The following is a 56869-nucleotide window of genomic DNA, read 5'->3' as shown; positions in this document are numbered from 1 at the left end:
TTCAAGGAAGCGAGCAGGATCGATACTGGGTACGACGGTCATCGTCGTGGTTCCTTTCGAGAGAGATGTAGGAGTTTCCTCGAAGGATCACGCGGTGACCGTCGCCATTCACAGCGACACGCTCACCGAGCTACCGATACACCACTCTGACGGACGCAACCGGCGTCGTGTCTTCACCCCACCTGGCTGGTCAAGTCGGGGTGGGGTGACTTCCTGCCGGGTCGTGGGGGTGGATGCGGCATCCACTCACCCCGCTCGGGCGCAGGGGCGACGCCGCAGGAGCGGGTCAGGCGTCGCGGTCCAAGCCCATCGCGTAGGCGTGCGCCAGCAGGCGGGCGCCGGGCGGCAGGAGCGCGAGGCGCAGCCCCGCCCTGCGCGCGGCGTGGGCGGCGGGGCCCAGCGGGCGTCCCAGCGACGTGTTGAGCGTCGCGAGCGCTGCGGCCGTGCGGGCCGACGCGAGCCGCCGCCGCTCCCAGCGCTGGAGCTCGAGTCCGGGCTCGACGCCCGTCCGCGCCCAGTCGGCGAGGAGCGGTGCGAGGGTCGCGGCATCCAGAAGTCCGAGGTTCATGCCCTGCCCGCCGATGGGGCTCACCTCGTGCGCCGTGTCGCCGATCACGAAGAGGCCGCCGCGGCGCAGGCCCGGCGCGACGGCGCGGCGCACCTCGAACGCCGTCGCCGCGGTGACCGCGTCGGCGGGCTCGCCGCGCTCGCGCAGCGCCGCCCGCAGCCGCTCGGCGCGGGCGCCCTCCGACGCGTCGGCCGGCGCGGCATCCCACGCCACGAACCGCCGTCGCCCGCCCGGCAGCGGGAACGACTCGAGCACACCCGACGCGTCGATGTTGACGACGGCGATCTCATCGTCGCTGCCACCTGCGACATCCGCCATGAGGTAGCGGTCGGCGTACGGCTTCACGCGCACGCCGCCGCTCCGGTACACGAGCCCGCGCGCGCGCCATCCGCCCGCGACCACGACGATCGGGGCTTCGAGGGCGTCGGCGTCGGCGAGGGACACCCGGATGCCGCATCCCGCCGGCACCACCGCCGTCACGTCGGCACCCCGCCGCGCCGGAGGGGCGCCGACCGCGAGCGCGGCCTCGGTCCCCGCCTGGGGCAGCGCCGCGACGAACGGGAACCGGCGGTGCAGCCGATCGAACCGCACGACCCCCAGAGCCCGGCCGTCCGACCGGGCCTCACCGCGCGCCACGCGCACCGCTGACGCGAGGAGCCGCTCGGTCGTTCCCGAGGCCTCGAGCGCCGCGAGGACGGGGGAGTGGATGCCGATGGCGCGCGTGCCCTCGCCCGCCGTCGTACGGCGCTCGAGCAGCGCGACCTCGACGCCGCGGCGCGCGAGCTCGGCGGCGAGGAGTGTTCCGACGGGACCCGCCCCGACGATGACGACCTCAGCCACGGCGCGCCCCTCGGCTGCGCCGTGCCCGGGCATCCGCTCCGGCCCCGCCCGCCCCACCCGCCCGGGCCGGATGACGTCCACACCGCGCACACTGCGGTCGGAGGGCGGGTGCGGCGGTCATTCGCGCGGTCTCCACGGGGTCTCGCCGCCGAGAGCGGCGGGGCGATCGGAGGCGGGGCTCAGGCATGCGCCGTCGCGACGACGCGGAAGGGTGAGGCCGCCTCGACGCGCCACGGCGCGCCGAGCGCGGCCGCGAGCTCGCCCGGCAGGTAGCTGCGGCGGATCGAGCGCAGTCCGTCGGTGCGCAGGAAAGTGCCGGGCGCGAACGGAGTGACTCCGAGGGAGTAGAGGACGTACGGGACGCGCCCGCGCCGGATGTCGGAGTGCAGCGCGATCCCGTCGGTCAGGGCGAGCGACTCTCCCGCGAACGAGCGCAGCCCGTCGGGCGTGAGGTGGTGGAGCACGTGGTTGGACAGCACGGCGTCGAACCGCTCGCCGTCCGCGTGGAGGGTCGCGGCATCCGTGCACCGGAACTCGATGCGCCCCGTCGCGCGCTCCGCGGCGATGTGCTGCGTGCGCGGGTCGGGGTCGGCGCCGAGCCACTGCACGCTGAGGCCGTCGCGCTCGGCGAGGGCGGCGAGCCGCGCGACGAGGTCGCCTCCGCCGGAGCCGAGGTCGAGCACGCGCGCGGGTCGTCCGAGCGACGATAGGAACGGCGCGAGCCGCGACCGGTACACATCGCCCCACCCGCTCCACAGCCGGTTGACGGTGTCGAACCGTCGCAGCGTCGCGGCGAGGCGCTGCGGATCGCAGTCAGGGTCGTCCATGAGCTCGAGCACATCGGCGTCGCGCTCGCGGAGGCTCACCGGGCGACCCGCTCGCGGAGGTTCACCGGGCGACCCGTGTGAGCAGCGCCGACTCGACGGTGAGCCCCGGCCCGAACGCGAGTGCGGCGATGCGCTCGCCGTCCTCGCCGCCCTGCAGCAGCTCGCGCAGGATGAACAGGATCGTCGCGCTCGACATGTTGCCCTGCCGGCGCAGCACGGCGCGCGACGCGTCGAGCGCCGTCGGGTCGAGCGCGAGCCCCGCCTCGACGCGGTCGAGCACGCTGCGCCCGCCGGGGTGCACGGCCCACACGTCGGGCACGTCGTCCGCGAGGAACGCGTCGACGGCGCCGCGGATCTCGCGCCCGATGATGCGCGGCACCTCGGCCGTCAGGACCATGTCGAAGCCCTCGTCGCCGATCGTCCACACCATGTCGGTCTCACCCTCACTCGTGAGGGTCGTGCCGAAGCGCTCGACGGCGAGCCGCGGTCCGCCGCCGAAGTCACGCGCCGAGACCACGGCTGCGGCTGCGCCGTCGGCGAAGACCGATGCCGAGACGATCTGCTGCGGATCCTCCGATGACCGGATGTGCAGCGTGCACAGCTCGGCCGCCGCGACGAGCACGACGGCGTCGGGCTGCGCGGCGCAGATCCGTGCGGCGGCGCGCAGGCCCGGCAGTGCCGCGGCGCACCCCATGAAGCCGACGTGGTACCGCTCGACCGTGAGCGGCAGGCCGAGATCCTTGACGAGCCGGAAGTCCGGGCCCGGCGCGAACATGCCGGTGCACGAGACGGTCACGACGTGCGTCACGTCGGAGGGGGCGACGGATGCCTCGGCGAGCGCCTGCGCGGACGCCTCGGCGAACAGGGGCGGGGCGAGGCGGACGTAGGCGGCGTTCCGGTCGCCCGTCGAGGGCACCAGGATCGTCGCGTCGGCGCCCGCCGCCGGCATCCCGTCGCCGGAGACCGGCGCTGTGCCGTTCGCCGCCGCGACGAGGTCGGACAGCACCGTGTTGCGATGCTCGATCGCCGACGCGTCGAAGGCCGCGCGGATCAGGCGCTGCGCGATGCGCGAGAGTCCCGGCTGATTCGCGAACACGTCGCGGGCCGCGGACTGCGAGACGCGAGCGGGAGGCACGGCGGTGCCGATCGACAGGATGCTCGCAGTCATGGTTCACCTTAGGCACTGCCGGGCGTCGTCGGCGTGACCGAGAGCGGACCGGCGCGCGAAGTCGCGGGGTCAGCCGACGACGGCCGTGACCCTGTCCCACGTGAACTCGTGGGGATCGAGTCCCTGCATGACGCGCACGTAGCTCGTCGTGCCGCCGGGCCAGTTGGACGTGACGCGATCGGATCCGGGATGCCGGTACCAGTTGCCGCACGACGACCACGCCGTCGTCGCGAGCGCGCCCTGCACGTCGTCGTCCCAGCGGGCTTCGGCTTCGACGGTCGGCTCGACCGAGGAGGCGCCGGTCGCTGTGAGGCGGTCGATGACGCGGCGTGCGTGCGCCGCCTGCGCCTCGAGCATGAGCAGGATCGAGCTGCCGCCGAGGTTCGTGTTGGGGCCGTACATGAGCACGAGGTTGGGGAAGCCCGGCACGTACATGCCCCGGTGTGCGCGTGCGCCCTCGGCCCAGCGGTCGTGCAGCTCCTCGCCGACGCTTCCCGTGATCCGGATGCCGTGCAGGAAGCTCTGCGCCGCGAAGCCCGTCGCGTACACGACGGTGTCGGCGCGCAGCATCCGTCCGTCCGCGAGGCGCACCCCCTCGGGCTCGAGCCGCTGGATGCGCTCCGTCACGAGGTCGACGTTCGGCCGCTGGAGCGCGGGGTAGTAGTCGTTCGAGAACAGGATGCGCTTGCAGCCGATGGGGTAGTCGGGGGTGAGGGCGCGGCGGAGCGCGGCATCCTTCACCTGCCGCTTCAGCTGCCACTGCGTGACCCCGCGCGAGACGCGCGCCGCGAATGAGCCCTCTTCGATCGCGCGCGAGAACTGCTCGCCGAGCCAGCGGAAGAACGGCCGCTCGATCCGCGACCACGGGCGATACCAGGGGGCGTAGTCGCCGTCGGGCTTCCACCAGATGTAGTTGGGAGTCCGCTGCAGGACGTGCACGCGGGCCGCCGATTCGGCGAGCGCGGGAACGAGCTGCACGGCCGTCGCCGCCGAGCCGATGACGGCGATCTCGCGACCTGCGGGGTCGAAGCCCTCGGGCCAGCGTGCCGTGTGGAACGAGTCGCCCGCGAAGTCCGCGGCTCCCGGGAGGTCGGGGATCACGGGGGTCGAGAGCTGGCCGACGGCGCTGATGAGGACCTCGACCTGCTCGGTCGCGCCGTCTGCGAACGTGACGGTCCAGGCCGCCGCATCCGGATCCCAGGTCGCCGATTCGACCGAGACGCCGAGCCGCACGCGCTCGGAGACGCCCTCGCGCTCGGCGACGGCGTGCAGGTAGCGCAGGATCTCACGCTGCCCCGCGTAGCGCTGCGGCCATCCGTGCCACGGCGCGAACGAGAAGGAGTAGAACGGCGAGGGCACATCGCACGCGGCGCCGGGGTAGGTGTTGTCGCGCCACACGCCGCCGAGGTCGGCGGCGCGCTCCCACAGCCGGATGTCGCGGTGCCCGTGGCGCAGCAGCTCGGTCGCGACGGCGACGCCAGCGAACCCCGAGCCGATGATCCCGATGCGCGGCATCATGCCTCCGCGGGAACGACGGGGCCGGGCGCGGCGGCGCGGGATCCGCTGGGGCCGGGCGCGGCGGCAGCCGGCGCCGCGGCCGTCGTCGCGACCGCCGAAGGCGCGACGGCGCGCAGGACGGCGGCCGTCGAGAGGTCGAGGACGTCGGCGCGGCCGAGCGTCTCGCGCAGCAGCCATTCGCGGCACAGCGCCTTGAGGAACGGCGCGACGGGACGCAGCCGCGCGCGGAGGGCGTCGTCGTCCGGCATCCCGAGCGCCTCGAGCATGAACCGCGCGGCCCGGTCGTCGGCGACGTCGACGAGCGCCTGCACATCGCCGTCGCCGTGCAGTCCTTCGGCCCCCGCGGCGTTGACCCACTCCTGTCCGTACGCCGCCGCGCCGTCGAGGATCCACGAGATCGTGAGGTGCGCGCGCTCGTCGAGCGGCCGGCCCTCGAGCTCGGGCAGCTCGCCGACGGGGAGGCGCACCGACTGCGTCATGACGGCGAGGAAGAGCTCGCGCTTCGAGCCGAAGTAGTGGTGCAGCAGGCCCCGCGCGACGCCCGCCTCGGCGGCGAGGTCCTCCATCGAGACGTCGTCGTACCGCCGCTCGCGGTACAGCCGGCGAGCCGCGTCGATGATCTGGAGTCGCCGCTCCTCGGGGGTCAGGCGCGTGCGCGTCGAATCTGCCACGCGTCGAGTGTGCGCCGCCTATTGGCAGAGTGTCAATAGATGCCTATGCTCGGTCCCGTGACCGACTACGACGTCCTGGTGATCGGCTCCGGCTTCGGCGGGGGCGTCGCCGCACTGCGCCTCACAGAGAAGGGCTACCGCGTCGGCGTCGTGGAGGCGGGCCGGCGGTTCCGCGACGGCGAGCTGCCCGAGACGTCGTGGCGCGTGCGGCGCTACCTGTGGCTTCCCGCGGCGCGCTGCTTCGGCATCATGCGCCTGACTCTCCTGCGCAACGTGCTGATCGCGAGCGGGACGGGTGTCGGCGGCGGCTCGCTCGTCTACGCCAACACGCTCTACGAGCCGCTCGAAGACTTCTACCGCGACCCGCAGTGGGCGCACATCACGGACTGGCAGAGCGAACTCGCTCCGTACTACGACCAGGCGAAGCGCATGCTGGGGGTCACGACGGCTCACGCCGACACACTCGCCGACGGGCTGCTGCGGGATGTCGCACGCGACCTCGGCGCCGAGGACACGTTCCACGCGGCTGAGATCGGGGTCTTCTTCGGCGAGGGCCCGGGCATCGAGAGCCCGGATCCGTTCTTCGGCGGAGCCGGTCCCGCGCGAACGGGCTGCAGGGAGTGCGGCGCGTGCATGACGGGATGCCGGTACAACGCCAAGAACACCGTGGACAAGAACTACCTGCACCTCGCCGAGGGCGCGGGCGCCGTCATCCATCCCCTGACGACCGCGACGGACGTGAAGCCCGCCCGCGGCGGAAGGTACGCCGTCACGACGCACGCGACGGGCAATCCGCTGCGCCGCCACACGTTCACGGCGACCCACGTCGTCTTCGCGGCGAACGCCCTGGGCACGCAGCGGCTCCTGCACCGCCTTCGCGCGGGATCACTTCCGCGCCTCTCACCCCGGCTCGGCGAGCTCAGCCGCACCAACTCCGAGGCCGTCCTGTCGGCGCGGCTGTCGGCGAAGGACGCGGACGTCACGCCCGGCACCGCGATCACGTCGTCGTTCCACCCCGATCCGCAGACGCACGTCGAGCCCGTGCGCTACGGCCGCGGGTCGAGCCTGCTCGCCCTCCTCAACGCGCACCTCGTCGATCCCGTCGAGGGCCTCCCGCGCTGGCGCGCCGCCCTGCGCACCTACCGACGGCTCGGGTTCCGCGCCGCGGCGCGGCTGCACGCCGTGCCGCGCTGGGCCGAGCAGTCGCTCCTCGTCCTCGTGATGCAGTCGCTCGACAACTCGCTCACGACCTACCTCACGCGCGGGCTCTTCGGGCGGCGAATGACGACGCGGCAGGGCCGCGGCGAGCCCAACCCCGAGTGGATCCCGACGGGCCACCGCATCGCGCGCGATCTCGCGAAGCGCGTCGACGGGCTGGCAGGCGGCTCGTCGGCCGACCTCATCGGCATCCCTCTGACGGCCCACTTCATCGGCGGCTGCTCGATCGGCACCTCGATCACCGAGGGCGTGCTCGACCCGTACCAGCGCGTCTTCGGGTACGACGGCCTGCACGTCGCGGACGGATCCGCCGTCACGGCGAACCTCGGCGTCAACCCGTCCCTCACGATCACGGCGCAGGCAGAGCGCGCCATGGCGCTGTGGCCCAACAAGGGCGACGCCGACACGCGGCCCCCGCTCGGCGCCGCCTACCAGCGCATCGACGCCGTCGCACCGCGGCATCCCGTCGTCCCCTTGTCCGCCCCCGGTGCGCTGCGGCTCCCGCTGCCGATTGTGCGGCCGGGTGCCGCGAAGCCGGGTGCGCAGGCGTCGATTCGGGATGCCGCTCCGGAGACCGCGGCCACGGCCGGCCCGGACGCCGCCGATGCCGCTTCCGAGGCGGCGGCATGACCTCGATCCCCGGCGAGCATGCGGCGGGCAGCGGTCCCGACCTCGTCCTGCTGCACGGTCTCGGCAGTCGCTGGCAGGCGTTCACGCCGATCCTCCCCGCGCTCGAACGGGAGCATCGCGTGCTCGCGCTGGACCTCCCGGGGTTCGGCGCGCGCGCCGACGAGCCGCTCGCCGACATGAGCCTGGGCGGGCTCGCGGACTGGGTCTCGGCCGAACTGAGCCGGCGCGGCATCCGCGCACCGCACGTCGTCGGGTTCTCGATGGGCGGCGGCATCGCGCTCGAGCTCGCGCGCCGCGGCTTCGCAGGCCGTGTCACGGCGTTCGCGCCGATCGGGTTCTGGAACGAGCCCGAGCGCCGGTGGGGTCGCGGGATGCTCCGTCTGCTGCGGGTCGCGGCCGAGACGTTCCCGGGTCCGCTCGCGCGGGCGCTGCGCACGCGCCCCGCACGCGCCGCGCTGCTCGCCGTCACCAACGGCCGCCCGACGCGGGTGAATCCCGACGACGCGATCTCCGACCTGCACGCGCTCGCCGCGAGCCGCGGCTTCGAGCCCGCGCGCACCGCGTTCCGCACGCAGGGCATGGTCCCCGAGGCGCGGAGAGTGCCCGCCACGATCGTGTGGGGCCGTCGCGACGTGCTGCTGTGGGGGCTCACGCAGCCGCAGCGCGCGCGCCGCGCGTGGCCGCACGCGCGGCACCTCCTGCTGGGCGGCTGCGGGCACATCCCGTTCTCGGACGCCCCCGACCGCACCGCCGCGGCGATCCTCGCCGCGCCCCCGTCACCTCCCGCCCGGCCCTTCGCGTCCCCGGGCCTGTCGAGCACCCCCACCCCGGAGCACACCGCATGAGAAGCACGTTCTACACCGAAGACCACGAGGCGTACCGCGCGAGCGTCGCGGAGTTCCTGCGTCGCGAGGTCGAGCCGCACCACGGCGAATGGGAGGCCGCGCACGGCATCCCGGCCGAGGTCTGGACCTCGGCCGCCGCCGCGGGGCTCATGGGACTCGCGGTGCCCGAGGAGTACGGCGGGGGCGGCGAGCCCGACTACCGCTACCGCTTCGTCGTCGCGGAGGAGATCGCCCGCACGAACACGACCTCGTTCGGGGTCGGCCTCGGACTGCAGGACGACATCGTCATCCCGTACCTCCTCGACCTCGCGACCGACGAGCAGAAGCAGCGCTGGCTGCCCGCGATGGCGGCGGGCGAGCTCATCGGCGCGATCGCGATGACCGAGCCTGGCACCGGCAGCGATCTGCAGGGCATCCGCACGACGGCGGTGCGCGACGGCGACGACTGGGTGCTCTCGGGTGCGAAGACCTTCATCTCGAGCGGCATGCACGCGGGGCTCGTGATCGTCGTCGCGCGCACCGACGCCGAGGCGGGGTCGCGCGGGTTCACGCTCTTCGTCGTCGAGCAGTCCGACGCGGGCTTCACCCGCGGCCGGCAGCTCGAGAAGGTCGGCCTCGACGCGCAGGACACCGCCGAGCTCTTCTTCGACGGCGTGCGCCTCACGGCGGATCGCATCCTCGGCCAGGAGGGCATGGCGATGCGGTACCTCATGGAGCGCCTGCCCCGCGAGCGCCTGTCGATCGCGGCGGCCGCCGTCGCGGCATCCGAGGCTGCCGTCCGCTGGACGCTCGAGTACGTGCACTCGCGCACGGCCTTCGGCCAGCCGATCGGCGACTTCCAGAACACGCGGTTCGTGCTCGCCGAGCTCGAGACCGAGTGCGACATCGCCCGCGCGTACGTCGAGAAGGCGGCGCTCGCCCTCAACCTGGGCGAGCTCACGGCGGTCGAGGCGTCGAAGGCGAAGTGGTGGACCTCCGAGCTGCAGGTGCGGGCCACGAGCCGCTGCCTGCAGCTGTTCGGCGGCTTCGGCTACATGCTCGAGTACCCCATCGCCCGCGCGTTCCGCGACGCCCGCGTGCAGACCATCTACGGCGGCACGACCGAGATCATGAAGGAGATCATCGGCCGCGAGCAGGCCGCCCGCTACGCCCGGCGCTGAGCCGCGGCATCCATCCCCGCCGATCACGAAGGAGTGACATGGCACAGCCGATCGACACCCGTTTCCTCGAGGACCTCCCGCCCAACCTCGCCGTCGCGCTGAGGCGGCGCGTCGATCTCACGCCCGACGCCGAGGCCTACCGCCACCTCGTGAGCGGCTCGTGGACCTCGGTCACGTGGCGCGAAGCGGCGCGCGACGTCGCCGAGGTCGCGGCGGGGCTGCTCGCGCTCGGCCTCGCCCCCGAGGACCGCGTCGGCATCATCGCGGGCACGCGCTATGAGTGGATCCTCTGCGATCTGGGCATCCTGAGCGCGGGGGGAGCGACGACGACCGTCTATCCCACGACGTCCGCCGACGACGCCGCGTACATCCTCGACGACGCGGACTGCCGGTTCGTCGTCGTCGAGGACGCGGCGCAGCTCGAGAAGCTGCGCGCCCACCCCGAGACGCTCGCGGGCATCGAGCAGGTCATCATGATGGATGCCGCGCCCGCCGGCACCGCGACCGACGGCACGCTCAGCCTCGCCGCCCTGCGCGAGCGCGGGCGCGCGCTGCTCGAGCAGGATGCGGCATCCGTCACCCGTGCGACCGACGCGATCCCCCCGGATGCGCTCGCGACCCTCATCTACACGTCCGGCACGACGGGCCGCCCGAAGGGCGTTCGCCTCACGCAGCGGGCCTGGGTGTACGAGGGGGAGGCGCTCAAGGCGCTCGGGTTCCTGCGCCTCGACGACCTCAACTTCCTGTGGCTGCCGATGTCGCACTCGTTCGGCAAGGTGATCCTCTCGGCGCAGCTCGCGGTCGGCTTCGCTTCGGCGATCGACGGCCGGGTCGAGCGGATCATCGAGAACCTCGCGGTCGTCAAGCCCACCTTCATGGGTGCGGCGCCCCGCATCTTCGAGAAGGCGTACGGCCGCATCCTGACGACGATCGAGGCCGAGGGCGGGGTCAAGGCGAAGCTGTTCCGCGCCGCGTTCGCCGCGGGTGCGCGCTATGACCGGCTCACGAGCGAGGGTGCGAAGGTGCCGCTCGGGCTGCGCCTGCGGCACGGCCTCTTCGACCGGCTCGTCTTCCGCAAGGTGCGCGAGCGGTTCGGCGGCCGCGTGCGCTTCTTCATCTCGGGCTCGGCGCCGCTCAACCAGGAGATCGCGGAATGGTTCCACGCCGCGGGCATCCTGATCGTCGAGGGCTACGGCCTGACCGAGACCGCCGCGGGGGCGTTCTGCGGTCGCCCCGTCGACAACAAGTTCGGCACGGTCGGCCGCGCGCTGCCGGGGTCGGAGGTGCGCCTCGGCGAGGACGGGGAGATCGAGCTGCGCGGCCCGCACATCATGGCCGGGTACCACAATCTCCCCGCCGAGACGGCGGCCGCCTTCACACCCGACGGCTGGCTGCGCACGGGTGATCAGGGCTCGCTCGACGCCGAAGGCTTCCTCACGATCACGGGACGCCTCAAGGACCTCATCAAGACCTCCGGCGGCAAGATCGTCGTGCCCGGCTCCGTCGAGGCCGCGTTCAAGGCGCTCTGCCCCTACGCGAGCCAGATCCTCGTGTTCGGCGACGGGCATCCGTACTGCGTCGCGCTCATCGCGCTCGACCCCGACGCGATCGCCGCGTGGGGCGCCGAGAACGGTCTCGGCGCGAAGCCGTACGCCGAACTCGTGCGGACGCCCGAGGTCGAGGCGCTCGTCGGGTCGTACGTCGAGCAGCTCAACGCGCGCCTCAACAAGTGGGAGACGATCAAGCGCTGGTCGATCCTCGACGCCGACCTCGCGATCGACACGGGCGGCCTCACGCCGTCGATGAAGGTCAAGCGGGGCGTCGTCGAGCGCGCCGAGCGCACACGCATCGAGGGGCTGTATGACACCGCCGTCGGGTGAGGGCCCGCTCGCGGGCATCCGGGTCGTCGAGCTCGGCGCGATCGGCCCCGGCCCGCACGCCGCCATGCTGCTGGCCGATTGGGGCGCCGATGTCGTGCGCATCGAACGGCCGGACGCCGTCCTGCGCGTCGGCGAGGGCGCGCAGCGCGACCAGCTGCTGCGCGGCCGGCGCCGCGTCGAGCTCGATGCGCGCGATCCCGAGCAGCGCGCGCAGCTGCAGGGACTCGTCGACCGCGCCGACGTCCTGATCGACGGCTTCCGCCCCGGAGTCGCCGAGCGCATGGGCGTCGGTCCCGACGAAGCCCTCGCGCGCAACCCTCGGCTCGTCTTCGGCCGCATCACGGGGTGGGGGCAGGACGGGCCGCTCGCCGACACGGCGGGCCACGACATCAACTACCTCGCGCTGAGCGGCGCGCTCGCGACGTTCGGTCGCGCCGACGAGCCCCCGCCGGTCCCCCTCAACCTGCTCGCCGACTTCGGCGGCGGATCGCTCTACCTCGTCGCGGGAGTCCTCGCGGCGCTCGTCGCCCGCTCGACGAGCGGCCGTGGACAGGTCGTCGACGCCGCGATGGTCGACGGCGTCGCGTCACTGCTGCAGCTCGTGTGGTCGATGCGCGGCACGCGCCAGTGGCAGGACCGCCGCGGCGCCAACCTGCTCGACGGCGGCGCCCCCTTCTACGCGACCTACGTGTGCGCCGACGGGGGCCATGTCGCCGTGGGCGCGCTCGAGCCCGCTTTCTTCGCGCAGCTCGTCGAGAGACTCGGCTGGGACGACGCACGGGATGCCGCGGCATCCCAGTACGACTCCTCGACATGGCCCGCCCTGCGTGCACGCCTCGCCGGCGCCTTCCTCACGCGCTCGCGCGACGAGTGGGCGCGGGTGTTCGAGGGCACCGATGCGTGCGTCACGCCTGTCCTCCGTCTCGGCGAAGCCGCGTCCCACCCGCACCTCGCGGCGCGCGGCACGCTCGTCGAGGCCGACGGCGTCGTGCAGGCGGCGCCGGCGCCCCGCTTCTCGCGGACGCCGGCCCCCGGCATCCGTCCTCCCCGCTCAGAACCGGACGACCTCGCCGAAGTCGTCGCAGACTGGAACAACACACCTTCATCCGAGGAGTCGTCATGACCGAAGCGTTCATCTTCGATGCGGTCCGCACGCCGCGCGGGCGCGGCAAGGCGACCGGGAGCCTGCACGAGGTCAAGCCCGTGTCGCTCGTCACGGGCCTGTTCGACGCGCTGCGGGAGCGGAATCCGGGATTCGACGTCGCCGGGATCGACGACGTCGTCCTGGGCTGCGTCACCCCGATCGGCGACCAGGGCGCCGACATCGCCAAGACCGCCGCCCTCGCGGCGGGCCTCCCCGACAGCGTGCCGGGCGTGCAGCTCAACCGATTCTGCGGCTCGGGGCTCGAGGCGGTCAATCAGGCGGCCGCGCGCGTGCGATCGGGCTGGGAGGACCTCGTCGTCGCCGGCGGCGTCGAGTCCATGAGCCGTGTGCCGATGGGCAGCGACGGCGGACCGTGGGCGATGGACCCCGAGACCGCGTTCGCGGCGGACTTCGTGCCGCAGGGCATCAGTGCCGACCTCATCGCCACGATCGAGGGCTACGACCGCGAGGCCGTCGACGCCTTCGCCGCCGAGTCGCACCGGCGCGCAGCGGCGGCGTGGGCCGAGGGTCGCTTCGCCGGCTCGATCGTGCCGGTCGTCGACCGCAACGGCCTCGTGATCCTCGACCACGACGAGACGATCCGCCCCGACACGAGCGTCGCGTCCCTCGCCGGGCTGCGGCCGTCGTTCGCGGGCATAGGACAGCAGGCCGGCTTCGACCAGGTCGCGCTCGAGAAGTACCCGCACGTCGCGGCGATCGACCACGTGCACCACGCGGGCAACTCGTCGGGCATCGTGGACGGCGCGGCCCTCGTGATCGTCGGATCCGAGCGTGCGGGGGAGCGCCACGGACTCACCCCGAGGGCGCGAATCGTCTCGGTCGGCGTGGTCTCGACCGAGCCGACGATCATGCTCACGGGCCCCGGACCCGCCTCGCGCGTCGCGCTCGAGCGGGCGGGGCTCGGCATCGGCGACATCGACCTCGTCGAGATCAACGAGGCGTTCGCGGCAGTCGCGCTGCGGCTCATGCGCGACCTCGGCGACTACCCGCACGCGCAGACCAACATCTCGGGCGGCGCCATCGCGATGGGGCACCCGCTCGGCGCGACCGGCGCGATGATCCTCGGCACGCTCGTCGACGACCTCGAGCGGACGGGCGGCCGCTACGGCCTCGCGACGCTCTGCATCGGCGGCGGCATGGGCATCGCGACGATCGTCGAGCGACTGTGACCGCGCACGCCACCTCCGCGCTTCGCCCCGAAAGGACCCCCGGCATGACCGACGCACCGCTCGCCGTGCGCTACCTGCTCGACGACGGCATCGCGCACCTCCTGCTCGACGACCCCGACGCGAGCGCCAACACGATGAACGCCGCCTTCCGCGCGGGCCTCGAGCACGCGACCGACGAGCTGGAGCGGGATGCCGCAGCCGGCGCCGCGCGCGGTGCGGTCATCTCGAGCGCGAAGTCGACGTTCTTCGCGGGCGGAGATCTCGCGGCGCTCGCGGCCGCGGGGCCGGACGACGCGGCGGCGCTGTTCGACGAGGTCGAGGGCATCAAGAAGGCGCTCCGCCGCCTCGAGACGGTCGGGGTGCCGGTCGTCGCGGCGATCGGCGGAGCCGCGCTCGGCGGAGGCCTCGAGATCGCGCTCGCGGCGCACCACCGCATCGCGGCGGCGGGCCGCTACGACCTGGGGCTGCCCGAGGTCACTCTGGGACTGCTGCCCGGCGGGGGCGGCATCACGCGCACCGTCCGCATGCGCGGCCTGCAGGAGGCGCTCACTCAGATTCTCCTCGAGGGTCGACGGTTCCGGCCGGACGCGGCGCTCGCGCAGGGTCTCGTCGACGAAGTCGTCACGCCCGACGATCTCGCGGCGGCGGCCGTGCGGTGGATCGACGCGCACCGGGGCGACCCCGACGCCGCCCGCCAGCCGTGGGACCGGCCGGGGTATCGCCTGCCCGGCGGCACGCCGACGACCCCGGCGCTCGCCGCGACGCTGCCGGCGTTCCCCGCGATGCTCCGCGCCAAGCTCAAGGGCGCCCGCTACGAGGCGCCGCGCGCGATCCTCGCCGCGGCCGTCGAGGGCGCCTCCGTCGACTTCGACACGGCGCTGCGGATCGAGTCCCGCGCGTTCGTGGCCCTCGCGACCGGGCAGCAGTCGACGAACATGATCCAGGCGTTCTTCTTCGACATGCAGACGATCGCGAAGGGCGCGTCGCGCCCCGCCGGCATCGCTCCCCGGCCCGTCGCTCGGTTGGCCGTGCTGGGTGCGGGCATGATGGGCGCCGGCATCGCGTACGTCGCGGCGCGGGCGGGCATCGAGGTCGTGCTCAAGGACGTCTCGCTCGCCGCGGCGGCGAAGGGCAAGGCGCACACCGCGGCGCTGCTCGACGCGCAAGTCGGGAAGGGTCGGCTCGACACCGCCGCGCGGGACGCCGTGCTCGCGCGGATCCGCCCGACCGCGGATGCCGCCGACCTCGCGGGCTGCGACGCCGTGGTCGAGGCAGTGTTCGAGTCGGTCGAGCTCAAGCATCGCGTGCTCGCCGAGGCCGAGGCATCCGTGCTCCCCGACGCGCTGCTCGGCACCAACACCTCGACGCTGCCCATCACGCTGCTCGCCGAAGGGGTGGAGCGCGCGGATGCCGTCGTCGGCATACATTTCTTCAGCCCCGTCGACCGGATGCCGCTCATCGAGATCATCGTCGGCGAGCGCACGAGCGACGAAGCACTCGCACGCGCCTTCGACCTCGCCGTGCAGCTCAAGAAGACGCCCATCGTCGTGGGCGACAGTCGCGGCTTCTTCACGAGCCGCGTCTTCGGCTCGCTCGTCATGGAAGCGGCCCGCATGGTCGGCGAGGGCATCGACCCCGTCGCGATCGAGCGGGCGGCGTCGCTCGCAGGCTTCCCGGGGCAGCCGCTCGCGATGATCGACGAAGTGAGCCTCACACTCCCGCAGAAGATCGAGCGCGAGGCCGAGCGCCTCGCGGGAGGCGGCTACGTGCGCTCGCCCGCGATGCACGTGCTCGACGACCTCGTCGCGCTGGGCCGCACGGGCAAGGCGGCGGGGGCGGGGTTCTACGACTACCCCGAGGGTGGCGCGAAGGTGCTGTGGACAGGGCTCGCGGGGCGATACGGCGAGCGGGTCGATGTTCCGCTCGCCGATATCGAGGACCGCCTGACCTTCGCCATGAGCCTCGAGACGGCGAAGGTCTACGACGAGGGAATCCTGCGCTCCGTCGCCGACGCGAACGTCGGATCGCTCCTCGGGATCGGCTTTCCGCCGCTGCTCGGAGGCGCGCTGCAGCACATCGACGGCTACGTCTCGGCGACCGGTGAGACCGGCCCCGCCGCGTTCGTCGCTCGCGCCGACGGGCTCGCCGAGCGCTACGGCGCCCACCTCGCCCCGAGCGAGGCGCTGCGGGCGCGAGCTCGCGAAGGACGCGCCTTCCGTGAGTGACGAGGCGTACCCGCCCGAGCCCTGGCACCTGCGCGGGTGGTTCTGCGTCGGGGTCTTCCTCGTGCCGAGGCGGTCGCTCCCCGAGGGCGTGCTCAGCGAGCTGCCCCCGGGCGCGCGCCCGCTCACCGTTGCGGGCCGCGCGATCGTGGGCGTCTCGGCGGTGACGTATGTCCCCGGCGGAATGCTCGACTACGACGAGCTGCTCGTCGCCCTCCCCGTCGTGCGCGGCGGGCGGCTCTGGATCACGATCCCGCAGATCTGGGTCACGAGTCCCGCCTCCCGCTCGGGCGGTCGCGCCCTCTGGGGCATCCCCAAGCAGCTCACGGCGACCCGGCGCCGCCGCGAGGACCGCCGGCTCGTGCACCGTTTCGAAGAGATTCCGGAGGCCGCGGCATCCCATTCCCTCATCGCCGAGGTCGACGCGACAGCTTCTCGCGCCGGCGTGCCCGGGCGCTGGAAGCTGCCGCTTCCGACCCTGCAGCGCGAGGCCGCGGGCGCGGTCGGCGCCCACAACACCGTGCGCGGCCGCCTGCGCACTGTCGACGCGCGCTGGCGCTTCGCGGGCCCGCTCGCGTGGCTCGCGCCCTTCCGCCCCGTGCTCGGCGTCGCGATCACGCACGCCGCGATCACCTTCGGCGAGCGGGTCGAGCGCACCCGCGTGGGACGGGCGGGGTGAGTGCGTGTCGCGTGCGGGCTGTGCATGCGGCATCGACTCACCCCGCGCGAACCCGCGTGGGACGGGCGGGGTGAGTGCGTGTCGCGTGCGGGCTGTGCATGCGGCATCGACTCACCCCGCGCGAACCCGCGTGGGACGGGCGGGGTGAGTGCGTGTCGCGTGCGGGCTGTGCATGCGGCATCGACTCACCCCGCGCGAACCCGCGTGGGACGGGCGGGGTGAGTGCGTGTCGCGTGCGGGCTGTGCATGCGGCATCGACTCACCCCGCGCGAACCCGCCTGCGGGATCCGGCCGGGGACGCGGGTCTCGACTCAGCCGGCGAGGGCCTCGCGCAGCTTGACGCGGCCGCCCATCCGTAGGAGCGAGTTCTGGTAGATGCGCGCCGCGACGACGATCGCGACGACGCACGTCGCGATGAGGATTGCGAGCGACAGGTACGGCTCCCACCACTGCGCCTGTCCCAGGAAGATGCGCATGGGCATGCCGACGGGTGCCGAGAACGGCACGTACGACATGATCGCGAGCACGGTGGGGTTGTCGTTGAAGAAGATCACGAGGAAGTACGGCGCCATGACGAGCATCGTGATCGGCATCGTCGTCGAGCCGATGTCCTCCTGGCGCGACACCATCGACGCGGCCGCCGCGAAGAGCGAGGCCAGCAGGATGAAGCCGAACAGGAAGAACACCGCGAACCACGCGATCGGCTCGCCGAGCCCCTGCAGCAGCGCGCCCTGATCCGTCACGGTGAGCCCGACTATCGCGATGCCGGCGAGGATCAGGATCTGGCTCACCGCGAGGATCGTGTTGCCGATGACCTTGCCGCCCAGCAGCACGCGCACGGGGATCGCCGAGATGAGCAGCTCGACGACGCGCGTCTGCTTCTCCTCGACGACGCTCTGCGCGATCGTCCCGCCGAAGAGCGAGGCCGCGAGCAGGAACACGATGCCGAAGCCGACCGCCGCGATGTAGCCGAGCGCCGCATTGCCCTCGTCGGGGTTCAGCAGCTCGACGGGCGGCACCTGCGCGAGCTGCAGGAGCAGCTGCGTCGGGACGCTCGTGTCCGCGATGACCGAGAAGCCGAGCGGCGACGCGGTGTCTCCGACGACTGCCGCGTCGACGTCACCCGACTCGACGAGGGCTTCGGCTGCGGCGCGGTCGTCGGCCTCGGTGATGTCGAGGCCCTGCGCGGTCGCGACGTACTGCGCGGCATCCGGCGTCACGGCGACCGGTGTGCCGCTCGAGTTCGCCGCCGAGAAGCCCGCCCAGATGACGAGCGCGAGCGCGCCGACGAACAGGATCGCGGTCGAGATGACGAACGCCTTGCTGCGCAGCTTCGAGCCGATCTCGCGCTCCGCGACGAGCCACAGGCCCTGTGCGGCGCTCAGGCCCGTGGTCTCGGGGGTGCGGGCGCTCATCGGATGACCTCCTTGAAGATCTGCGCGAGGGTCGGATGCTGCGGCGCGAAGCTCGCGACATCCCCCTGTTCGACAGCCCTGCGCAGCACGCGCTGCGCCGTCGCGTCGCTGTCCGCGTCGAAGACGGCGTATCCCGTGTCCGAGTCGACGACCTCGACGCCGGGCTCGGCGTGGAGCCAGCTCGCGTCGCCCGCCGAGACGAGCTCGAACCGGCGGTGCGAGTGCTGGGCGCGCAGGGCGTCGCGCGCGCCCGCGGCGCGGATCGTGCCGCCCGCGATGATGACGAGGTCGTCGCACAGGCGCTCGACGACGTCGAGCTGGTGCGACGAGAAGAGCACGGCGGCGCCTGCCGCCGCGCGCTCCTGCAGGACGCCGGCGACGACGTCGACGGCGAGGGGGTCGAGGCCGGAGAAGGGCTCGTCGAGTATCAGCACCTCGGGATCGTGCACGAGCGCCGCCGCGATCTGCGCGCGCTGCTGGTTGCCGAGCGAGAGGGTTTCGACGTTGTCGCCGAGGCGCTCACCGAGTCCGAGCTTCTCGAGCAGCGCCTTGGCGCGGGACGTGGCATCCGACTTCGAGAATCCGTGCAGGCGCGCGAGGTAGACGATGTGCTCGAGGATCTTCATCTTGGGATACAGCCCGCGCTCTTCGGGCATGTAGCCGAAGCGACGACGATCGGATGCCGTCACCTCGGCGCCGTCGAGCGTCACTGTGCCGCCGTCCTTCGCGAGGACGCCCAGCACGATCCGCATCGTCGTGGTCTTGCCGGCCCCGTTGCCGCCGACGAATCCCGTCAGGCGGCCGGGCAGCACATCGAAAGAGACGCCGTCGAGCGCAGGGCGCCCGCCGTAGCTCTTGGTGACTCCGGACAGTTGCAGCATTGGATCTCCTTCGGCATCCCCGCTTCCACGCTACGTGCATTCGGCGACATGGGCCACCGAATCTCTATTCAGCGGAATAGATATGTCGATGCCGCGCTTGGACACACTGGAACGTCCACGGTGGCCCCGCCGTGGGGACGCCTTTCGTCAAGAAGGAGGACCCCATGTCCGAGCGCACCATCGGCTACATCGTCGGCAGCATCTCGTCGACGTCCATCAACCGCCGTCTCGCGACGGCCCTCGCGCGTCTCGCCCCCGAGGGCACGACGCTCGTCGAGATCCCGATCAAGGACCTGCCGTTCTACTCGCCCGACCACGACGGCGACTACCCGCAGGTGGCCCGCGACTTCAAGCAGGCGATCGACGACGTCGACGGCGTCATCATCGTGACGCCCGAGTACAGCCGCTCGATCCCGGGCGTCCTGAAGAACGCGCTCGACTGGGCGGCCCGTCCGTGGGGCGAGGGCTCGTTCGACGGCAAGCCAACCGCCGTCATCGGCACGTCGGGCGGGCCCATCGCGACCGCCGCCGCGCAGCAGCACCTCAAGGCGATCCTCAGCCACTACAACGCTCCGACGCTGGGCCAGCCCGAGGGCTACGTCCAGACGACGCCCGGCCTGTTCACCGAGGCGGGCGAGGTCACGAGCGAGCGCACCGCCGACTTCCTCGTCGACTATCTCGAGGCCTTCGGCGCTCTCGTCGACCGCTACACGCAGGTCGCCGTCGCGGCCTGATCCTCGTGCGATTGCGCGGGTCCCCGGCACCGTGACGAGCGTCTTCCGCGCGCCAGACGCGCCGGGCGGGCCCGCGCTCTCGCGAATCGCTACTTGCTATTGACAAGCACGCTTGCTTTTTGCAACTATCGACGCAGGCCCGGGCGCCGACGCCCGGAGACAGACAGGAGCAGGCAATGTCCACCAAGATCTTCGTCAACATCCGGACGTCCGACCTCGAGCGCTCGAAGGCGTTCTACTCGGCGCTCGGCGCGACGCTCAACCCCGCGTTCACCGACGACAACGCCGCGTGCATCGTCTGGTCCGACGACGTGTACTTCATGGCGGTGACGCACGACCACTTCGCGACCTTCACAGACAAGCAGCCCGTCGATCCGCGCACGCACGCGCAGGTCCTCATCGCGCTGAGCCGCGACTCGCGCGAAGAGGTCGACTCCATCATCGAGGCGGGCGTGGCCGCGGGCGGCAGCGAGCCGACGGCTCCCAGCGACTACGGCTTCATGTACAGCCGCGACCTCGAAGACCCGGACGGCAACGGCGTCGAGTTCTTCTACATGGACCCGCAGGCCGCCGCGCAGGGCCCCGAGGTGTACCTGGCGGAGCAGGCTCAGGCCTGACGTGGCCTCCCGCAGCTACGGGCAGTACTGCGGGGTCACGACGGCCGTCGAGCTCATCGGCGAGCGGTGGGCGCTGCTCATCGTCCGCGATCTGCTCGTCGGCCCGCGTCGCTACACCGACCTCAAGCAGGGCCTGCCCCGGATCCCCACCAACATCCTCTCGACGCGGCTCAAAGAGCTGCAGGAGAGCGGCGTCGTGCGCCGCGTCCCGCTGATGCACTGCGGGCTCGTCTACGAGCTCACGGACTATGGACGGATGCTGGAGCCCATCGTCCTCGCACTCGGGCGCTGGGGCTTCCAGGCGATGGGCGATCCCGGCGCGGACGACGTCGTGACAGCCGACTCGCTCACGATGGCGCTGCGCACGGCGTTCCAGCCGGACGTCGCGGCGGCCCTTCCCACGCTGCACTGCGAGGTCCACGTGGGCGATGTCGTGCTGCGCGTCCTCGTCGACGACGGCGTGCTGCGCATCTGGCAGCTCGCGCCCGCCGGCAGGCCGGTCGATCCGCGGGATGCCGCGCCGCGTCCGGTCGCCGAACCCGAGCTCGTCTTCGCGGCGGGTCCCGGCATCCGTCGCCTCATCTCGGGCGAGCTCACGCCGGGCGCCGCGATCGACTCGGGCGTGCTGCACGTCGTCTCGGGCGATGCGACGCTCCTCGACCGCTTCGCGGACCTCTTCCACATCGACGAATCCCTGACGCCGTCGCTCGCGGCGTGAATCGAAAGGACCGGTCATGACCGGACGCATCACGATCGTGCTCTTCACCACTCTCGACGGCGTCGCGCAGGCGCCCGGCGGCCCCGAGGAGGATCCCGCAGGCGGGTTCCCCTACGGCGGCTGGCAGGCGCCGCTGTTCGACGCCGTCGTCGGCGAGCAGATCGGCACCGAGATCGCGAAGATCGACGCGCTCGTCCTCGGCCGCAGAACGTACGACATCTTCGCGTCGTACTGGCCGAATCACACGGAGGGCGAGGGCGACGGCGCGATCGGGCGCAAGTTCGACGAGATCCCGAAGTATGTCGCCTCCCGCACGCCGCTCGAGCCGGAGTGGCGCGGAACGACGCAGTTGGGTCCGGATGCCGCGGCCGAGGTCGCGGCGCTGCGCGAGAAGCACGAGAACATCCAGGTCATCGGCAGCGTCGACTTCGTCCACACGCTGCTCGCCGCCGAGGCGTACGACGAGCTCGCGCTGTGGGTGTACCCGATCGTGCTGGGCCAGGGCAAGAAGGTGTTCCCCGACGGCGCGGCCCCGGCGAATCTGACGCTCGTCGCACCCGCCGTCACGGGAACGTCGGGCGCCGTCCTGCTGCGCTACGCCCCCGCGGGCAAGCCCACGACGGGCGACATGTCGGCGCCCGACCGCGGGGTCTAGCCGGCAGCCCCGACCCGGCACCTCGTCGCCTGGGGTGAGGCCGGCAGCCCCGACTCGGCCCCTCGTCGCGTGGGGTGAGGTGGTGTCGCGTGCGGCGGGTGGATGCGGCGGGACTTCACCCCAAACCCGGGGGCGGGTGTCGCGTGGGGTGAGGTGGTGTCGCGTGCGGCGGGTGGATGCGGCGGGACTTCACCCCGAACCCGGGGGCGGGTTTTTGCGCGGGGTGAGTCGGTGTCGCGCGCGGCGGGTGGATGCGGCGGGACTTCACCCCGAACCCGGGGGCGGGTCGTCGCGTGGGGTGAGGTGGTGTCGGGTGCGGCGGGTGGATGCGGCGGGACTTCACCCCGAACCCGGGGGCGGGTTTCGCGTGGGGTGAGGTGGTGTCGCGTGCGGCGGGTGGATGCGGCGGGACTTCACCCCGAACCCGGGGGCGGGTTTCGCGAGGGGTGAGTCGGTGTCGCGTGCGCCGCATGGATGCGGCAGGAACTCACCCTGAATCGCGCGGCGCGGCGCGAGCGCGAGCAGCAGCGCGGCGATGTGGAGGATGCGCATCGCCGCAGCCGCGTGTTCGCGCGGCCGGGCCGCAAGGCTCCCCGCGGGGCTACCAGATCATGGGGCGGTCGTCATCGTCGTCATCCGGGCCCGCGAAGTCGAGGTCGACGACGACCGGGACGTGGTCGCTCGGCGCCTCGCCCTTGCGCTCGTCGCGGTGGATGGATGCTCCGGCCACGGCGTCCGCGAGGGCGTGCGAACCCAGGATGAAGTCGATCCGCATGCCCTCGTTGCGCGGGAAGCGCAGGCGCTTGTAGTCCCAGTAGGTGAAGCCCTTCGGGACGAGCGGGCGAACGACGTCGCTCAGTCCCGAGGCCTCGAGCTCGGCGAACGCCTCGCGCTCGAGCGGCGACACGTGGGTCGAGAATCCCGGGACGACGGCGGGGTCGCCGTTGTCGGCGTCGGTCGGCGCGATGTTGAAGTCGCCCACGAGCGCGAGCGCGAGGTCGGGATCGGCCGCGAGGGCATCGCGCGTGTGACCCGCGAGGGCAGCGAGCCAGTCGAGCTTGTAGTCGTAGTGCGGGTCGCCGAGCGCGCGGCCGTTGGGGACGTACAGGCTCCACACCTCGACCCCGGCGATCGTCGCGCCGATCGCGCGGGCCTCGAGCGGGGCATCCGGACCCGCGTGATCCTTCGCGAAGCCGGGCATGCCCGTGAACGCCGTGCGCACGTTCTGCATCGGCTCGCGGCTCGCGATCGCGACGCCGTTCCACTGCGAGAAGCCGTGCGCCTCGACGTGATAGCCCGCCTCCTCGAACGCCGCGAAGGGGAACTGCTCGGCCTTGCACTTGATCTCCTGCATCGCGAGCACGTCGATGCTCTCGCGGACGGCGAACTCGACGGTCCGCTCGACGCGGGCGCGGATCGAGTTGACGTTCCAGGTGGCCAGGCGCATGGACTCCAGCCTACGGCGGGCCGCCGACGCGGCATCCCGAAACCCGCCCTGGGGCCCACCCGCTCAGGGAACCCCGACCGGACCAGGGCGAAACCCGGTCGGGTACAGTGTGGCTGTGGTGCGCAGGATGTCTCCGCCTGGCTCGCAGAGTTCGCTCCGCGAGGCCAATCGCGCGCGCATCGTCGAGTCGCTCAAGCGCCACGGCCGCCTCACGCAGGTCGAGCTCGCGGGCAGCACGGGCCTTTCGCCCGCGACGGTCTCGAACATCGTCAAGGAGCTCACGGCCGCGGGCCTGCTGCACACCTCGATCACGTCCCGCAGCGGCCGTCGCGCGACGCTCGTGTCGCTCGCGCGCCAGCTCGGCCTCGTCGCCGGCGTGCATTACACGTCGCGCCAGCTGCACATCGCGATCGCCGACGTCACGCGCACGATCGTGAGCCAGACCTCGCTCCCGCTTCCGCTCGACCACCGGCACGACGCGCAGCTCGACCGCCTCGCGATCCTGCTGAGCGAGCTCATGGAGTCGCTCGGCGGTACCGCAGGCGACCTGCTCGCGGTGGGCCTCGCGCTGCCCGCCCCGATCGACCCGCAGACCGGCATGGTCTCGACCCCGGGGCTGCTGCGCGGCTGGGAGGGGGTGGATGTCGCGGCCCGCCTCTCGGAGCGCATCGCCCGCCCCGTGTACGTCGACAGCGAGGCCAATCTCGGCGGCCTCGCCGAGGCGCGCGAGGGGAGTGGCCGCACAGCATCGTCGTCGGTCTTCCTGCGCGTCGGTCACACGATCAGCGCGGGGCTCATCGTGAACGGCGACCTGTTCCGCGGCGTCAACGGCAAGGCGGGCCAGATCGGGCACGTCACGATCGACGAGAACGGCCCCATCTGCCGGTGCAGCAACCGCGGATGCCTCGAGACCTACGCAGGCGGCCCCGCGCTGCTCTCGCTCTTCCCGCCGAGCGCCGGCATGCAGCGCATCAGCGACCTGCTGCAGGCGGCCGAGGACGGCGACGGCAGCTCGCGCCGCGTCATCGCCGACGCGGGGCGCCACATCGGCATCGCGACGGCAAGCCTGTGCAACCTCTTCGACCCCGAGCTCATCGTCGTCGGCGGAGAGCTCGCGCAGGCCGGCGAGATCCTCATGTCGCCCATGCGTCACTCGCTCGAGCGGTCAGCGCTCGCGTCGGCGAACGGCCTGCCCGAGATCGTCGCGGCGTCGTTCGGGGAGTGGGCCGAGACGCGCGGCGCGATCGCGATCGCCCTCGACCACGTGACGGTCGACGCCGACGTCATCGCCGTCTCGGCGTGAGACGAGGGTTCGGGATGCCGCGGCCCCGGCTGCTCCGTCGGCGGGCGCCCGCGCGGGCGGGCGCTCTCGCGATCGTCCTCGCGCTCGCGGCCGCCGCGCTCGCGGCGTGCGCGCCCGGCCCCGAGACCGGCACGGAGGGGACGATCGCGCTGCTGCTCCCCGACGTCAAGACGGCGCGGTACGAGACGTTCGACCGACCGTTCTTCGAGGAGCGCGTCGCCGAGCTGGGCGACTTCCGCGTGCTCTACGCCAACGCGGATCAGGATGCCGAGAAGCAGCAGCAGCAGGCCGAATCGGCTCTCGCGGCCGGCGCCGAGGTGCTCGTCCTCGACGCGGTCGACACGAAGGCCGCCGCGAGCATCGTCGCCGCCGCGAACGCGCAGGGCGTGCCCGTCGTCTCGTACGACCGGCTCATCTCGGGCGGGGGCCTCGCGTACTACGTCTCGTTCGACAACGAGAAGGTCGGCGTGCTGCAGGCGACGGCTCTCGTCGAGGCGCTCGAGGCCCGTGGTCCGGGGGCGCCGGACGGCGGCATCCTGATGGTCAACGGATCGCCCACCGACAGCAACTCGGCGAAGTTCCACGAGGGTGCGGATCGCGTCCTGGATGCGAGCGGAGTGCGCATCCTCGCCGAGTACGAGACTCCGGACTGGAGTCCTGACAAGGCCCAGGAATGGGTCTCGGGGCAGGTCGCGCAGTACGGCGAGCGCATCGAGGGCGTCTACGCCGCCAACGACGGCACGGCAGGCGGTGCGGTCTCCGCCCTGAAGGCCGCCGTCGTCGACCCCTTCCCGATCGTGACGGGGCAGGATGCCGAGCTCGCCGCGCTGCAGCGGATCGTGACGGGCGACCAGTACATGACCGTCTACAAGGCCATCAAGCCGCAGGCCGAACGCGCGGCCGAAGTCGCCGTCGCGCTCCTGCGCGGCGAGCCCGTCACGGCGCCGCTCGAGATCGACGGCACGCCCACGACGCTGCTGGATCCCGTCGCGGTGACCGTCGACAACCTGCTCGACACGGTCGTCGCGGACGGATTCTGGACCGTCGAGGACATCTGCACGCCCGATTACGCTGCGGCGTGCACCGCGGCTGGCATCCTTTAGGCGATGTCCACACCCGTCTCTTCGCCCCCGTATCGCAAGCGCGTCCTGACGATGCGCGCGATCAGCAAGCATTTCGGCGCCGTGAAGGCCCTGACCGACGTCGACTTCTGGGTCAACGAGGGCGAGGTCGTCGCGCTCATCGGAGACAACGGGGCGGGCAAGTCGACGCTCGTCAAGATCCTCGCGGGCGTGCACCCGCCGGACGGCGGGACGATCGACTTCGACGACGAGGAGGTCGCGATCGCGAGCCCGGCGGATTCGCAGGCCCTCGGGATCGAGACGATCTTCCAGGACCTCGCCCTGTGCGACAACCTCGACGTCGTGGCGAACCTCTGGCTCGGACGCGAGCTCACGACGAGCGGCGGCCTCGACGAGGTCGAGATGGAGCAGCGCACCTGGACGCTCCTGCGCGAGCTGTCGGCGAAGGTCCCCTCGGTGCGGATCCCCGTCGCGGCGCTCTCCGGCGGCCAGCGGCAGACCGTCGCGATCGCGCGGTCGCTCATCGGCGAGCCGCGCGTCGTGATCCTCGACGAGCCGACGGCGGCGCTCGGCGTCGCTCAGACGGCCGAAGTGCTCAACCTCATCGAACGCCTCCGCGAGCGCGGGCACGGCGTCATCCTGATCAGCCACAACATGGCCGACGTGCTCGCCGTCGCAGACCGCATCGTCGTGCTGCGTCTGGGGCGCAACAACGGCGTCTTCAACGCCGTCGACGCCACGAGCGAGACGCTCGTCGCCGCCATCACAGGGGCGACGCAGGGCGGCGGCAAGGCGGCCGAGCCGCCTCCCGCCTCCCGGATCGAGGCCCGTCCCGGTGCCGGCGAGAGCCCCGATGCCGGGCCCGGCGCCCCGATCATCCCGATGCCCTCGAAGGCATCCCGACGGCCGTCGACGCGCGATCGGGGCGACGCATGAGCGGCCTGCGCGACGACCGCACGGCGCCCATCGAGCAGATCGGCGGCGAAGGGCTGTCGCGCGCAGGTGTGCGCCGCGCGGCGGCGTCACTCGTCGAGCGCGTGCGCGGGGGAGACCTCGGCTCGCTCCCCGTGATCGTGGGGCTCGTCGTGATCTGGACGGTCTTCCAGATCCTCAACCCCGTCTTCCTCACGAGCAAGAACCTCGTCCTGATCACGATGCAGTGCGCCGCGATCGGCACGATCGCCCTCGGCATCGTCGTCGTGCTGCTCGTCGGCGAGATCGACCTGTCGGTCGGGTCGGTGTCGGGCCTCGCGGCCGCGATCCTCGCGGTGAGCTTCGTGCAGCTGCAGTGGAATCCGCTCTTCGCGCTCGCCGCGGCCATCGCGGCGGGCATGCTCGCGGGACTGCTCTACGGGTTCCTGTACTCGCGGTTCGGCCTGCCGAGCTTCGTCATCACGCTCGCGGGACTTCTGGGATTCCTCGGGCTGCAGCTCTGGGTGCTGGGCGACACGGGGTCGATCAGCCTGCCCTTCGACTCGGTCTTCGTCCAGTTCGCGCAGCAGTGGTTCCTGCCGGCGTGGGCGTCGTACAGCGTCGCCGCGGTGGCGGTCGCCCTGTACGCGCTGTCGCTCATCCGGCGCGCGCGCCGGCGCGCTGCGGCCGACCTCGAGAGCCAGAGCTACCTCGAGATCGGCGTGCGCAGCGGCCTGCTCCTCGTCTTCCTGCTCGTCACGGCGTGGTACCTCAACCTCTCGCGCGGCGTCGGGGTGATGTTCCTGTTCTTCATCGGCCTCGTCGTCCTGATGCACCTCGTGCTGAGCCGCACGCGCTGGGGACGCGCCGTCTACGCCGTCGGCGGCTCGGTCGAGGCCGCGCGCCGCGCCGGCATCCGGGTCGACCGCATCTACCTCTCGGTTTTCGCGCTCTGCTCGAGCCTCGCGGCCGTGGGCGGCATTCTTGCGGCCTCCCGCCTGGCGGCGGCGAACCAGAGCTCGGGCGGCGGCGACACGAACCTCAACGCCATCGCGGCGGCCGTCATCGGCGGCGCGAGCCTCTTCGGCGGGCGCGGATCGGCGTTCTCTGCCCTTCTCGGGGTCGTCGTGATCCAGTCCATCTCGTCGGGCCTGACGCTGCTCAACCTCGACTCGTCGGTGCGGTTCATGGTGACGGGCGTCGTGCTGATCCTCGCCGTCATCATCGACTCCCTCTCGCGCCGGACGAGGGTCGCGTCGGGTCGCGCCTGAGGCCTTCCGGAAGGGAAAGGGCCTTCCGTCGCGGTATCGGTGCATTCAGGAGCCGAACGCACTAGCGCCGTTGCAAAAGCGTTACGTTCACTGCTTGACGCCAAGAATCGTGGTCGCCATGATCGCTTTCAGGCGCGAAACCCGCGACGGCGCGCTCGCATATTCAACGATGAAAGGCGCATGATGAAGAAGTCATCTCTGCTTGCCGCAACCGCACTGGGGAGTGTGGCTGTGGCTCTGCTGGCCGGCTGTTCCGGCGGAAGCACCCCCTCCGAATCCGGTGACGGCGGCGGCGACGCGGCATCGACGCGCGCGTGCGTCATCCTGCCCGACGCGGCGTCCTCGCCCCGCTGGGAGAACCTCGACCGGCCCTTCCTCCAGGAGGGTCTCGAGGCCGCCGGCTACGAGGTCGACATCCAGAACGCTCAGGACGACGTCAACAAGTACGCGACGATCGCCGATCAGCAGCTCACGAAGGGCTGCGGCGTCATGCTCCTCGTCGACATCCAGAAGGCGGCCGAAGGCGTCGCAGCCAAGGCCAAGGCCGAAGGCATCCCCGTGATCGCCTATGACCGTCCCTTCAGCGGCGCTGACGTGTACGTCTCCTTCGACAACGTCGAGGTCGGACGGCTCCAGGGCCAGACCGTGCTCGACGGCCTCGAGACCGCAGGCAAGGACCCCGCGTCCGCGGTCGTCGTCTACATGGGCGGCGACCCGACCGACGGCAACGCCGCGATGTTCCACGACGGTGCGGTCGAAGTCATGGAAGCAGCCGGCATCAGCCCGGCAGCCGAGCCTCCGGGGGCGTGGGACGAGGAGAAGTCGCAGACCAACTTCGAGCAGGCGCTCACGTCGCTCGGCGGCAAGGTCGACGGCGTGTGGGTGGCCAACGACACCAACGCCGCGGGCGTCATCAAGGTGCTCAAGGACAACAACCTGACGGGGGTCGCGGTCTCCGGGCAGGACGCGAACGTCGCGGGTCTGCAGAACATCCTGCTGGGCTGGCAGACGGCCACCGTGTGGAAGCCGGTCAAGGACTTGGCCGACAAGGCCGTGGCCGCCGCCTCCACGCTGCTCGAGGGCAAGGAGATCACTGCGGACGCGGAGCTCGATGACGGCACCCCGTACATCCAGGCCACGCCCCAGCTCGTCGGTCCGAACGAGGTGAAGGACGTGATCGCTGCCGGCGGCTACGCGACCTATGACGAGGTCTGCACGCCCGAGGTCGCTGCGGCTTGCGAGCAGTACGGCGTCACCGAGTAACGTAACGACCACCTGGCGAGGGGCGCCGCGTCATCCGTGACGCGGCGCCTCCTCGCACCCGGAATCGCGAGGAAGCGATCATGTCAGAACCCATCATCGAACTCCGGGGGGTTAAGAAGTCCTTCGGCCCGGTCAGCGTGCTCAAGGGCGTCGACCTCAAGATCTACCCCGGCAAAGTCACGGCTCTCGTAGGCGACAACGGCGCCGGGAAGTCGACGCTCATCAAGGGGCTCGCGGGGGTGCAGCCGTACGACGAGGGCGAGATCCTCTTCGAAGGTCAGCAGGTCGCCCTTCACACGCCGCGTGAGGCATCGAGTCACGGCATCGAGGTCGTCTACCAGGACCTCGCGCTCTGCGACAACCTCGACATCGTCCAGAACATGTTCCTCGGCCGCGAAGAGCTCTCGGTCGGCACCTTCGACGAGGGGCGCATGGAGAAGGAGGCATCCGACACACTGCGGTCCCTTTCGGTTCGCACCGTCAAGTCTGTGCGGCAGAAGGTGTCGAGCCTCTCGGGGGGTCAGCGCCAGACTGTCGCGATCGCCCGCGCCGTGCTCAAGAAGGCCCGTGTCGTGATCCTCGACGAGCCGACCGCTGCGCTCGGCGTCGCCCAGACCGAGCAGGTGCTGAACCTCGTCGACCGCCTCGCGCATCAGGGCGTGGCGGTCCTCCTCATCAGCCACAACCTCGCGGACGTGTTCGCCGTCGCGGACGACATCGCCGTGCTGTACCTCGGTCAGATGGTCGCCCAGATCGGGACCAAGGACACCAACCGCGACGACGTCGTCGGCTACATCACAGGCACGAAGACGATGGGCGTCGAACTCATCGGCACGAGCACGATCGAGACCAACGGAGGTGCGGCATGACCGCGACGCGTACCGAGGCCGCACCCGACCCGGTCGCGAGCGATCTCATCGGCAGCGGCGTCGAAGGCGGCCTCATGGAGCAGGTGCGCGCCTGGTGGCAGCGGGTGCGCAGCGGCGACATGGGCGCGCTGCCGGCCGTCGGCGGCCTCGTGGTGCTCACGGTCCTGTTCGCCTCCCTGAGTCCCTTCTTCCTCACAGAGCGCAACTTCGCGAACCTGCTCAATCAGGCGGCGACCCTCGTGATGCTCGGGATGGCGCTCGTCTTCGTCCTCCTGCTGGGCGAGATCGACCTTTCCGCCGGTGTCACCGGCGGGGTCGCGATGGCGCTGTTCGTCGTGCTCAATTCGACGTACGACGTCCCGTGGCCTCTCGCGCTGCTCGTCGGGTTCATCTTCGGCATCGTCACCGGCGCCATCATCGGATTCTTCGTGGCGAGGGTCGGGATTCCGTCCTTCGTCGTGACGCTGGGCCTGTTCCTGGGGTACCAGGGTCTCGCGCTGCTCATCATCGGCACTGGCGGACTGTTCCGCCTCGAAGTGCCCGAGCTCATCGCCCTGCAGAACGGCAACCTGCCGCCGTGGGCGGGTTGGACCATGCTCGCCGTGATCCTCGCGGTGTCGGCCGGCACCTCGTTCTGGGATCGTGCCCGTCGCAAGCGCGCCGGCGTGCCGAACCGGACGATCACGCTCGTGTGGGCCAAGCTCGCGGTCATCGCCGCGATCGGCGGTGTCGCGGTGTACATCCTCAACGAGAACCGGGGCCAGTCGGTGAATGCCGTCCAGGGCGTGCCGGTGATCGTCCCGATCATCCTCGCGATCCTGTGGGTGGGCACCTTCGTGCTGGATCGCACGAAGTTCGGCCGCTACGTCTACGCGATCGGCGGCAACGCCGAGGCCGCGCGGCGCTCGGGTGTCAAGGTCCGGTGGGTCAAGTGGTGGGCCTTCGTCGCGTGCTCGTCGCTCGCGGTCGGATCGGCCCTGTTCAGCGTCTCGAGGGTCGGCTCGATCGACGCGACAGTCGGCCGTGACATCGTCCTGAGCGGTGTCGCAGCGGCGGTCGTCGGCGGGGTGAGCCTCTTCGGCGGAAAGGGCCGCCTCTCGCACGCCGCGATCGGCGCCCTCGTTATCGCCACGATCACGAACGGCCTCGGCCTGCTGAACCTCGGCGCGGGCATCAACCTCATGGTGACGGGCGGCGTGCTGATCCTCGCCGCGACCGTCGACGCCGTGTCGCGACTGCGCGGAGGGTCCGCCGCGCGGACCTAGCGCCCGGCTCGGTCGATCGAGACCGGATGCCGCAGTCCACCCGGGCCGCGGCATCCGGTCTCTCGTTCTGCGACTCAGAGCGCGCGCAGGATGTCCTCGACCCGCTCCTTCGCGTCGCCGAAGAGCATCGCGGCGTTCTCGCGGAAGAAGAGCGGGTTCTGCACCCCCGCGTAGCCCGAGGCCATCGAGCGCTTGAAGACGACGACGTTCTCGGCGTCCCACACGCGCAGCACGGGCATGCCTGCGATCGGCGACGTCGGATCCTCGGCCGCCGACGGATTGACGGTGTCGTTCGCCCCGATCACGAGCACGACCGACGTGTCGGCGAAGTCGTCGTTGACCTCGTCCATCTCGAGCACGATGTCGTACGGCACCTTGGCCTCGGCGAGGAGGACATTCATGTGCCCCGGCAGGCGACCGGCGACGGGATGGATGCCGAACTGCACGTCGACGCCGCGCTCGCGCAGTCGCGACGCGAGCTCGGCGACGGGGTACTGCGCCTGCGCGACGGCCATGCCGTAGCCGGGCGTGATGACGACACGGGATGCCGCGCTCAGCAGCTCCGCGACGCCGGCGGCGTCGATCTCGCGGTGCTCGCCGACCTGCTCGTCGGACGAGCGTGGCGCCTCGATGCCGAAGCCGCCCGCGATGACCGAGATGAAGGAGCGGTTCATCGCCTTGCACATGATGTAGCTGAGGTAGGCACCCGACGATCCGACGAGTGCGCCCGTGATGATGAGCAGGTCGTTGTTGAGCAGGAAGCCTGCCGCGGCGGCAGCCCAGCCCGAGTAGCTGTTGAGCATCGAGACGACGACGGGCATGTCGCCGCCGCCGATCGATGCGACGAGGTGCCAGCCGAGCGCCAGGGCGAGCACCGTCACGACGACGAGCAGCCACAGCTCGGGCGTGATGACGTACCAGACCGTCAGCACGACGAACGCGACGAGCGCGCCGATGTTGAGCGCGTTCTTGCCGGGCAGCATGAGCGGCTTGGACGACATCCGCGCCGAGAGCTTGAGGAACGCGACGATCGATCCCGTGAAGGTCACGGCGCCGATGAAGACGCCGATGAAGACCTCGGCGTGGTGGATGTCGGCGAGCGCGCCGGTGAGCCCCGTGTCGTAGAGCGCGCCGTTCCAGCCGACGAGCACCGCCGCGAGACCCACGAAGGAGTGCAGGAGGGCGATGAGCTCCGGCATCCCGGTCATCTCGACGACGCGCGCCCGCCACAGCCCGATCGTGCCGCCCACCACGACCGCGACGACGAGGAGCACCAGCCCGAGCGACGCCTGCGGATCGCCCCAGGCGCCCTCCGCGGTGAGCCACGCCGTCGCGAGCAGCGCGATCGTCATGCCGGCGATGCCGTAGGTCACACCTCCGCGGGCGGTCTCGTGCTTGCTGAGGCCATGCAGGCTCAGGATGAACAGCAGCGCAGCGACGATGTAGGCGGCGGTCGCGATCGATGCAGCAGTCACTTCTCGCCGCCCTTCGAGAACATCGCGAGCATTCGTCGGGTGACCGAGAAGCCTCCGAAGATGTTGATGCTCGCGAGCAGCACGGCGATCGCGGCGAGGATCTGCACCGTGAGGTCGGGCAGTGTGATCTGCACCATGGCGCCGACGATGATGATGCCCGAGATCGCGTTCGTGACGCTCATGAGCGGCGTGTGCAGGGCGTGGTGCACGTGCCCGATGACGTAGAAGCCGACGACGACCGACAGCACGAGCACCGTGAGGTGCTGCGGGAGCGGCTCGGGCGCGACCGCCGCGAGGGCGAACAGCGCGCCGATCCCGAGGGCCATGAGCCCTGTCCGGGCGCCCTTCGAGAGGCCCTCCTTCTTGGCGACCCCCACGACGGGGGCGACGGATGCCGCAGCCGGCGCCTGAGCGGGCGCCGCCGACACCGACACGGCGGGCGGCGGCCACGTCGAGGCGCCGCCGCGCACGACGGTGATCGAGCGCTGCACGACGTCGTCGAAGTCGAGGACGAGTGTGCCGTCCTTCGCCGGGGTGAGGAGCTTGAGCAGATTGAGCAGGTTCGTGCCGTAGAGCTGGGACGCCTGCGTCGGCAGGCGGCCGGCGAGGTCGGTGTAGCCGAGGATCACGACGCCGTTCGGCGTCACGACGCGCTCGCCCGCGACCGAGCCTTCGACGTTGCCGCCCTGCGCGGCGGCCATGTCGACGATGACGCTGCCGGGACGCATGGATGCGACATCCGCCGCCGTGATGAGCCGGGGCGCAGGGCGGCCCGGAATGAGGGCCGTCGTGACGATGATGTCGACGTCGGCCGCCTGCGCCGAGTACAGCGCGGCGGCGGCGCGGTCGTACCCCTCGCTCGTGGCCTTGGCGTAGCCGTCTGTCGACTGCTCGACGACCGCCTCGACGGGAAGATACGTGCCGCCGATCGACTTGACCTGATCGGCCACCTCGGGCCGCGGGTCGGTCGCCCGCACGATCGCGCCGAGGCTCGATGCCGCGCCGATCGCGGCGAGCCCCGCGACGCCCGCGCCCGCGACGAGCACCTTCGCGGGCGGCACCTTGCCCGCCGCCGTCACCTGGCCTGTGAAGAAGCGGCCGAACTCGTGCGCGGCCTCGATGACGGCGCGGTAGCCCGAGATGTTCGCCATCGAGCTCAGGACGTCCATCGACTGCGCGCGCGAGATGCGCGGCACGGCGTCGAGCGCGAGCGCCGTGAGGCCGCGCACCGCGAGGGACTCCCGCACGTCGGGACGCAGAGCAGGGCTCAGGATGCCGATGACCGTTGCGTCGTCGGCGAGCAGGCCGACCTCGTCCGGCGTGGGCGCGTCGACCTTGAGGACGATGTCGGCGTGCCACGCGTCGGCGCGGTCCACGAGCGCCGCTCCCGACGCCTCGAATGCGGCATCCGGGAACGCGGACGCACTGCCTGCGCCGCGCTCGACGATGACGTCGTATCCGAGGCCGCGGAGCTTCTCGACCGTTGAGGGCGTCGCGGCGACCCGCGTCTCGCCGGCCTGCTCCGCGACGATGCCGATGCGCGCCATGCAGGCTCCTCCGCTCGCGACGATGTGCCACTCGGAGCGGACCGGGGTCGGACCGCGGGCGGTCGTGCATCTCCGACTCTAGACGGCCGCCGACCGGGCGAGCGGGGGCCGGGGCGCGCGATCACGCGCCGGGGGCGATCCGTAGAATCGAGGCATGACCGCCGCCTCCACGCCCTCACTCGAAGCCGACCGTCAGGCGCTCATCGCGCTCATCAAGGACGAGGCGGTATTCCACGGCGACTTCACGCTGTCGAGCGGGAAGAAGGCGACGTACTACGTCGACATGCGCAAGCTCACGCTCGACCACCGGGCCGCTCCTGCGATCGGGCGGATCATGCTCGACCTCATCCGCGACGTCGACGGCATCGTCGCGGTCGGCGGCCTGACGCTCGGCGCCGACCCCATCGCGAACTCCGTCATGCACGAGTCCGCACGCACCGACGCGCCGCTCGACGCGTTCGTCGTGCGCAAGGAGCCCAAGGACCACGGCCGCGGCCGCCAGGTCGAGGGGGCGGATGTCGCGGGCAAGCGCGTCGTCGTCGTCGAAGACACCTCGACCACGGGCCAGTCGGCGCTCAAGGCCGTCGAGGCACTGCGCCGCGAAGGTGCCGAGCCCGTCGCGGTCGCCGTCATCGTCGATCGCAAGACCGGCGCGCAGGCCGCCGTCGAGGCCGCGGGCCTCGAGTGGCTCGCCGCGATCGACCTCGACGACCTGGGGCTCGCCCCGCAGTAGCCCGCGAGCGGCGCAGAGCCTGCCGAGACCGCACGGATCACCGTCGCCGGGGCGGACGGCCCGTCATACGCGCGGTTTCGAACCCGATCGGACGAGCGGGAGGTCAGCCGCGGAAGATCGTCTGCGAGGCGAGCGCGAGCATGACGCCCGCCAGCACGAGGACCGTGATCGCGACGCGCGTCCACCCGCGGCCGGCGCCGTCGATGCCGGCCGTCTTGTTGCGCTGCCAGAGGAACGTCGCGGCGACGAGACAGCCGAGCGCGAGGAGGATGACGGCGAGCGACATATCCCGATCGTACGGGGCGGGTCAGTCGTCCTTGTCGCGCCGGTTCATCCGGATGTAGGCGACGATCCACACGATGAGGGTCCCCGTGAGGATCACGATCGTCACGCCGAACAGCAGGGCCTGGTCCTGGGGCATCAGTTCGGTCTCTTCCCTGCGGCAGCGTCCGCCACGATCTTCTCGATCCGCGCGGCGCGCGTGTCGGCACGCCGCGCCGCGTCGACGGCGGCGATGCCGAACTTGCGCGCGGACGGAGGGAACGCGTCCCACGCAGCCCGGGCCGCGGGAGCGGCATCCAATCCCGCCTTCAGATCCTCCGGCTCGCGCAGGGCCTCGGCGTTGTCGAGGATCGTCCACGATCCGTTGGCCTTCGCGAGTTCGACGGCACGGATGCCGGCCTCGGCCATGAGGCCGCGCTCTTCGAGCAGCACGAGGCGTGCCTTGTTGGTCGCGGCCCAGCCGCTCGAGGGGCGGCGCGGGGCGAACCACAGGCCGCCGGTCTCGGCATCGAACGACCGGACGGGCCCGTCGATCCAGCCGAAGCACAGGGCGTGCAGGATCGCGTCCTCGTAGTCGACGAGCTCGAGGCCCGAGCCGGGGCGGGGCCGCACGAGCCACGCGCCCTTCGACGTCGCATGGTGCTGCTCGAGCCACGCGCGCCAGGACGCGGCATCCCGTGCCATGACCCGCTCGCCGTCGTCGAGAGCTCCCATCTAGAGCCCTTCGGACAGTTCGAGCTCGACGGGCTCTTCCGGAAGCAGGTCGGCGACGGAGTCGAGCACCTCGTCGGGGCGGAACGGGTAGCGCTCGATCTCGGCGGGGTCGCTGATGCCCGTCAGCACGAGCACCGTGTGCAGGCCCGCCTCGATGCCCGCGACGACGTCGGTGTCCATGCGGTCGCCGATCATGCCCGTCGTCTCGGAATGCGCCCCGATGCGGTTGAGTGCCGAGCGGAACATCATGGGGTTGGGCTTGCCGACGACGTAGGGCTCCTTGCCCGTCGCCTTCGTGATGAGCGCCGCGAACGAGCCCGTCGCGGGGACGATGCCGTGCGGCGTGGGCCCCGTCGCGTCGGGGTTCGTGATGATGAACCGCGCGCCCGCGTTGATGAAGCGGATCGCCTTCGTGATCGCCTCGAACGAGTACTGCCGCGTCTCGCCGACCACGACGTAGTCGGGCTGCGACTCGGTCATGATGTAGCCCGCCTCGTGCAGCGCCGTCGTCAGGCCCGCCTCGCCGATGACGAACGCCGTGCCGCCCGGCAGCTGCGACCGAAGGAACTCGGCGGTCGCGAGGGCCGACGTCCAGATGCGCTCCTCGGGCACGTCGAGCCCCGACATCCGGAGGCGCGCACTGAGGTCGCGCGGCGTGAAGATCGGGTTGTTCGTGAGCACGAGGAACGGCGTTCCCGAGTCGCGCCAGTGCGCGAGCAGCTCGGCTGCCCCCGGGATGGGGCGGTTCTCGTGGACGAGTACGCCGTCCATATCGGTGAGCCAGCATTCGATATCGGCGCGGGTCCGCATGCGGCCAGCCTATCGAGGGCTGGATGCCTCTAGTCTCGAAGCCGTGGCCCGCCCCGACTGGGACCCCCAGCATCTCCCCGACCTGCATGGACGCCGGTACCTCGTTACCGGATCCAATGCGGGCCTCGGCTATTTCTCGACGGAGCAGCTGGCCGCCGCGGGCGCGCACGTCGTCATGACGGGACGCAGTCCGAACCGCCTCGCCGCAGCGCGTGCGGCGGTGCTGCGCAGGAATCCGGATGCCTCGATCGAGACGCTCCTGCTCGACACGAGCAATCTCGGATCCGTGCGTGCGGCGGCCGCGACGGCGCGCGGCGGCGGCGCCCACGACGGCGTCCTGCTGAATGCCGGGATCGTGCATCCGCCGAAGGAGCGCGAGGAGACGCAGGACGGCCACGAGCTCGTCTTCGCGACGAACGCCCTCGGCCACTACGCGCTCGCCGGCGAGCTGCTCACGACGCTGGCTGCGGCATCCGGTCGCCTCGTGTGGCTCGGGAGCATGTCGACGACCATCAGCCCCTACGACCCCGTCGACCCGCAGCTTCGCGAGGGGTACACGCCGTGGCGCGCGTACGTCCAGTCGAAGATCGCGACGAGCGTGCTGGGCTTCGAAGCCGACCGGCGGCTCCGCGCCGCGGGGGTGGACGTCTCGAGCGTCGTCGCGCATCCGGGGTACTCGACGAGCGGTCGCACCACCGGCATCCGCGGCGTCAACGAGCCGACCCGCACGACGCGCTTCGTCGACAACCTGCAGGCGGCGTTCGCGCAGTCCAAGGAGCACGGCGCGTGGCCGCTCGTGCGCGCACTCGTCGACCCCTCGATCGAGGGCGGGTCGTTCGTCGGTCCGCGCTTCGGCACGCGGGGCGAGCCGCGGGTCGTGACGCCCTCGAAGATCGTGCGCAGCGCCGACATCGCCGAGCGCATCTGGCGCGTCTGCGCCGACGCGACGCGCATGCCCTGGCCGCTCGAGAAGGCCGCGAAGGTCCGCGCCGCCCGCTGACCGATCCCGCGGCCCCTGGGTGGGGGCGCCGATTCTGGCGGGTCGCCGGGATGCGCGGGTGGGGGCGCCGATTCTGGCGAGTCGCCGGGATGCGCGTGGTGGGAGCGACGATTCTGGCGAGTCGCTGGGATCAGGCGGTGAGCCAGACCGCCTCCGCCGCGCCGACGGGGAGCGTGACGGGCGCCGAGCCGTCGACGGCGACGGTGCCGGCATCCGTCAGCTCCACGGTGCTGCCGACGTCGACGCCGACCTCGACGAGCGAGCGCAGGATCGCGGGGTCGCGGTCGCTCACCCGCAGCACGCGGCCCGCGTGGCCGGCGCGCGCCGCGGCGAGCAGCACGAAGGGCTCGCGATGCACGGTGCCCGCGGCATCCGGAATCGCATCGCCGTGCGGATCGTGCGTGGGCCGTCCCAGACGCTCGTCGATGCGCTCGAGCAGGCGGTCGCTGATGGAGTGCTCGAGCACCTCGGCCTCGTCGTGCACTTCGTCCCAGCCGTACCCGAACTCGCGCACGAGCCACGTCTCGATGAGCCTGTGCCGCCGGATGATGGCGGCCGCGCGGCGCGCGCCCTCGGGCGTGAGGGCGATGGGACCGTACGGCCGATGCGTCACGAGGCCCTGCGCCGCGAGCTTCTGCACCATCTCGGTGACGCTCGACGGAGCGAGGCCCAGTTCGGAGGCGAGCTGCGACGGCGTGATGCGGTCGTCCTGCCACTCGGTGTGGTGGAAGACCGTCTTGAGATAGTCGTCTGCGGCGGGGGACGGCACGATCCCAGGCTACCGGGAGGTCCCGATCAGGCCCCCGCGAAGACGAGCCACAGCAGCGTCGCGTTGAGGGCGATGAGGAAGACGGATGCTGCGATCCCGGCGGCCGTCGTCGCCGCCCGGTTGCGGAACGACCCGAGCACGTCGCGCCGCGCGGTGAGCGCGACGAGCGGGATGAGGGCGAACGGGATGCCGAACGACAGGACGACCTGGCTCAGGACGAGCGCGAGAGTGGGGTCGAATCCGATCGCGAGGATGAACAGCGCCGGGATGAGCGTCACGAGGCGGCGAACGATCAGCGGCACATCGACGTGCAGCAGTCCGTGCATGATCTCGGCGCCCGCGTAGGCGCCGACCGACGTCGAGGCCAGGCCGCTCGCGAGCAGGCCGACCGCGAAGAGGGTCGCGACCAGCGGTCCGAGGCCCGCTTCGAGCGCCGCGTAAGCGCCTTCGAGGGACTGCGTGCCCGGCACGCCCGCGAGGTTCGCGGCGGCGAGCAGCAAGATGCAGAGGTTGACGGTGCCCGCGATGATCATGGCGATCGTGACATCCCAGCGGGTCGCGCGCAGGAGACGCGTCGTCGAGATGCCGCGCAGCTCTTCGAGGCCCGTGCGGGATGCGGCATCCGTCGTCGTGCTCACCCCGAGCGCGCGCGGTGCGAAGCGATCGCGGGCGAGCGCGCTGTGGGCGTAGATCGCGTGAGGCATGATCGTCGCGCCCAGGATCGAGGCCGCGAGCAGCACCGAGCCTGCGCCTTCGAACCGCGGCACGAGACCCGCGACGACCCCCGCGGGGTCGGGCGGCGCGACGAGCACGCCGAAGGTGAAGCCGATCGCGATGATCGCGAGCAACCCGATGACGACGAACTCGAACGTGCGCGGGCCGCGCTTGGACTGCAGCAGCAGGAGGCAGATCGAGACGGTCCCGGTGATGATCCCGCCCCACAGGAGCGGGACGTTGAACAGCAGATTGAGCGCGACCGCGCCGCCGATGACCTCGGCGATGTCGGTCGCCATCGCGACGAGCTCGGCCTGCAGCCAGTACAGCCGCCGGCCCCACTTGTTCGTGATGCGCGCGCCGAGCATCTCGGGGAGGCTCCGGCCCGTGACGATCCCGAGCTTCGCGGAGAGGTACTGGATGAGCCACGCCATGACGTTGCCGAGCACGACGACCCACACGAGCAGGTAGCCGTAGATCGCGCCGGCCGTCATGTTGCTCGCGACGTTTCCGGGGTCGAGGTAGGCGACTCCCGCGACCAGCGCGGGGCCGATAAGCCATGCGGCGCGGGGCAGGCCGAGGCGCCCGGGCGCAGCGGTCGGGATCTCCTGCGGCATCGCAGTTTTCGGCATACCGAAAACCTATCTCAGATTTCGGGATGCCGAAAGCGTTGAAGTGTGCGACGGACTACCCTGGGCCGGTGACCGACGAGCCCGAGACGCACCCCGAGCGGCACGCCGAGCCCGAACTGCCGTACGGCGTCGGACCGTGGCCGGGCGGCCCGGACGAGTGGCCGGACGATCCTCGGTACGACCCCGACCTGCTCACCCACGGCGATCGGCGCAACGTCGTGGACGAGTTCCGCTACTGGTCGATGGACGCCATCGTCGCCGACCTCGACGGCAGGCGGCATCCGTTCCACGTCGCGATCGAGAACTGGCAGCACGACATGAACATCGGGTCGATCGTGCGCAGCGCCAACGCGTTTCTCGCCGCCGAGGTGCACATCGTCGGCAAGCGCCGATGGAACCGCCGCGGCGCAATGGTCACCGACCGGTACCAGCACGTGCGGCACCACGAGGACGTCGCGGCCTTCGCCGCGTGGGCGGATGCCGCGGGCCTGCCGATCCTCGCGATCGACAACGTCGAGGGATCCGTGGCGGTCGACCGCGCCGAGCTGCCCGAGCACTGCGTCCTGCTCTTCGGGCAGGAAGGGCCGGGGCTCTCGCCCGAGGCGCTCGCCGCGGCATCCGGAACCCTCGAGATCACGCAGTACGGCTCCACCCGCTCGATCAACGCGAGCGCCGCGGCCGCCGTGGTGATGTACGAGTGGTGCCGCCGCTGGGCGTGAGGGGTCAGGCCCCGGCGGTCATCCAGGCGGCGCCGCGGACGCGCCAGCCGAGCGTCGCGAGCCGCGCGAGCATGTAGACGCCGAAGAACGCGACCGACAGCCACGCGAGGCCCGCGGCGCCCGTGGGCTGCAGCCACGAGAGCACGACGAGCGCGGGCAGGAACGGGATGAGGTTGAGGCCTCCCGCGATCGCGAGGTAGCGGCCGTCGCCCGCGCCGATCAGCACGCCGTCGAGCACGAAGACGACGCCGCAGATCGGCTGGGCCACCGCGAGCACGAGCAGCGCCGGCTGGACGAGGGCGGCGATCGCGGCATCCCCCGTGAAGATCAGTCCCATCACTCCCGAGAGCGCCGCGATGATGCCGCCGACCACGACCCCGAACCACACACCCCACGCGACGGTGCGGCCGAGCACGCGATGCACGAGCGGGGAGTCCTCGGCGCCGAGACCCTTGCCGATGAGCGCCTGCGCCGCGATCGCGAGTGCGTCGAGCGCGAAGGCCGCCGTCGAGAAGATCGTGAAGGCCACCTGCCAGCCCGCGAGCTCCTCCGTGCCGAGGGTCGTCGCCACGACGACGGTCGCGAGCAGCGCGATGCGCAGCGAGACGGTCCGCAGGAACAGCCAGCCGCCCGACCGCGCGGACCCCCGCACACCTTCGCGATGCGGGCGGACGGATGCGTCGTGGACGCGCGCGAGGCGGCCCACCACCAGGACGTAGGCGCCGACCATGCCCCACTGCGCGAGCACAGTGCCGAACGCCGAGCCCGAGATGCCCCAGCCGAGCCCGTAGATGAAGAACCAGTTCAGCAGCGCGTTCGCGGCGAAGCCGAGCCCCGCGATCCACAGCGGCGTCACGGTGTCCTGCAGGCCGCGCAGCAAGCCCGTCGCGGCGAAGACGACGAGCATCGCGGGCAGGCCCCACATCGAGACGCCGAGGTAGGCCTCGGCCTGTGTCGCGACCTCGGGCGTCGCGCCGAACAGTCCGACGAGGAACGGCGTCGCGAGGAACCCGCCCAGCGCGAGCAGCGCGCCGAGTCCGAGGGCGAGCCACATGCCGTCGATCCCGACCGACACGGCCTTGGTCGGATCGCCCGCGCCGAAGCGGCGCGCGACCGCCGGCGTCGTCGAGTACGCGAGGAAGACCATGAGCCCGACGATCGTCTGCAGCACCGCCGAGGCGATGCCCAGGCCCGCGAGCGGCTCGACGCCGAGGTGCCCCACGAGGGCCGCGTCGACGATGAGGAAGAGGGGCTCGGCGACGAGTGCGCCCAGCGCCGGCACGGCGAGCCGCAGGATGTCGCGGTTCAGGGTCTCGGCGGCCATCACACGAGCCTACGGCGGGGGCGCGGCGCAGCCGCCGACGAGCGCGAGCGAGTCCTCGCGGGGACCGCCCCGCGATCTCATGAACAGAGCTCGGACCACATATCCTGTACCAATGACCGAGACCCCCCGCTCTGGTCTCACGCTCGATGAACTGAGCCCTGAGATCCGACCGCAGGATGACCTCTTCCGCCACGTGAACGGCGCGTGGCTCGAGCGAACCGAGATCCCCGACGACAAGGCCCGCTGGGGCTCTTTCCATCTCATCGCCGAGCAGGCCGAGAAGGACGTCCGCGCGATCGTCGAAGAGTCGCAGGGTGCCGAGGCCGGCACCGAGTCGCGCAAGATCGGCGACCTCTACACGAGCTTCATGGACACGGAGCGCATCGCCGAGCTGGGCGCCGGCTCGCTGACCGACCGTCTCGCGCGCGTCGATGCGATCGACTCGATCCCCCAGCTGCTCCGCACGGTCGGAGAGTTCGAGCGCGAAGGCCTGGGCGGCATGGTCCCGCTCTACGTCGAGCCCGACCCCGGCAACCCGACGCGCTACCTCCCCTTCCTCGTGCAGGGCGGCCTGTCGCTGCCCGACGAGTCGTACTACCGGCTCGAGAACTTCGGCGAGACGCGGATCGTCTTCCGCCAGCACATCGAGCGGATGCTGGAGCTCGCCGGCATCGCCGACGCGAGTGCCGCCGCCGACCGCATCACGTCGCTCGAGACCGAGCTCGCGAGCCACCACTGGGACAACGTGCGCAGCCGCGACGCCGTGGCGACGTACAACCTCAAGACGTGGGCCGAGGTGCTCGAGCTCGTCGGGGTCGACCTGCAGCCGTGGCTCGACGGCGTCGCACCGGGGCACCCCGAGGCGTTCGCCGAGGTCGTGGTGTACCAGCCGAGCTTCCTCGAGGGACTCGGCGCACTCCTGGTCGAGGATCGCCTCGAGGACTGGAAGGCGTGGCTGCGCTTCTCGGTCGTCCACGCCGCGGCCCCCTTCCTGACCGACGCGTTCGTCGACGAGAACTTCGCGTTCTACGGCACACAGCTCACGGGCGTCCCCGTCATCCGCGACCGCTGGAAGCGCGGCGTCGGCCTCGCCGAGGCCGCGATGGGCGAGGCGATCGGCCGCGTCTACGTCGAGCGCCACTTCCCGCCCGCGGCCAAGGAGGCGATGGACGAGCTCGTCGCGAACCTCATCGAGGCGTACCGCCGCTCGATCGCCGAGCTCGAGTGGATGAGCCCCGAGACGCGCGAGCGCGCCCACGCCAAGCTCGACGCCTTCACGCCCAAGATCGGGTACCCGGTCAAGTGGAAGGACTACTCGGGCCTCGAGATCGACCCCGCCGACCTCGTCGGCAACGTCGCCCGCTCGCACGTGCTCGAGCACGACCGCCAGCTCGACAAGGTCGGCAAGCCCATCGACCGCGACGAGTGGTACATGACGCCGCAGACGGTCAACGCGTACTACAACCCGCTCATGAACGAGATCGTGTTCCCCGCGGCGATCCTGCAGCATCCCTTCTTCGAAGCCGATCGGGATGCCGCGGCGAACTATGGCGGAATCGGAGCCGTCATCGGCCACGAGATCGGCCACGGGTTCGACGACCAGGGCAGCCGCTTCGACGGCGACGGGTCGCTGCGCGACTGGTGGACCGACGCGGACCGCGCCGCCTTCGAGGAGCGCACGTCGAACCTCATCGCGCAGTACAGCGCCCTCACCCCGCAGGGCCTTGCCGACGAGTACAAGGTCAACGGCGCGCTCACGATCGGCGAGAACATCGGCGACCTCGGCGGGCTCGGCATCGCGCTCAAGGCGTACGAGCTGTCGCTCGACGGCGCCGAGGCGCCCGAGATCGACGGGTACACCGGCATCCAGCGCCTCCTTCTGAGCTGGGCGCAGATCTGGCAGCAGAAGGGCCGGGATGCCGAGACCATCCGCCTGCTGACGATCGACCCGCACTCTCCCAACGAATTCCGCTGCAATCAGATCGTCCGCAACATCGATGCGTTCTACGACGCATTCGGCGTCACGGAAGCGGACGCCCTCTGGCTTCCGGAGGAAGAGCGCGTCACCATCTGGTGATGTGCGAACGCGCCGCCCGGGTTCCCGTTCGGGCGGCGCGATGACGCAAAACCCGTTCCAGCACCCCACAACCGAACAGCAGCAGCACGATGCACGTCACTCGCGCCTCCGGGCGCAGCCTTTCCACGCACCCGAGCACCCCGAAAGGAATCGCCCACGTGGGCACCTCTTCTGAGCCGTTCGACACGGCGGGCCCTTCCCCCCAGGGGCCGGCGGTCGAAGCTCTCCGAGGGTCGCGGCGCAGCAGCCGCAGACTCCCGAGGCGAGCCGCGATCGGTCGTCGCTCCTTCGCGTCGACACTCAAGTCGCTCGACGAGCTCGCGGGCTACGGCGCCCGCGTCTCGGTGCGCGTCAACGACCTCGACCGCGGCACCGCCGTGCTGTCGGGCGACGATTTCGTGACGCTGCCGATCGCGGGGCTCGGCGTCGTGCCGCTCCTGATCGAGGTCGCGGCGGGCTTCGAGGCGACGACACTCGACCCGTACGAGATCATCGAGCGGTCCTCCGTCGACCGTGTCTCGGTCGGCGGCGTGTGGCAGCACCTCAAGGCGCCGGCCCTGCCGCTGTGCGACCTCGCGGTCCTGACGGCCGCGACGGGCGACGCGAGCGCCGCCAATGCGCTCATCGCGCGCGTCGGCCTCGAGGCGGTGCGGGCGCGGATCGAGCAGCTCGGCCTGTCGCGCGCTGCGCTCCTCGACGCCTTCCGCGACGAACGGGGCCCGGATGACGCTCCGCACTTCGCACTCGGCTCGGCGCGCGAGCTCGCCGAGGTGTTCGCGGCGCTCGTCAACGCGCAGGCCGTGTCGCCGAGCGTCAGCGCGCAGGTCGCGGAGTGGCTGAGCCTCAATCACGACCTCTCACTCGTGGCCTCCGCGACGGGGCTCGATCCCTTCGCGCACGAGAACGACGAGCACGGGCTGCTGTTCATCAACAAGACCGGACGGGACGCCGGCGTCCGCGTCGAGGCGGGCGTCATCGCGGGGCCGCGGGCCGGCGTGTCGTACGCCCTCATCGTGTGCTTCGACGACCTGACGGTCGCGCATCGCCTGCGCGCACACGACGCCTTCCGCACGCTCGGCGTCGACCTCATGGAGTACGTGTTCTGACGCCGGCCGGGCAGCGCGGCGCTAGTTCGCCGTGCAGGACGACCACGCTGTCATCGTGAGCTCGCTGCCGTCATCCGTCTCGTCCGCCGTGACCGTGACGAGCGCGAGGTCGGATCCTCGCAGCGAGATGACGACCGAACCGCCCAGTGTGTGCACGGTGACGTGCCAGCCGTCCGAGGAGCGGAAGCGGTCGCGCAGTTCCTGGGGCCATCCGCCCACATCGAAGGTGTCATCGACGACGAGGACGCGCCGCAGCTGGACCGCGCGAACCCCCTCGTCGGTCGGGCAGGGCATCTCGGTGGCGGTCTGCTCGTCGGAGCGGACGTCCTCCGGGTCGATCGTCGCGACGACCTCGTCGACCTGCGAGGTGACCTCGGCCTGCGCCTGCTCCGCGGTCTGCAGCATCGTCAGAGGCAGGAGGAGCCAGACGATCGGCACGATCAGGAGCAAGCCGATGCAGCAGGCGACGAGTACGATCGTCCCCTTGTGCATCCGCAGCCGGCGAGGGCTGGCCATGCCTGGAGGGTACGCCCGCGTGGGGGCCGGGTCTACGGGCGCGGGTGGGACGGTGTTGGGGTGAGTCGTTGTCGGGTGCGGGCGTCGGATGCGGCGCGGATTCACCCCGAGTGCGGCGGGCGGGGTCGGGTGGGGTGGGTCGTTGTCGGGTGTGGGCGTCGGATGCGGCGCGGATTCACCCCGAGTGCGGCGGGCGGGGTCGGGTGGGGTGCGTCGTTGTCGGGTGTGGGCATCGGATGCGGCGCGGATTCACCCCGAGTCCGGCGGGCGGGGTCGGGTGGGGTGCGTCGTTGTCGGGTGCGGGCGTCGGATGCGGCGCGGATTCACCCTGAATCCGGCGGGCGGGGTCGGGTGGGGTGAGTCGTTGTCGGGTGCGAGCGTCGGACGCGGCCGGGATTCAGCCCGAGTGCGGCGGGGCCGACCCCCGGCATCCGTCAGAAGACGATCGTGTGGTTTCCGTGACGGATGACGCGGTCCTGCGCGTGCCACAGCACGGCGCGCGACAGCACGGCGCGTTCGACGTCGGCGCCGCGCCGCTGCAGGTCGGCGGCGGTGTCGGCGTGCGTCACGCGCACGACATCCTGCTCGATGATCGGACCCTCGTCGAGGTCGTCGGTCACGTAGTGCGACGTCGCGCCGATGAGCTTGACGCCGCGCTCCTTCGCCTTGCGGTAGGGCGCCGCGCCGATGAACGCCGGCAGGAAGGAGTGGTGGATGTTGATGACGGGCACGCCCACCTGCGCGAGGAAGTCGCTCGAGAGGATCTGCATGTAGCGGGCGAGCACGATGAAGTCGACGTTGCCCTTGAGCAGCTCGATGATGCGGGCTTCGGCCTCGGTCTTGTCGGCCCCCTGCGAAGGCACGTGGAAGAACGGGACGCCGAACGAGCGCACGTCGTCGGCGGTGCTCGTGTGGTTCGAGACGACCATGGGGATCGTGACAGGCAGGTCGCCGCGACGGTGACGCCAGAGCAGATCGAGCAGGCAGTGGTCGCTCGTCGAGGCGAGGATCGCCATGCGCTTGGGGATCGACTGGTCGGTGATCCGCCACTGCATGCCGTAGGGCTCGAGCGTCGTGGCGATGTCGGCTTCGACATCCGGAAGCGCCGCTTTCAGATCGGCGCGGTGGAACACGACGCGCTGGAAGAAGCTCCCGCCCTCGGGGTCGTCCGAGTACTGGTCGAGCGAGACGATGTTGCCCTTGTTGCGGGTCACGAGCGCCGTGACGGCCGCGACGAGGCCCGGCTGATCGGGCCCGTGCACGATCAGGCAGGCGTGGTCGCGAAGCGTCTCGTTCTGCAGGCTCATCGGGAGTAGAGCCTACTGGAGACCCTCCAGCGGCCAGCCCGTGTACGCCTCCGCGAGGAACGTGCGACCCGCCTCGGATTCGACGACGGAGCGCAGCTCGCCGAGCTGGCGCCGCCGGTCGAAGTTCGAGGCATCGGGTGCCACGTGGAGCATGCTCGTCATCCACCACGAGAAGTGCTGCGCCTTCCAGATGCGGTGCAGCGCCTTCTCGGGGAAGGCCTCGAGCGGGCGCGAGTCGTCCTCGAGGAGCAGCGCGCGCAGGGCCTTTTCCAGCACGAGCACGTCGGCGACGGCGAGGTTCATGCCCTTCGCGCCCGTCGGGGGGACGGTGTGGGCGGCGTCGCCGATCAGCGCGACGCGCCCGCGCAGCAGCTCATGGGCGACGAAGCTGCGGAACCGCAGGACGTCGCGCTGGAAGATGCGGCCCTCGTGCAGCGTGGTGCCGGGCACGCGCTTCTGCAGCTCGTCCCACAGCTGCGCCTCGCTGTAGACGCTGGGGTCGGTCTCGGGGTCGCACTGGAAGTACATGCGCTGCACGGTGGGGCTGCGCTGGCTGATGAGCGCGAAGCCGTTCTCGGAGTTGCTGTAGATCAGCTCGTCCGAGCTCGGCGGCGCCTCGCACAGGATGCCGAACCACGCGAAGGGGTACTCGCGGAAGTAGCCGCCGGTCGAGGCTCCCGTGACGGCGGCGCGGGCGACGCTGCGCGAGCCGTCCGCGCCCACGACGAACTCGGCCTCGATCGCGAGCGGCTGACCCTCGGCGCCGGTGGCGAAGACGGTCGGTCGGTCGGTCTCGGCGCCTTCGACGCGCTGCGCCGTGACGCCGAAGCGCAGGTCCTGCCCGGCGGCGAGCCGCGCCGAGATGAGGTCCTTGAGCGCCTCGTGCTGCGGGTAGAGGTAGACGCCGCGGCCCACGAGCGCCGCGAAGTCGATGCGGTGGCCCTCGCCCGAGAAGCGCAGCTCGATGCCCTCGTGACGGTTGCCCACCGTCAGGACGCGGTCCGAAGCGCCCGACGACGAGAGCACCTCGACGGTGCCCTCCTCGAGGATGCCGGCGCGGATCGTCGTCTCGATCTCTTCGCGCGAGCGCTGGTCGATGACGATCGACTCGATGCCGGCGCCCGCCAGCAGGTGCGAGAGCAGCAGGCCCGCGGGGCCGGCGCCGATGATCGCGACGCGAGTGCGGACGGTGGCGGTCATGGTTCGTCTCCTTCGACGGGCGGTTCGGGATGCTGTCGCCCAGTCTCCGTCCGCCGGCTGCTGCTCCGGAGCATCCTTCCCGTTGAACGGGGGCCCGGAGAATCGCGCCCGCCTCCCGCCCCACAGGTCAACCACGCATCTGCAGGACGTTTGGGGCGCCGATTCCTCCTGTGAACGCGTGGTTGACCTGTCGATCGGGGGCGGCGGCGCGGCCCGACGGGAGGGGTCAGCGCCGAGAGAGCGCAGCCCGGATGTCGCGGGCGGCGCGCAGCAGCTCGGTGACCGCGACCTCGGCCGGCGTCTCGCGCGGCAGCACGACCGAGAGCGCCGCGACGACTTCGCCCGTCTCGTCCCGGACGGGCACCGCAACGCCGGTCGAGACCGCCTCGACGGACCCGGGCGAAACGACGAATCCCGAGCGACGGATGCCGGCGAGGACGCGCCGCAGGGTCGCGGCATCCGTCACCGTCCCCGGTCCGACCGCGGCGAGAGGCCCCGTCAGCACGCGATCCTGCACCTCGCGCTCGGCGTAGGCGAGCAGGACGAGCCCCGACGACGAGGCGTGAAGGGGCAGCCGCCCCGCGATGCGCGTGATGTTCGCGCCGGCGTCGGGGTGCGACAGGCGCTCGAGGAACAGCGCGGAGTCGTGCTCGAGCACCGCGAGCTGCGTGTGCTCGCGCACGCGCGCCTGCACGCGCTCCATCGAAGGAAGCGCCGCCTGCCGCAGCCGCAGCGCGCTCGAGCCGCGCAGCGCGAGCTCCCACAGGCGCATCCCGAGCCGCACGCGGTGCTCTTCGTCCCGCTCGAGCAGCCCCTCGCGCACGAGGTCGTCGACGACGCGATGCGCCGTGGATGACGGCAGACCCGCCCGCCGGCCGATCTCGGACGCCGTCTGTGCCGTCCGATCCGCCGTGAACGTCTCGAGCACGCGCACGATGCGCTGCGTCATCGAGTCGCCCGACGACGAGTTGGCCATGGCCCCAGGATGGCATGCACGGGATGCCGCGTCCCCGCCGCACCGCGTGTCCGGCGGGTACCCTCGGACCGGGAGGAGCCCGTGGCCGAAGACGGCGAAGGCGTGCTGACGCGCACGATGCGTGTGCTCCAGTGCTTCTCCGACGAGGAGCCCGCCCTGACCGCCGCCGGAATCGGCGCGCGGACGGGGCTCGCGTCTTCGACCCTGCACCGGCTCATCGCGCAGCTCACCGCGGCGGGACTCCTGACCCGCGCGCCCGGCCACCGCTACACGATCGGCACGCGCCTGTGGGAGCTCGGCGAGCTCTCCCCGCTCTCGCTGCGGCTGCGCGAGACGGCGCTCCCGCACATGCTCCGGCTGTACGAGGCGACGGGCGAGAACGTGCATCTCGCGGTGCTCGACGCCCCGACCCCGGAGTCCGCAACGGCGCTGTACGTCGGCCGCGTCACGGGGACGAGCTCGATACCGACGCTGAGCCGCATGGGCGGGCGGCATCCACTGCATACGACGGGGGTCGGCAAGGCGCTTCTCGCGACGCGCGACGCGCTGTGGCTCGAGCGCTATTTCGCGCACCCCCTCGAGCGCGAGACGACGCACTCGATCACCTCCGAGGCCAACCTGCGGGCCGACCTCGAGCGCGCACGGGCGCGCGGCTTCGCGACGACGCACGAGGAGATGACGCTCGGCAACGTCTCGGTCGCGGCTGCCCTCGGCCCGATCGACGGACTGCCGCCCGCGGCCGTCGGCGTGGTCGTGCACCTCGAGCGGGCCGATGAGCGCCGGCTCGCTCCGCTCGTCGTGCAGGCGGCGCGCGACATCCGCTCCGCCCTCCTCGATTCCCACTGAGCGGGACTCCCTGCCGTCCGCCCCTCCGTCGGCTGTCACCCTTTTCAACGACCAGAGTGCGCCGTCGAAGGAGACCCATGACCGCTGTCGAGTCCGATCCGCAGAGTCAGGAGGCCTTCTCGTCCTCCGTCGTCCTCGACCAGACCGCCGCGGCGCCCGAGACGCTCCTCGCGTCGCACGACATGCCGACGCAGGCCGCGATCACGCAGGAGATCAAGGATCTCCACGCGGATGCCGAGTCCCGCCTGGCCGCGGGAGAGAAGGTGCCCGCGACGCTGTACGACTTCGCGCCGTACCGCTCGAGCATCCTGCGCCACCCGACGAAGAACCCCCGGCTCGTCGATCCCGAGACGATCGAGCTGTTCTCGCCGGCATTCGGGCAGCGCGACGTCGCCCTCATCGAGTCCGACCTGACGCTGCAGCACACGGGGGAGCCCCAGGGCGAGCGCATGACGATCGAGGGCCGACTGCTCGACTCGTGGGGCAGGCCGCTGCGCAACCAGCTCGTCGAGATCTGGCAGGCGAACGCGGCAGGACGCTACATCCATCAGCGTGACCAACATCCCGCCCCCCTCGACCCGAACTTCACGGGTGCCGGCCGCATCGTCACCAACGACGCGGGCGAATACCGGTTCACGACGATCAAGCCGGGTCCGTACCCGTGGAAGAACCACATCAACGCGTGGCGCCCCGCGCACATCCACTTCTCGGTCTTCGGGCCGGGTTTCACGCAGCGGATCATCACGCAGGTGTACTTCCCCGGCGACCCGCTGTTCCCGCTCGACCCCATCTACAACACGATCCGCAGCCAGAAGGACCGCGAGCGGCTCATCGCGACGTACGACCACGACCTGACGGTGCCCGAGTTCTCGATGGGGTACCGCTGGGACATCGTCGTCGACGGTCCCGACGCCACGTGGTTCGAGCCCGAGGAGGGCGAACACTGATGAGCACGCACGACACCGCCGCCGCCCTCGCGGCGCGCCCGCCGAAGACGCACGAGAAGTCGCCGGGCCAGACGATCGGGCCGTTCTTCGCGTTCGGCATCAACTACCCGAAGATGCACGAGGTCGCGTTCCCGCACTCGCCCGGCGCGATCCTCGTCGGCGGCACGGTGTATGACGGCGCGGGCCAGCCGATCCCCGACGCCTGCATCGAGATCTGGGGCGCCGACGCCGACGGCAGCATCCCGCGCGGGCGCGGCTCGCGTCGCCGCGACGACCACACGTTCACGGGATACGGCCGCGCCTACACGACCGACGAAGGACGCTACGAGTTCTGGACGCGCAATCCCGGCTCGACCTCCGGCGAGGCGCCGTTCCTCGCGGTCATCGTGTTCGCGCGCGGGCTGCCCGACAAGCTGCACACGCGCGCCTACCTGCCCGAGGGCGCCGAGGCCCTCGCCGCCGACCCGCTGCTGGCCTCCCTCGACGAGGACGAGCGCGCTACGCTCATCGCGACGCGCACGCCCGACGGCGGACTCCACTTCGACATCCGGCTGCAGGGCGAGGGAGAGACCGTCTTCCTGACGTTCTGATGGGGGTGGTGGAGAAGTGAGCGAGCACGCCCGCGACGTCGGTCTGCTGTCTCCCGTCACCGTGGGGCACGACGATGTCGTGACGGATGCCGCGATCCTCGCCGCGCTCGTCGACGCCGAGGTGGCCCTGGTCCACGCGTACGCCTCGCTCGGCGTGGCTGCCCCCGCAGCCGCCGTCGCCGCGGCGCTCGAGGACGCACGCCCCGGCGGCACCGACCCGATCGACGCGCGAGCGCTCGCCGAGTCATCCGTCGCGGGCGGCAATCCCGTCATCCCGCTCGTCCGGCTCCTCAAGGCTCGCGTCCCCTCCGCCGACCGCGCGTGGGTGCACCGCGGTGCGACGAGCCAGGACATCCTCGACTCCGCCCTCATGCTCGTCGCGAAGCGCGCCACGGGACTCATCGCGGCGTCGCTCCGGGAGACCGAGGCCGCGCTCACGGCGCTCGCCGCGGCGCATCGCGACGAGGTGGCGGCGGCCCGCACCCTGACTCAGCACGCCGTCCCCACGACTGTCGGACTGCGCGCGTCGACGTGGGTGCGCGGCATCCGCCGGGCGATCGAGAGAGTGGATGCCGCGGCCGCGCAGCTGCCCGCCCAGCTCGGCGGCGCCGGCGGGACCCTCGCATCCTTCGTCGAGCACGCGGGGCCCGAGGTCGCCTCGGGCCTGCCGGGCGCCTTCGCGCGCGGACTCGGCCTGGCTGCGCCCGAAGCGCCGTGGCACACGACGCGCTGGCCCGTCACCGAGCTCGGCGACGCGCTCGTGCAGGCGATCGACGCCGCCGGGGTGCTGGCGGCGGATGTCGCGACCCTGAGCCGCACCGAGATCGGCGAGCTCGCCGAAGGATCGGGCGGCGGATCTTCGGCGATGCCGCAGAAGCAGAACCCCGCAGCATCCGTCCTCATCCGGTCCGCGGCGCTGCGCGCTCCCCAGCTCGGCGCGACCCTGCACCTCGCGGCGGCGCTCGCCGTCGACGAGCGACCCGACGGCGCGTGGCATGCGGAGTGGCCGGCGCTGCGCGACCTGCTCCGCCTCGCGCTCGGCGCCTCGGCGCACGCCGCGTCCCTCGCACGCGGGCTGCGGGTCGACAGCGACGCCGTCGCCCGAAACCTCGCGCTCACGCGTGGCCTGCTGCTCGCCGAGCGCGTCTCGCTCGTGCTCGGCCCCGTCGTCGGCGCCGCGCGTGTCGCCGCGATCGTGAGCGCCGCGGCCGAGGGCGAAGACCTCGAGGCCCTCATCGAAGAGGCCCTCATCGAGGCCGGCACGTCGAGCGTCGACGTCGGCCCGCTGCTCGACCCCGCGCGCTACACGGGTCTCGCCGGCGAGCTCGTCGACCGGGTCACCGGCTCCACCGCAGAGATCGAGGAAGCATGACGATCCCGCCCATCGCCCTCACGCCTCCCACAGGCCCCGCCGACGCACCGCTCCTCGTGCTGGCCGCCTCGCTCGGCACGTCGTCGGTCCTCTGGGAGGCCGTCGTCCCGTCGCTCGTCGACAGCTATCGCGTGACGCTCCTCGACCTGCCGGGGCACGGCGCAGCCGCGCCCGCGCGCGAGCACTTCACGATCGGCGGGATCGCGGATGCCGTCGCCCGCACCATCACCGCGCTCGGCGCCTCTCGCGCCTACTACGCGGGAGTGTCGCTCGGCGGCGCCGTCGGCCTCGAGCTGCTGCTGCGGCATCCGGATGTCGTCTCGGCCGCCGCCATCATCGCGTCGGGAGCCAAGATCGGCGATCCCGAAGGGTGGACCGCGCGCGCCGCCGACGTGCGCGCGCAGAGCACGTCGTCGCTCATCATCGGCTCGGCGCAGCGGTGGTTCGCGCCCGGGTCGATCGAGCGCAACCCCGTCATCACGGGCCGCCTGCTGCACGCCCTGCAGGACACCGACGACGAGAGCTACGCGCTGTGCTGCGAAGCCCTCGCCCAGTACGACGTGCGCCGGCTGCTCGAGGAGATCGAGGTCCCCGTCCTCGCCGTGTGGGGCGCGCACGACGAGGTCACGCCCGAGGCGTCGCTGCGACTGATCGCCGAATCCGTCCAGAACGGGCACGTCATCGGACTCGCCGACGCCTCGCACCTGCCGCCCGCCGACGACCCGGACGAGATGGCCGCCGTGCTGCGCGAGTTCTTCGATTCACAGACGGAAGGACAGACGAATGCCGCGGCCTGACGGAGAGGGACTCACCGACGAGCAGCGCTGGGAGCAGGGCATGGCTGTGCGCCGCGCCGTGCTCTCGGATGCGCACGTCGACCGCGCGATCGCGGGAACGAGCGACCTGACGGCGGACTTCCAGGACTTCATCACGCGCGTCGCGTGGGGAGACGTGTGGTCGAGGCCGGGTCTCGATCGCCGTTCGCGGTCGGTCGCGGTGCTGACGTCGCTCATCGCGCACGGCCACCACGAAGAGCTCGCGATGCACCTGCGGGCGGCGCTGCGCAACGGGCTCACGGTCGACGAGATCCGTGAGGTCATCCTGCAGTCGGCGGTCTACTCCGGGGTTCCTGCAGCGAACACGGCGTTCCGCATCGCGGCGCAGGTGCTCGCGGAAGACGCCGGCACGGGTTCCTGACCGAGCCGAAGCGCGCGAGAACCGTGATTCTTTCCTCTGCGGCAAGCGCGGCCGGACACCGGCGGACGACGCCCTGGTCCCCACGGTTTGCCCGCTCCTAGGCTGACGCCGTGACCGACCTCCCCACGTCTCGTGCCGCCGGGCGCGACGACCGCATCACACTCCGATTCATGACGACCCCCGCCGACACGGCGGCGGGCGGGCGCTCGATCGCGGCGGGCAGCGTCATGGAGTGGATCGACAAGGCCGGCTATGCGTGCGCCGTCGGCTGGGCCGGCGCGTACTGCGTCACGGCCTACGTCGGCAACGTGCGCCACCGCCGTCCCATCCCGCCGGGGAGCCTCATCGAGGTGCAGGCGCGCCTTGTGCACACGGGCCGCACGAGCATGCACGTCGTCGTGACGGTCTCCTCGGCAGAGGTCGAGACCCGCCGCTACACGCCCGCGACGACCTGCATCCTGATCTTCGTCGCGAAGGGACCCGACGGCCGCCCGGCGGAGGTGCCCGCGTGGCAGCCCGCCTCCCGCTCGGATCACAAGCTCGCGGCTGCCGCCCTCGAACGCATCCCGTCGCGCACCGAGATCAAGCGGCTCATGCTCGGCGAGGACTACGGCGCGCCGACGCGTGCCCCTCGCGTCACCATGCGCTTCCTCGTGCCGCCGGGCGTCGTCAACTGGGGTGGCAAGGCGCACGGCGGCACCGTGATGCGGTGGATCGACGAGGCGGCTTACGCGTGCGCCGCCTCCTGGGCGAGGGACGGGGATGCCGCGAGTGCCGCCGTCGCCGTGTACTCGGGCGGCATCCACTTCTTCGCGCCCGTGCGGATCGGCGATCTCGTCGAGGTCGAGGCGCGCATCGTCTACACGAGCGCGCACAGCATGCATCTGAGCATCCGCGTGTCGACGTCCGATCCTCGGACGCCGCGCGAGCTCACGCTCACGACCCAGTGCTTGAGCGTCTTCGTCGTGCCGGGGGAGGACGGCGTCGCGCTGACCGTCCCGGCGTGGGAGCCGGCGACCGCCGAAGACGTGCGCCTGTGGGACCACACGCGAGAGATCCTCCGCCTGCGCGAAGGCATCGTGCCGATCTCGGCCTCGCTCTCACTCGAGGCGTGACCCGGCAGCTCCCCGGGCTCAGCGCCACGACGGATCGTCGCGCCCCCAAGGCCGCGGCGCAGCGAACGCGGTGGGACCGCCCTCGAACGCCGGAGCCGGCCCGACCGTCGTGACGGCGGCCCCGTCGATCTCGAACGTCTGGGTGTGCGGGGCGGGGTCGACGACACGGTGCGGGGAGGGTTCGGCGGTGCGCGGCATCCCGAGCAGTTCCGACGCGACGCGACGCAGCGACGTCTCGGCGACCCACGACCCGCCCTCGCGCGCGCGCCGTTCGAGCAGTGCCATGACGGCCGCCGCGAGCAGGTAGCCCGCAGAGTGGTCGAGCGCCTGCGCCGGCAGCGCCCCGGGAGTCTCGCCGTCGCGCGACTCGACCCACGAGATGCCCGACGCCGCTTGGACGATGCTGTCGAAGCCCCGGCGGTCGCGCGCTCCCCAGGCGGAGAGCTGCGCGATGACGGCGCCGGGACGGCGCGCCGCGATCTCGTCGGGGGAGAGTCCGAGCCGGGCGAGTCCTTCCGGCCGATACCCCAGGACGACGACGTCGGCCTGCTCGAGCAGCTCGTCGAAGCGGCCGCGCCGCGCCGGCTCGTCCAGGTCGAGCAGAGCGGACCGCTTGCCGTGACCCGTGTCGAGGTGCTGCCACGGGATCTCGGGCATCGCCGGGGGATCGATGCGCAGCACCTCCGCGCCGAAGAGCGCGAGCGTGCGCGTCGCGACGGGTCCCGCGATGACGCGCGTCAGGTCGAGCACCCGCACGCCCGCGAGCGGCCGATCCGGAGTGCCGTGTCCTGGGCGAGGGAGGGCATCGCCGAGTCGGTCGATCCGCACGAGGGGCTCGGCGCACAGGGCGGCGTCGAGGACGGGCTGCTCCTCGCGGACGGCGGCGCAGATGCCGCCCTTCGCGGTGATCGCTCGCTCAGCCTCGTCCGCCGGGATGTCGCCGAGAGCAGCGGCGACGTCTTCGGTGCCCGCCTCGTCCCCCAGCCCGAGAGCCTCGCGCAGCGCGCGGGCATGATGCGGATAGTTGCCATGCGTGCGCACCCATCCATCCGCCGTGCGGAAGAACCCCGAGAGCGGCGCGAACGCGACGGGGGCCACGCCGTCGACCATGCCGAACCGCTCGCTCGCGTAGGCGAGCGCGATGCGGTCGGGGTCGAGGGTCACAGCGCCGGCTCCCGCGAGCTGCGCCGCGGAAGCCGACGCCGCCGCGACGGCCGACCACGCGAGCTCACCGACGGCGAGTCGAGAGGACAACGGCACGGGATGCCGCGGCTCACCGACCACTGCGGAGAGCTCGAGACCCATACCCGCGAGGATGTCGCGCACTCGCTCGGTGCTCACCGCACGTCACCCGTCGTCATGCGCCGACGATACGCCCCGTCGCGGACGTCGTGACGGGCAGGTCGCAGAACGGCGACTTTCCGCGGCAATGCGCGATGACACGCCCGGGATGCGGGCAGGATTTGCCGAACCGTGGGGAGCCACGTAACTTATTACTTGTTCGCCCCACAGGGAAGCGGAGAGGCCGAGAGCCTCACCCCCCTCAAGTGGAGAACCACCCCCCATCCTGATCCTCCTTGAGGGTCGCGTGCCTTCGGGTCTAGGATGGAGGTTCCCCTCCTCGAGACTGTCGAAGAGTGCTGACTGAGTTGCCGAATACGGCCTCGGATAGCCGATTTGACAAGCTGCGCGGAAGGGATAAGATAGTGAAGTTGCCCAGCGCGACGGCCTAGAGCCGGGAACGCGGGCCTCTTCATCCAGCTTCGTGATGTGCCGCTTGAGTGCGGACTGCCGGAGCTGGGAACAGGAAGTTGCCCTATTGGCGAGGCTGAGAAGCCGAGCGGTAGGAGCATCCGATCCTTGAGAACTCAACAGCGTGCACTTGTCAAATGCCAAATTACCTCGTGGT

At 71.6% G+C, this 56869-nt stretch carries 52 protein-coding genes; 31 read left to right on the top strand and 21 right to left on the bottom strand.

Features of this window, described 5'->3' with window-relative positions; translation table 11 throughout:
- Positions 1 to 286: 286 nt before the first annotated feature.
- The 5 genes from MJ607_RS19245 to MJ607_RS19225 all read right to left on the bottom strand — a co-directional run bounded on the left by MJ607_RS19245 (position 287) and on the right by MJ607_RS19225 (position 5592).
- Positions 287 to 1408, bottom strand: coding sequence for an NAD(P)/FAD-dependent oxidoreductase (locus tag MJ607_RS19245; protein WP_243077255.1), 1122 nt, complete (start codon positions 1406 to 1408; stop codon positions 287 to 289).
- A 179-nt stretch (positions 1409 to 1587) separates the two neighbouring features.
- On the bottom strand, positions 1588 to 2274 hold the full coding sequence (locus tag MJ607_RS19240; protein WP_243077254.1) for a methyltransferase domain-containing protein: 687 nt from the start codon (positions 2272 to 2274) through the stop codon (positions 1588 to 1590).
- A gap of 22 nt (positions 2275 to 2296) precedes the next feature.
- A complete protein-coding gene (locus MJ607_RS19235) occupies positions 2297 to 3403 on the bottom strand; it encodes a type III polyketide synthase (protein ID WP_243077253.1) in 1107 nt (368 codons plus the stop codon).
- Positions 3404 to 3472: 69 nt separating this feature from the next.
- Entirely contained in the window at positions 3473 to 4918 is a 1446-nt protein-coding gene (locus MJ607_RS19230; protein ID WP_243077252.1) for an NAD(P)/FAD-dependent oxidoreductase, read from the bottom strand.
- A complete protein-coding gene (locus tag MJ607_RS19225) occupies positions 4918 to 5592 on the bottom strand; it encodes a TetR/AcrR family transcriptional regulator (protein ID WP_243077251.1) in 675 nt (224 codons plus the stop codon). Before MJ607_RS19225 ends, MJ607_RS19230 begins: the two co-directional genes overlap by 1 nt.
- A gap of 57 nt (positions 5593 to 5649) precedes the next feature.
- Here MJ607_RS19225 and MJ607_RS19220 point away from each other — a divergent pair, with 57 nt between their 5' ends.
- From MJ607_RS19220 to MJ607_RS19185, 8 genes are read left to right on the top strand one after another with little or no spacing between them, the layout of a single operon-like run.
- The gene (locus MJ607_RS19220; protein ID WP_243077250.1) at positions 5650 to 7440 is read left to right on the top strand and encodes a GMC oxidoreductase; all 1791 of its coding nucleotides are present in this window, start codon (positions 5650 to 5652) and stop codon (positions 7438 to 7440) included.
- A complete protein-coding gene (locus MJ607_RS19215; RefSeq protein WP_243077249.1) occupies positions 7437 to 8285 on the top strand; it encodes an alpha/beta fold hydrolase in 849 nt (282 codons plus the stop codon). Before MJ607_RS19220 ends, MJ607_RS19215 begins: the two co-directional genes overlap by 4 nt.
- A complete protein-coding gene (locus MJ607_RS19210) occupies positions 8282 to 9445 on the top strand; it encodes an acyl-CoA dehydrogenase family protein (protein ID WP_243077248.1) in 1164 nt (387 codons plus the stop codon). Before MJ607_RS19215 ends, MJ607_RS19210 begins: the two co-directional genes overlap by 4 nt.
- 38 nt (positions 9446 to 9483) lie before the next feature.
- Positions 9484 to 11325: a long-chain fatty acid--CoA ligase gene (locus tag MJ607_RS19205; RefSeq protein WP_243077247.1), complete on the top strand. Its 1842-nt coding sequence runs from the start codon at positions 9484 to 9486 to the stop codon at positions 11323 to 11325.
- Positions 11306 to 12448, top strand: coding sequence for a CaiB/BaiF CoA-transferase family protein (locus tag MJ607_RS19200; RefSeq protein ID WP_243077246.1), 1143 nt, complete (start codon positions 11306 to 11308; stop codon positions 12446 to 12448). Before MJ607_RS19205 ends, MJ607_RS19200 begins: the two co-directional genes overlap by 20 nt.
- On the top strand, positions 12445 to 13659 hold the full coding sequence (locus MJ607_RS19195) for an acetyl-CoA C-acetyltransferase (protein ID WP_243077245.1): 1215 nt from the start codon (positions 12445 to 12447) through the stop codon (positions 13657 to 13659). Before MJ607_RS19200 ends, MJ607_RS19195 begins: the two co-directional genes overlap by 4 nt.
- Positions 13660 to 13703: 44 nt before the next feature.
- Positions 13704 to 15884 (top strand): 3-hydroxyacyl-CoA dehydrogenase NAD-binding domain-containing protein, encoded by a 2181-nt coding sequence (locus tag MJ607_RS19190; protein WP_243077244.1) that lies wholly within the window; start codon positions 13704 to 13706, stop codon positions 15882 to 15884.
- Positions 15877 to 16560, top strand: a complete 684-nt coding sequence (locus tag MJ607_RS19185; RefSeq protein ID WP_243077243.1) for an acetoacetate decarboxylase family protein — start codon at positions 15877 to 15879, stop codon at positions 16558 to 16560. The genes MJ607_RS19190 and MJ607_RS19185 overlap by 8 nt, the downstream gene beginning before the upstream one ends.
- A 311-nt stretch (positions 16561 to 16871) precedes the next feature.
- Here MJ607_RS19185 and MJ607_RS19180 read toward each other — a convergent pair whose 3' ends face one another.
- Positions 16872 to 17975 carry an ABC transporter permease gene (locus MJ607_RS19180; protein ID WP_243077242.1) on the bottom strand — a complete coding sequence of 368 codons (1104 nt, stop codon included), beginning with the start codon at positions 17973 to 17975 and terminating at the stop codon, positions 16872 to 16874.
- Positions 17972 to 18856 carry an ABC transporter ATP-binding protein gene (locus MJ607_RS19175; RefSeq protein WP_243077241.1) on the bottom strand — a complete coding sequence of 295 codons (885 nt, stop codon included), beginning with the start codon at positions 18854 to 18856 and terminating at the stop codon, positions 17972 to 17974. The genes MJ607_RS19180 and MJ607_RS19175 overlap by 4 nt, the downstream gene beginning before the upstream one ends.
- A 164-nt stretch (positions 18857 to 19020) precedes the next feature.
- Between MJ607_RS19175 and MJ607_RS19170 the strand changes: the two genes are divergently transcribed.
- The 4 genes from MJ607_RS19170 to MJ607_RS19155 all read left to right on the top strand — a co-directional run bounded on the left by MJ607_RS19170 (position 19021) and on the right by MJ607_RS19155 (position 21580).
- Entirely contained in the window at positions 19021 to 19590 is a 570-nt protein-coding gene (locus MJ607_RS19170; RefSeq protein ID WP_243077240.1) for an NADPH-dependent FMN reductase, read from the top strand.
- A 176-nt stretch (positions 19591 to 19766) separates the two neighbouring features.
- Positions 19767 to 20207: a VOC family protein gene (locus MJ607_RS19165; RefSeq protein WP_243077239.1), complete on the top strand. Its 441-nt coding sequence runs from the start codon at positions 19767 to 19769 to the stop codon at positions 20205 to 20207.
- 1 nt (position 20208) lies between these two features.
- Complete coding sequence (locus MJ607_RS19160) at positions 20209 to 20925, top strand: helix-turn-helix domain-containing protein (RefSeq protein ID WP_243077238.1); 717 nt, start codon at positions 20209 to 20211, stop codon at positions 20923 to 20925.
- A gap of 16 nt (positions 20926 to 20941) precedes the next feature.
- A complete protein-coding gene (locus tag MJ607_RS19155; protein ID WP_243077237.1) occupies positions 20942 to 21580 on the top strand; it encodes a dihydrofolate reductase family protein in 639 nt (212 codons plus the stop codon).
- A 601-nt stretch (positions 21581 to 22181) separates the two neighbouring features.
- On the opposite strand, the gene MJ607_RS19150 is transcribed toward MJ607_RS19155, so the two are convergent.
- Positions 22182 to 23027, bottom strand: coding sequence for an exodeoxyribonuclease III (locus tag MJ607_RS19150; protein ID WP_243077236.1), 846 nt, complete (start codon positions 23025 to 23027; stop codon positions 22182 to 22184).
- 127 nt (positions 23028 to 23154) lie between these two features.
- On the opposite strand from MJ607_RS19150, the gene MJ607_RS19145 reads away from it, so the two are divergent.
- The 7 genes from MJ607_RS19145 (at position 23155) to MJ607_RS19115 (ending at position 30992) form a co-directional block, all read left to right on the top strand.
- Entirely contained in the window at positions 23155 to 24330 is a 1176-nt protein-coding gene (locus tag MJ607_RS19145; RefSeq protein ID WP_243077235.1) for an ROK family transcriptional regulator, read from the top strand.
- 14 nt (positions 24331 to 24344) lie between these two features.
- A complete protein-coding gene (locus MJ607_RS19140) occupies positions 24345 to 25433 on the top strand; it encodes a sugar ABC transporter substrate-binding protein (protein ID WP_243077234.1) in 1089 nt (362 codons plus the stop codon).
- A gap of 3 nt (positions 25434 to 25436) precedes the next feature.
- A complete protein-coding gene (locus MJ607_RS19135; RefSeq protein ID WP_243077233.1) occupies positions 25437 to 26348 on the top strand; it encodes an ATP-binding cassette domain-containing protein in 912 nt (303 codons plus the stop codon).
- A complete protein-coding gene (locus tag MJ607_RS19130) occupies positions 26345 to 27595 on the top strand; it encodes a sugar ABC transporter permease (protein WP_243077232.1) in 1251 nt (416 codons plus the stop codon). Before MJ607_RS19135 ends, MJ607_RS19130 begins: the two co-directional genes overlap by 4 nt.
- A gap of 231 nt (positions 27596 to 27826) precedes the next feature.
- A complete protein-coding gene (locus MJ607_RS19125) occupies positions 27827 to 28858 on the top strand; it encodes a sugar ABC transporter substrate-binding protein (protein WP_243077231.1) in 1032 nt (343 codons plus the stop codon).
- Between the two features lie 80 nt (positions 28859 to 28938).
- Positions 28939 to 29727: an ATP-binding cassette domain-containing protein gene (locus MJ607_RS19120; RefSeq protein ID WP_243077230.1), complete on the top strand. Its 789-nt coding sequence runs from the start codon at positions 28939 to 28941 to the stop codon at positions 29725 to 29727.
- Positions 29724 to 30992 carry a sugar ABC transporter permease gene (locus MJ607_RS19115; protein WP_243077229.1) on the top strand — a complete coding sequence of 423 codons (1269 nt, stop codon included), beginning with the start codon at positions 29724 to 29726 and terminating at the stop codon, positions 30990 to 30992. The genes MJ607_RS19120 and MJ607_RS19115 overlap by 4 nt, the downstream gene beginning before the upstream one ends.
- 74 nt (positions 30993 to 31066) lie before the next feature.
- Here the strand turns inward: MJ607_RS19115 and pntB are convergent, their stop codons facing one another.
- Positions 31067 to 32467: a Re/Si-specific NAD(P)(+) transhydrogenase subunit beta gene (gene pntB, locus MJ607_RS19110; RefSeq protein WP_243077228.1), complete on the bottom strand. Its 1401-nt coding sequence runs from the start codon at positions 32465 to 32467 to the stop codon at positions 31067 to 31069.
- On the bottom strand, positions 32464 to 34014 hold the full coding sequence (locus MJ607_RS19105; RefSeq protein ID WP_243077227.1) for a Re/Si-specific NAD(P)(+) transhydrogenase subunit alpha: 1551 nt from the start codon (positions 34012 to 34014) through the stop codon (positions 32464 to 32466). The genes pntB and MJ607_RS19105 overlap by 4 nt, the downstream gene beginning before the upstream one ends.
- Positions 34015 to 34168: 154 nt before the next feature.
- Here MJ607_RS19105 and pyrE point away from each other — a divergent pair, with 154 nt between their 5' ends.
- A complete protein-coding gene (gene pyrE, locus MJ607_RS19100; RefSeq protein WP_243077226.1) occupies positions 34169 to 34747 on the top strand; it encodes an orotate phosphoribosyltransferase in 579 nt (192 codons plus the stop codon).
- 103 nt (positions 34748 to 34850) lie between these two features.
- Here pyrE and MJ607_RS19095 read toward each other — a convergent pair whose 3' ends face one another.
- The 3 genes from MJ607_RS19095 to MJ607_RS19085 all read right to left on the bottom strand — a co-directional run bounded on the left by MJ607_RS19095 (position 34851) and on the right by MJ607_RS19085 (position 36553).
- The gene (locus tag MJ607_RS19095; RefSeq protein ID WP_243077225.1) at positions 34851 to 35033 is read right to left on the bottom strand and encodes a hypothetical protein; all 183 of its coding nucleotides are present in this window, start codon (positions 35031 to 35033) and stop codon (positions 34851 to 34853) included.
- Between the two features lie 134 nt (positions 35034 to 35167).
- Positions 35168 to 35743 carry a YdeI family protein gene (locus tag MJ607_RS19090; protein WP_243077224.1) on the bottom strand — a complete coding sequence of 192 codons (576 nt, stop codon included), beginning with the start codon at positions 35741 to 35743 and terminating at the stop codon, positions 35168 to 35170.
- Positions 35744 to 36553 carry an HAD-IIA family hydrolase gene (locus tag MJ607_RS19085; RefSeq protein ID WP_243077223.1) on the bottom strand — a complete coding sequence of 270 codons (810 nt, stop codon included), beginning with the start codon at positions 36551 to 36553 and terminating at the stop codon, positions 35744 to 35746.
- A 43-nt stretch (positions 36554 to 36596) separates the two neighbouring features.
- On the opposite strand from MJ607_RS19085, the gene MJ607_RS19080 reads away from it, so the two are divergent.
- Positions 36597 to 37553 carry an SDR family NAD(P)-dependent oxidoreductase gene (locus tag MJ607_RS19080; RefSeq protein WP_243077222.1) on the top strand — a complete coding sequence of 319 codons (957 nt, stop codon included), beginning with the start codon at positions 36597 to 36599 and terminating at the stop codon, positions 37551 to 37553.
- A gap of 130 nt (positions 37554 to 37683) precedes the next feature.
- Here the strand turns inward: MJ607_RS19080 and MJ607_RS19075 are convergent, their stop codons facing one another.
- The gene (locus tag MJ607_RS19075; protein WP_243077221.1) at positions 37684 to 38322 is read right to left on the bottom strand and encodes a metal-dependent transcriptional regulator; all 639 of its coding nucleotides are present in this window, start codon (positions 38320 to 38322) and stop codon (positions 37684 to 37686) included.
- 26 nt (positions 38323 to 38348) lie between these two features.
- Positions 38349 to 39653: an Nramp family divalent metal transporter gene (locus MJ607_RS19070; protein WP_243077256.1), complete on the bottom strand. Its 1305-nt coding sequence runs from the start codon at positions 39651 to 39653 to the stop codon at positions 38349 to 38351.
- An 83-nt stretch (positions 39654 to 39736) separates the two neighbouring features.
- Between MJ607_RS19070 and MJ607_RS19065 the strand changes: the two genes are divergently transcribed.
- Positions 39737 to 40387, top strand: coding sequence for a TrmH family RNA methyltransferase (locus MJ607_RS19065; protein WP_243077220.1), 651 nt, complete (start codon positions 39737 to 39739; stop codon positions 40385 to 40387).
- A gap of 4 nt (positions 40388 to 40391) precedes the next feature.
- On the opposite strand, the gene MJ607_RS19060 is transcribed toward MJ607_RS19065, so the two are convergent.
- On the bottom strand, positions 40392 to 41711 hold the full coding sequence (locus tag MJ607_RS19060; protein WP_243077219.1) for an MATE family efflux transporter: 1320 nt from the start codon (positions 41709 to 41711) through the stop codon (positions 40392 to 40394).
- Between the two features lie 112 nt (positions 41712 to 41823).
- On the opposite strand from MJ607_RS19060, the gene MJ607_RS19055 reads away from it, so the two are divergent.
- Positions 41824 to 43788 carry a M13 family metallopeptidase gene (locus tag MJ607_RS19055; RefSeq protein ID WP_243077218.1) on the top strand — a complete coding sequence of 655 codons (1965 nt, stop codon included), beginning with the start codon at positions 41824 to 41826 and terminating at the stop codon, positions 43786 to 43788.
- Positions 43789 to 43946: 158 nt separating this feature from the next.
- Positions 43947 to 44894, top strand: a complete 948-nt coding sequence (locus MJ607_RS19050; RefSeq protein WP_243077217.1) for a serine hydrolase — start codon at positions 43947 to 43949, stop codon at positions 44892 to 44894.
- A 21-nt stretch (positions 44895 to 44915) separates the two neighbouring features.
- Here the strand turns inward: MJ607_RS19050 and MJ607_RS19045 are convergent, their stop codons facing one another.
- The 4 genes from MJ607_RS19045 to MJ607_RS19030 all read right to left on the bottom strand — a co-directional run bounded on the left by MJ607_RS19045 (position 44916) and on the right by MJ607_RS19030 (position 48893).
- Entirely contained in the window at positions 44916 to 45410 is a 495-nt protein-coding gene (locus tag MJ607_RS19045) for a hypothetical protein (RefSeq protein WP_243077216.1), read from the bottom strand.
- 434 nt (positions 45411 to 45844) lie between these two features.
- Entirely contained in the window at positions 45845 to 46717 is an 873-nt protein-coding gene (purU, locus tag MJ607_RS19040; RefSeq protein WP_243077215.1) for a formyltetrahydrofolate deformylase, read from the bottom strand.
- Between the two features lie 12 nt (positions 46718 to 46729).
- Entirely contained in the window at positions 46730 to 47917 is a 1188-nt protein-coding gene (locus tag MJ607_RS19035) for a 4-hydroxybenzoate 3-monooxygenase (protein ID WP_243077214.1), read from the bottom strand.
- A gap of 226 nt (positions 47918 to 48143) precedes the next feature.
- Positions 48144 to 48893: an IclR family transcriptional regulator gene (locus tag MJ607_RS19030; RefSeq protein ID WP_243077213.1), complete on the bottom strand. Its 750-nt coding sequence runs from the start codon at positions 48891 to 48893 to the stop codon at positions 48144 to 48146.
- An 81-nt stretch (positions 48894 to 48974) separates the two neighbouring features.
- On the opposite strand from MJ607_RS19030, the gene MJ607_RS19025 reads away from it, so the two are divergent.
- The 7 genes from MJ607_RS19025 to MJ607_RS18995 all read left to right on the top strand — a co-directional run bounded on the left by MJ607_RS19025 (position 48975) and on the right by MJ607_RS18995 (position 54960).
- Entirely contained in the window at positions 48975 to 49739 is a 765-nt protein-coding gene (locus MJ607_RS19025) for an IclR family transcriptional regulator (RefSeq protein WP_243077212.1), read from the top strand.
- Between the two features lie 77 nt (positions 49740 to 49816).
- Complete coding sequence (gene pcaH / locus MJ607_RS19020; protein WP_243077211.1) at positions 49817 to 50686, top strand: protocatechuate 3,4-dioxygenase subunit beta; 870 nt, start codon at positions 49817 to 49819, stop codon at positions 50684 to 50686.
- Complete coding sequence (gene pcaG / locus MJ607_RS19015) at positions 50686 to 51276, top strand: protocatechuate 3,4-dioxygenase subunit alpha (RefSeq protein ID WP_243077210.1); 591 nt, start codon at positions 50686 to 50688, stop codon at positions 51274 to 51276. Before pcaH ends, pcaG begins: the two co-directional genes overlap by 1 nt.
- Positions 51277 to 51292: 16 nt before the next feature.
- Positions 51293 to 52648, top strand: coding sequence for a lyase family protein (locus tag MJ607_RS19010; protein ID WP_243077209.1), 1356 nt, complete (start codon positions 51293 to 51295; stop codon positions 52646 to 52648).
- On the top strand, positions 52645 to 53445 hold the full coding sequence (locus tag MJ607_RS19005) for an alpha/beta fold hydrolase (protein WP_243077208.1): 801 nt from the start codon (positions 52645 to 52647) through the stop codon (positions 53443 to 53445). The genes MJ607_RS19010 and MJ607_RS19005 overlap by 4 nt, the downstream gene beginning before the upstream one ends.
- On the top strand, positions 53432 to 53845 hold the full coding sequence (gene pcaC / locus MJ607_RS19000) for a 4-carboxymuconolactone decarboxylase (protein ID WP_243077207.1): 414 nt from the start codon (positions 53432 to 53434) through the stop codon (positions 53843 to 53845). The genes MJ607_RS19005 and pcaC overlap by 14 nt, the downstream gene beginning before the upstream one ends.
- Positions 53846 to 53955: 110 nt before the next feature.
- Complete coding sequence (locus tag MJ607_RS18995) at positions 53956 to 54960, top strand: acyl-CoA thioesterase (RefSeq protein WP_243077206.1); 1005 nt, start codon at positions 53956 to 53958, stop codon at positions 54958 to 54960.
- An 18-nt stretch (positions 54961 to 54978) separates the two neighbouring features.
- Here MJ607_RS18995 and MJ607_RS18990 read toward each other — a convergent pair whose 3' ends face one another.
- On the bottom strand, positions 54979 to 56301 hold the full coding sequence (locus MJ607_RS18990) for a CoA transferase (protein WP_243077205.1): 1323 nt from the start codon (positions 56299 to 56301) through the stop codon (positions 54979 to 54981).
- Positions 56302 to 56869: the final 568 nt, after the last annotated feature.

Source organism: Microbacterium sp. SS28 (genome assembly GCF_022761035.1).
In the GTDB taxonomy this organism is placed as follows: Bacteria; Actinomycetota; Actinomycetes; order Actinomycetales; family Microbacteriaceae; genus Microbacterium.
Note: the sequence above shows the minus strand (reverse complement) of the source record. Positions and strands in the feature narration are given on the sequence as shown.

Coding starts and splice junctions, on each gene's coding strand:
- MJ607_RS19145 (WP_243077235.1), top strand. CDS start 23,155: ATGTCTCCGCCTGGCTCGCAGAGTTCGCTCCGCGAGGCCAATCGCGCG.
- MJ607_RS19205 (WP_243077247.1), top strand. CDS start 9,484: ATGGCACAGCCGATCGACACCCGTTTCCTCGAGGACCTCCCGCCCAAC.
- pcaH (WP_243077211.1), top strand. CDS start 49,817: ATGACCGCTGTCGAGTCCGATCCGCAGAGTCAGGAGGCCTTCTCGTCC.
- MJ607_RS19060 (WP_243077219.1), bottom strand. CDS start 41,711: ATGGCCGCCGAGACCCTGAACCGCGACATCCTGCGGCTCGCCGTGCCG.
- MJ607_RS19105 (WP_243077227.1), bottom strand. CDS start 34,014: ATGGCGCGCATCGGCATCGTCGCGGAGCAGGCCGGCGAGACGCGGGTC.
- pyrE (WP_243077226.1), top strand. CDS start 34,169: ATGACCGCCGCCTCCACGCCCTCACTCGAAGCCGACCGTCAGGCGCTC.
- MJ607_RS19165 (WP_243077239.1), top strand. CDS start 19,767: ATGTCCACCAAGATCTTCGTCAACATCCGGACGTCCGACCTCGAGCGC.
- MJ607_RS19150 (WP_243077236.1), bottom strand. CDS start 23,027: ATGCGCCTGGCCACCTGGAACGTCAACTCGATCCGCGCCCGCGTCGAG.
- MJ607_RS19005 (WP_243077208.1), top strand. CDS start 52,645: ATGACGATCCCGCCCATCGCCCTCACGCCTCCCACAGGCCCCGCCGAC.
- MJ607_RS19120 (WP_243077230.1), top strand. CDS start 28,939: ATGTCAGAACCCATCATCGAACTCCGGGGGGTTAAGAAGTCCTTCGGC.
- MJ607_RS19200 (WP_243077246.1), top strand. CDS start 11,306: ATGACACCGCCGTCGGGTGAGGGCCCGCTCGCGGGCATCCGGGTCGTC.
- MJ607_RS19055 (WP_243077218.1), top strand. CDS start 41,824: ATGACCGAGACCCCCCGCTCTGGTCTCACGCTCGATGAACTGAGCCCT.
- MJ607_RS19180 (WP_243077242.1), bottom strand. CDS start 17,975: ATGAGCGCCCGCACCCCCGAGACCACGGGCCTGAGCGCCGCACAGGGC.
- MJ607_RS19230 (WP_243077252.1), bottom strand. CDS start 4,918: ATGCCGCGCATCGGGATCATCGGCTCGGGGTTCGCTGGCGTCGCCGTC.
- MJ607_RS19170 (WP_243077240.1), top strand. CDS start 19,021: ATGTCCGAGCGCACCATCGGCTACATCGTCGGCAGCATCTCGTCGACG.
- MJ607_RS19090 (WP_243077224.1), bottom strand. CDS start 35,743: ATGGGAGCTCTCGACGACGGCGAGCGGGTCATGGCACGGGATGCCGCG.
- MJ607_RS19155 (WP_243077237.1), top strand. CDS start 20,942: ATGACCGGACGCATCACGATCGTGCTCTTCACCACTCTCGACGGCGTC.
- pcaC (WP_243077207.1), top strand. CDS start 53,432: ATGCCGCGGCCTGACGGAGAGGGACTCACCGACGAGCAGCGCTGGGAG.
- pcaG (WP_243077210.1), top strand. CDS start 50,686: ATGAGCACGCACGACACCGCCGCCGCCCTCGCGGCGCGCCCGCCGAAG.
- MJ607_RS19140 (WP_243077234.1), top strand. CDS start 24,345: ATGCCGCGGCCCCGGCTGCTCCGTCGGCGGGCGCCCGCGCGGGCGGGC.
- MJ607_RS19190 (WP_243077244.1), top strand. CDS start 13,704: ATGACCGACGCACCGCTCGCCGTGCGCTACCTGCTCGACGACGGCATC.
- MJ607_RS19045 (WP_243077216.1), bottom strand. CDS start 45,410: ATGGCCAGCCCTCGCCGGCTGCGGATGCACAAGGGGACGATCGTACTC.
- MJ607_RS19070 (WP_243077256.1), bottom strand. CDS start 39,653: ATGCCGCAGGAGATCCCGACCGCTGCGCCCGGGCGCCTCGGCCTGCCC.
- MJ607_RS19130 (WP_243077232.1), top strand. CDS start 26,345: ATGAGCGGCCTGCGCGACGACCGCACGGCGCCCATCGAGCAGATCGGC.
- MJ607_RS19210 (WP_243077248.1), top strand. CDS start 8,282: ATGAGAAGCACGTTCTACACCGAAGACCACGAGGCGTACCGCGCGAGC.
- MJ607_RS19030 (WP_243077213.1), bottom strand. CDS start 48,893: ATGGCCAACTCGTCGTCGGGCGACTCGATGACGCAGCGCATCGTGCGC.
- MJ607_RS19135 (WP_243077233.1), top strand. CDS start 25,437: ATGTCCACACCCGTCTCTTCGCCCCCGTATCGCAAGCGCGTCCTGACG.
- MJ607_RS19095 (WP_243077225.1), bottom strand. CDS start 35,033: ATGTCGCTCGCCGTCATCCTCCTCGCGCTCGGCTGTCTCGTCGCCGCG.
- MJ607_RS19195 (WP_243077245.1), top strand. CDS start 12,445: ATGACCGAAGCGTTCATCTTCGATGCGGTCCGCACGCCGCGCGGGCGC.
- MJ607_RS19085 (WP_243077223.1), bottom strand. CDS start 36,553: ATGCGGACCCGCGCCGATATCGAATGCTGGCTCACCGATATGGACGGC.
- MJ607_RS19035 (WP_243077214.1), bottom strand. CDS start 47,917: ATGACCGCCACCGTCCGCACTCGCGTCGCGATCATCGGCGCCGGCCCC.
- MJ607_RS19215 (WP_243077249.1), top strand. CDS start 7,437: ATGACCTCGATCCCCGGCGAGCATGCGGCGGGCAGCGGTCCCGACCTC.
- MJ607_RS19115 (WP_243077229.1), top strand. CDS start 29,724: ATGACCGCGACGCGTACCGAGGCCGCACCCGACCCGGTCGCGAGCGAT.
- purU (WP_243077215.1), bottom strand. CDS start 46,717: ATGAGCCTGCAGAACGAGACGCTTCGCGACCACGCCTGCCTGATCGTG.
- MJ607_RS19235 (WP_243077253.1), bottom strand. CDS start 3,403: ATGACTGCGAGCATCCTGTCGATCGGCACCGCCGTGCCTCCCGCTCGC.
- MJ607_RS19175 (WP_243077241.1), bottom strand. CDS start 18,856: ATGCTGCAACTGTCCGGAGTCACCAAGAGCTACGGCGGGCGCCCTGCG.